Below are 55414 nucleotides of genomic sequence, written 5' to 3' on the forward strand. Positions count from 1 at the left end.
GTCGTGAAGCAAATACTGACATCTATTGCTTTGATTTTCATAATCGTGATCTGCATTGATGACGCATTTGCCCAGAGTGAAACTTCCAAATCCCTGCCCGTCGAGCTTGAACCCTACGCCGCCCACGCCTTTCCGCTTGAAGGGTGGGGCAACGCCGTGGTTGACCCGCAGGTGCCCACCCTGCATGGCGCGCCGCATCTGCTTGGCCAGTGGTTTGGCGCACGCCGGTGGCTGAATAAACATGGCCTGTACCTCAACTTCGCGGTCAATGAGGAATTCATGGGCAATGTGCGCGGCGGGCGCACGCGCTCGGACGTGCTGGCAGGCCAGGTAGCCGGTGAGCTTGATATCGACTGGCAGCGGCTTGCGCATGTGAGCGGGTTATGGACCCACATGCTCGTCATCAACGGCCATGGGCGCAACTTCGGCTACAACCTTGGTGATTCGGTCACCAACCCCGAGCAGATCTATGGCGGGCGCGGTAATGTCGTGGCGCACCTGGTGGCGCTATATGCCGAAAAGACATTCCTGCATAAACGGATCGTTGTTTCCGGCGGTGACATTCCGACCGGCAGCTTCTTTGCCTATGACTACGTGGCCTGTTCTTTCATGAACGTGTCGGTGTGCAGTAATTTCGCGCCGGGCAAATACGTGCCGGGCGGGCGTGACTGGCCTTCGGGCAATCTTGGCGGGGTGCTGCGCGTGTTCCCGGCCAAGAAAGTCTACCTCATGGGGGGCATCTTCATGGTGTCGCCCCACGCCTATAACGGCGGCATTTCAGGCTGGGCGCTGGCCCAGAGCGGCATGAGCAAGGTCACGTCGCAGGTCGAGCTGGGCTGGATGCCGTGGTTTGGCAAGCATTCGCTGCGCGGCAACTACAAGCTTGGCGCGTGGTATGACAATTCGCGCTATCCCAACCTTTATGCCGATGTTCATGGCAACTCCTTCCAGCTTACGGGCCAGCCGCGCCGGTATGAAGCGGGCATGAGCACGGCATGGTTCATGTTCGACCAGATGCTGGTGCGCAATGGCCCCGGTGTGGCGGAAGGACTGGTGGCGGTGGGTGGCGCTGGCTATTCGCAGGGCAACCTCGTGGCCATGCGTGACCATGAATGGATTGGCCTTGTTGAATCAGGCTCGCCGTGGCACCGCAGGCAGGACCAGATCGGGGCCATGTTCCAGCATATGGACATGAGCAGCACGCTGTCGCTGCAGCAGGAATCATCGCGCGCGCTCGGCCTGCCCTACCTGAGCAACCAGTGGGGGCCGGTATGGGGCGTGCAGCATTGGGAAAATGTATACGAAGCGTTTTACAGCACCCACGTCCTGCGCAATTCCACCACGATGCAGTTTGACTTCCAGTACCTGCAGCACCCCGGCGCCACGACCACCTTCCATGATGCCGCCGTGCTTGGCATTCAGTTGACGGCCAACCTGTAAGAAACTGTTTGAAAAACAGATCATTGATAAAAAATGATAAAAGCTTCCGGGTGCCGTTTTTTTTTCAGAAAGACGGTGTTCTTCGAAGCTTTTTGAAAAAAAACTTCCTTATGATTGCCGGATGTTTTCAAGAACCAAAAGGCGGAAACATGCATGACCTGATTTATGCTGTATCGCCCTGTCGTAGTATTTGTGTTTCAATCTCTTTTTTTAATAAACTCTGACAATGAATTGATGGCGTCCAGCACGGCTTGCCGTTTTACAGCGACATGATAGCGTACGGCTGGACCTGAAATTTCCGGAAAAGCAGGATAATGCAGAACAGGCAGGCGCTTTTGGTAAAAGAAAAGATGGCCTATGGCTGCGGTGATGCCGCCTCCAACATGATGTGGGGCATGACGTCATCCTACCTGATGTATTATTATACGGACATATATGGGCTGCCGCTGCTTGCCGTATCATGGATATTGCTGGTGGCCCGTGTTGTCGATGCCTTCTGCGATCCAGCCATCGGCTACATTGTTGACCGCATGGGCGGCATGATCATACCGCGCCTGATCCGCCTGCTTGCCATTCCCTTTGGCCTGACGGGCTTCCTGTGCTTTCTGGCCCTGCCGCTTTCGCCCACGGGGAAAGTGGTGTGGGCTGGCACGACCTATATCGTGTTTGGCGCCATCTATTCGTGCATCAACACGCCTTATGGTGCGCTGGCGGTTATGATGAGCCGCTCCGCCACGGGGCGCGTTGGCCTTAATGCCTTCCGCATGATGGGTTGCCAGGCGGGATCGCTGCTTGTGGCGCTGCTCACCATTCCCGCCATCACCTGGCTCGGTGGGGGCGAGAGTGCGGCGCAGCACCGCTATGGCATGGCGGTTTATGTGCTGGCGCTGTCCGTTCTGTGCAGCTTTTTATGGCTGTGCGTGGCGCGTGGCTGCACCATACGGCATGCACCGGCACCCGTCCGCCAGAACCCTATGGTCACGCTGCGCCATCTTTGTGCAAACCGGCACTGGGTGCTGAGCAACCTGCTCGCATTCTTTTACTTCGTGGGGCAGGCGGCCCTGTTCGGCTTTGTTCTGTATTACGCCCGCGTCATTCTGGGTGGCACGGAGCAACTGGGCGCCAATATCATTACCTTCATTACTGTCCTGCTGTTTGCGGGCGTGCCCGCGTGCCTTCCGCTTGCAAGACGTATGGGGACTGCGCGCAGCGGGATCATATGCCTGATGGCACAGGGAGCCGCCTATCTGATGATGGCTGTGGCAGGTGCGTCCATGACGGGTTTTGTCCTGTCCGTAGCGCTTCTGGCGCTGGCGCAGGGCGTGATGTCTCCACTGTATTACACCTTGCTGGCGGAAGCCGTGGATGATGGTGATCCGCGCACCTCGACCGGGGCGGCCGGCCTGGCGTATTCGATCAACACATGGGTTACGAAACTGGCGATGGGGCTGACCGGCTTTGTTCTGGCACAGTTCCTGTCACAGGGCCATTACATCGAGGGTGGACTTGCGCAGCCCCCGGAACTGTCCGCATGGATTATGGCAGGATTTGTGTGGCTGCCACTGGGCGCGGTCTGCATGCAGGCGCTGTGCCTTCTGGCATGGCGCGGCAGGGCATGACCATCATGTCGGCGCTGTAACTGAAGGAGGCCTGATCAGGCCTGCCCGGTCAGGTGCGCGCACAAACAGACAGGTGGCACGCGCCCGGGCAGCATGCCCTCCGGTTTGTCGTGGCAGGATCAGGTTGAGCATTCAGCCCGTATTTGACTTGAGCAATTTGAATCCCTTCCAGAAAACTTCGACTTTCTTGCCGAAGGTCAGGCGGACTTCGGTCGGAGGCTCGATGCGGAAAGGGAAGCCGGGCGTGATCCACGCGATGCGATGTGCTTCGTCCTGTATTTCACAACCACACCGCAGTAATGATCCGCGGATATTAGCCATATGCCGTTCCGCCTGGCATCCTCACTGGCTGCCTCCATGTGGATAAAACACCACCTTGATGCAGTCATCCTTCTTGTCGCGGAATTTTTCATATAAAGCAGGCCCCTCCTCAAGATTGGCGGAGCGGTGGCTGATCACGAAGGAAGGGTCGATTTCCCCGTTCTGGATACGCTCAAGCAGCGGCTGGAGGTATTTCTGGGCATTGGTCTGGCCCGTGCGCAGGGTCAGGCCCTTGTTCATCAATAGCCCGATCATGACCGGCCCGAGCGCGCCTGCGTAAACGCCGGGCATCGACACGATGCCGCCGGGCCTGCAGCCCAGAATGGCCTGGTTGAGCGCAAAGGGCCGCTCGAGCGTAGTAACCGAGAGCAGGGCCGAGCCGACCTTCTGCATCATGGTATCTGCGCCATGCGCTTCCATGCCCACGGCCTCGATCACCGCATCCGGCCCCAGCCCGTGGGTCATTGCAACGAGGGTTTCCTGAATATTTTCAGTGCTGAAATCAATTGTCTCAGCTCCGGCAGCCTGCGCCATGGCCAGCCGCTCGGGCACCTGATCTATGGCGATGACCCGTTTGGCTCCAAGCAGGAAGCATGAGCGGATCGCCATCTGCCCCACCGGGCCGCAGCCCCATATGGCGATGGTCTTTTCAGCCTCGGGCGTGATATCGCACTGTTCGGCGGCCTGATAACCGGTGGGGAAAATATCGGACAGGAAAAGAACCTGATCATCACTCAGCCCTTCGGGCACGATGATTGGCCCGACATCCGCATGCGGCACCCGCAGGTATTCCGCCTGCCCACCGGGAAAACCACCCGTAACGTGCGAATAGCCAAACAGCCCCGCCAGCGGGTAGCCAAATGTCTCGGCCTGCTGGCGGCCATTGGGGTTGGTGCGCTCGCAGCAACTCCAGTTACCCCACTTGCATTGCCGGCACGCCCCGCACGAGATGGTAAAGGGCACCACAACCCGGTCGCCTACCGTAAGGCGGGTGTTGTCGCGCCCCACCTCCACCACCTCGCCCATGGTTTCGTGGCCGAGAATATCGCCGCACTGCATGGTGGGCATCATGCCATCCATCAGATGCAGGTCGGAGCCACAGATGGCGCAGGCAGTTACTTTGATGATGGCGTCATGCCCATCCATAATGACAGGATCAGGCACGCTTTCGCAGGTGATCTTGCCCTTTTTCTGCCAGGTCAGTGCTTTCATGGGAAAACGTCCTGCTTGAGGGGGATATCAGGCAGACGCATGGCGGGCGGTATGGTTTGCTGGCCTGCTCCAGAAAAGCGCTCCGCTTCCAGAATAATCATGATGAAGAGCAGAAGTTCCTGGGTGCCGTTCTTCTTCAAAAAGGCGGCGTTCTTTGAAGATTTTTGAAAAAAGCTTCACCAAAAACTTTTATTCCTGGATGCTGGTTTCGCGTGGGGCGTAAAGCCGTTCCAGCATGGAAGGCTCAAGCACATCGGCCGCAGGCCCATCGGCCATGATCCGCCCCTGTCGCAGCGCAATGGCGCGGTCAAACACGCGGGCAGCGGCAAGCGGGTCATGCGTGGTGGCCACGATGGCGTGGCCCTGCGTGGCAAGCTTTTGCAGCAGGGCGTAAAGCCGCTGCTTCTGCCCGTAATCCAGCCCGGTTTCCGGCTCATCGAGAATGAGCGTGCGCGCCCCCTGCGCCAGCGCGCGGGCCAGCAGGGCTGCCTGCCGCTCCCCGCCCGAAAGTTCGGTATAGGGCCGGTCCGCCAGATGGATGATGCCCAGCGCATGCAGGGCGTGCGTCACCTCATCGCGGTCATGGCGGTGCAGGCCAGGCGCAAAGGGCGTTTCCGCCAGGCGGCCCATGCCCACGATGTCACGCACGCTGTAGGGAAACAGCGGCACATGCCCCTGCGGCACATAGGCAATACGCCGCGCCACCTCGCGCCGGGACCACGCCTGCATGGGCTGTCCCTCCAGCAGAACCTGCCCTGCCCCCGGTCGCGCCAGCCCCAGCAGCAGGCGCAAGAGCGTGGTCTTGCCCGCGCCGTTATGGCCAAGCAGCGCGGTCATCTCCCCTGCCCTGATGCCAAACGAAAGATCGTGCAGCACAATGCGCCCGGCATGACTGAAACTGACATGATCCATGCACAGCACGACACTCATGCCCGCCACCCCCGCCGCAGCAGCGGCAGCACGGCCACGAACAGCGCCACACCGAGCAGGTCGGCAATCAGGCCCACGGGAATTTCCTCAACTGAAAGCGTGCGCGCCAGATCATCGCACACCAGCAGGAACATGCCGCCAAGGCAGGCACTCGTGGGCAGTACGCGCATGTTGCACGGCCCCACCAGCAGCCTTGCCACATGCGGCACCACCAGCCCCACCCAGCCAATCATGCCTGCAACCGAGACCGTGAGCGCTGCCAGCACTGTCGCCGCGCCAATTACGCCATAGCGCAGCGCCACGACCGGAATGCCCAGCGTGCGGGCCTCCTCATCGCCCATGGCCAGGCCATCGAGCATGCGCCCACACGCGCTGAGCAGCACGATGCCCACCACAACCGGCCCCACCATCACGCCCAGCGCGCGCGGCGTGACCTGCGTGAGGCTGCCCAGCAGCCAGAACACGATGTCAGGCAACTGGTTCTGCGGGTCAGCCACGTATTTGAGCAACGACAGCAGCGCCGTGAACAGCGCCGAACTGATCAGCCCGCCAAAGACCAGCATCAGCATCGACGCGGCATCAAACAGATGCGCCACCCCCACGCCACAGGCCACCGCCAGCAGCCCGCCAAGAAAGGACAACCCCCCAACACCCGCAGGCCCAAGCCCCCACACAATGCCCAGTGCCGCCCCGGTGCCCGCCCCGGCCAGCACGCCCAGCAGGCCGGGCGAGACCAGCGGATTGCGAAACACCGCCTGATACGCCGCCCCCGCCACCGAAAGCGCCGCCCCCACGCAAAGCGCGCCGCCAATGCGCGGCAGGCGCGCGCCAAACACCACGCTATGCACCATATGCGCCTGTGGCGTATCGGCGCTGGCCACCAGCCCCAGGCTTGCGGCCAGCGCGTGCAGCACCTGCGCGGGCTGCACCGCAAAGCGCCCGATACAGGCCGAGAAAACCGCAAGCCCCACCAGCACGATGGTCGCCAGGGCTGCAATCATCAGCCTGCGCAGCCTCAAGGGGCGCTGCCCGGCACGGGCTGCGGCGACTGGCCTGCAAGGATGCGCCGTGCATCGTCCTCGGTCAGGTTGTAGTGGAAATAGGTGCGGTAGAAATCCCGCGTCAGCGCCACGGGGTCGATGTCGTCAAACAGGTCGGGGTGCAGCGTTTTCGCCGCCCAACTGATCTGGAGTGGCAGTTCGCTGCCATAGCGATCCCACGGGAACACGCCAGATGGGTTGGCATGGACCCGCCCGTTGCGCACAGCGTCCAAACGCTGCCACAGCCCGCCAGCGGTGGCGGGGTCGGTAGTGCCGCAATCAGGGCCGAGGATGATGACATCAGGGTTCCACGCCGCCACCTGCTCGGGCGTGACCGGCTTCATGTTACCGCTCACCCCGGTTGCGGCATTGCGGCCCCCCGCCAGCGTAATCCATTCATCCACGATGCTGCCCGCCCCATCCACCCGCAGCGGATGCAGCGACTGGATGTGCAGCACGCGCGGGCGCGCTGCCTCGGGCACGTTGGCAAGACGCTCGCGCACGTCATTGACCGTCTGCTTCATCATGGTGCGGTAATGGGCCGCGGTGGCGTGCGCGTGCTCGGTGCCAAGGGCCGCCGCCGTCATGTCCACCACGCGCAACAGGCCATCGACATCCTGAAATGACGAGACAAGCACCGGAATATCCACCGCGCCAAACGCCGCAATGGCCGCCGAGGCCTGCGGCACGAACACAAGATCCACCTGGTCATGCAACAGGGATTCGGCATTGACCTGCGGCCCGTTGACCACCTGCGCCTGCGCGAGTGCCGGAAACACGCGGTACATCCACGGCCGCGCCTGCGGGCTGTCCACCGTCATCACGATCTGCTGCACACCGCCAAGCATCAGCAGCAGTTCATTATGGGCGAACCACAGATCGGCAATGCGGGCGGGATGATCAGGCACGGCCTGCGCGTGGCCCGCCATGTCCGTAATTTCGCGCGCCGTGGCGGGATGGGCCGCGAGGCCCGCTGCCATGACGCATGCCAGCGCCCCGGTGGCTACAGTGCATCTGCCCCAGTTCACAATCCTGTCCCCTGAGCGGTTATTATATCCTTGCAGATATATAGACTAACCGCCCCGGCGCAATCAGCCCCACAGAGGTTGCCTGAAAAGCCAACCCTGAAAACATAAGGAGGTTTTGGGTAAAGCTTTTTTCAAAAAGCTAAAAAAATGCCGCCTTTTTTCAAAAAAGGCGGCACCCGAAAACTTTTACTGTTTTCTCAAACGCGCATCAGGCCTCGTAAGTGCTCATATCGGGGCAGGAGCAGATCAGGTTGCGATCGCCATAGGCATTGTCCAGCCGGTTGACGGGCGACCAGTATTTGCTCGCCGGATGCACCGCACCGGGCAGGCAGGCGCTCGCGCGGTCATAGGCCCGCGCCCAGTCGGGATCGGTCAGGTCGCGCACGGTGTGTGGCGCGTGGCGCAGGGGGCTTTCCTCAATGGTGAGTTCGCCTGCCGCAACCGCGCTGATTTCCTTGCGGATGGCAATCATCGCATCACAGAACCGGTCCAGTTCGGCCCGGCTTTCGGACTCGGTCGGCTCGATCATGAACGTGCCCGCAACCGGAAAGCTGACCGTGGGCGCATGGAAGCCATGGTCAACCAGCCGCTTGGCAATGTCATCGACCGTCACCCCCGTCTCGTCCTTGAGCGGACGCAGGTCGATGATGCATTCATGCGCAACACGGCCATTGGCCCCCTGATACAGCACCGGGTAATGGGCCGCGAGGCGGGTGGCGATGTAATTGGAGTTCAGGATCGCGACCTCGGTGGCGCGTTTCAGCCCGGCATCCCCCATCATGACCATGTACATCCACGAAATGGGCAGCACATCCGCCGAGCCGAAGGGCGCTGCCGAAATGGCGTTGGCCCCGCCATCCTGCGGCGCACCCGGCAGGTAGGGGGCCAGATGCGCCCCCACCCCGATCGGCCCCATGCCGGGGCCACCACCGCCATGGGGAATGCAGAAGGTCTTGTGCAGGTTGAAGTGGCTGACATCGCCGCCATACACGCCCGGCTGCGCAAGGCCCACCTGCGCGTTGAGGTTCGCGCCATCAACGTAAACCTGCCCGCCCGCAGCGTGCACCAGTTCGCAGATCTCGCGCACGTTTTCCTCGAACACGCCGTGGGTCGAGGGATAGGTGATCATGATCGCGGCCAGCGCATCGGCGTGCTTCGCGATCCTGGCTTTCAGGTCTTCAATATCGACATTGCCGTTGCTGTCGCACGCCACCACCACCACCTTCATGCCCGCCATCTGGGCGGAAGCCGGGTTGGTGCCATGGGCGGAAGCCGGAATGAGGCACACATCACGCCCCATGTCGCCGCGTGCGCGGTGGTAGCCACGAATGGCCATCAGCCCCGCAAACTCGCCCTGTGCGCCCGAGTTGGGCTGGAGCGACACCGCCGCATAACCGCTGATCTGGCACAGCATGCGCTCCAGATCAGTGAACAGGCGGGCATAGCCGCGCACCTGGTCGGCTGGCGCGAAGGGATGGATATTGCAGAATTCAGGCCACGTGATCGGCAGCATCTCCGCCGTGGCATTGAGCTTCATGGTGCACGAGCCCAGCGGGATCATGGAGCGGTCAAGCGCAAGGTCACGGTCGGCGAGGCGGCGCATGTAGCGCAGCATGTCGGTTTCCGACTGGCAGGCCGAGAAGATCGGCTGGGCCAGAAGTTCACCCGTGCGCACGAGGCCTTCGGGGATGGTGCTGCCTGCGGCGGAAAGCCCGGCCTCGACCTGTGCTACGCGGGCCGCATCGCCACTGACAGCCGCCCATATGGCGCGCACCGTGTCCGGCGTGGTGGTTTCATCAAGGCTGATGCCCACATGGGCGGCATCGACCCGGCGCAGGTTCATGCCCGCATCGAGCGCACGCCCTATTACCGCATCGGTCTGCACGCCGGTGTTGACGGTGATGGTATCAAAGAACGCCTGCGTCACCACCTCGGCGCCCAGCGCGCGCAGCCCTGCGGCAAGGATGGTGGTGAGTTTGTGGATGCGCGTGGCAATGGCCTTCAGCCCCACCGGCCCATGATACAGCGCATACATGGAGGACACGATGGCGGGCAGCGCCTGCGCCGTGCAGATGTTCGAGGTCGCCTTCTCGCGGCGGATATGCTGCTCGCGCGTCTGGAGCGCCAGACGGTAGGCAGGCTTGCCGCGTGCATCGATGGACACGCCCACGATGCGGCCGGGAATGTTGCGGCGGAAGGCATCGCGCACCGCCATATAGGCCGCATGCGGGCCACCGGCTCCCATGGGCATGCCGTAGCGCTGCATGGAGCCCACCGCAATATCGGCCCCCAATGCGCCGGGGCTTTGCAGCAGCATCAGCGCCAGCGGGTCGGCGCACAGGGCGGCGATGGCACCGGCGGCATGCAGCTTTTCAATCCACGCGCGCGGGTCGCGCAGTTCACCCGTCGAGCCGGGATACTGGAACACCGCGCCAAACACCGCCTGCGCATCAAGGTCGGTGGCAGGGTCGCCCACCACAACCTGCCAGCCCAGCGGCTCGGCGCGGGTGCGGATGACGGCGATGGTCTGCGGGTGGCAGGCGGCATCGACAAAGAAGGCGCTGGCCTTGCTTTTGGCCACGCGGCGGGCCATGGCCATGGCCTCGGCGGCGGCGGTGCCTTCATCGAGCAGCGAGGCATTGGCCACGTCCAGCCCGGTCAGTTCGATCACCAGCGTCTGGAAATTGAGCAGCGCTTCAAGCCGCCCCTGGCTGATCTCGGGCTGGTAGGGCGTATAGGCGGTGTACCACGCCGGGTTCTCCAGCACGTTGCGCTGGATCACGCCGGGCAGGATGGTGTCGTAATAGCCCTGGCCGATCAGCGAGGTCAGCACCCGGTTCTCGCTTGCCATGCCGCGCAGCCGGGCCAGCGCCACATGCTCGGGCACGCCCGCGCCAAGGCCCATGGCGCCATCAAGGCGGATGGAACCGGGCACGGTCTGGGCCATCAGGGTGTCGAGCGTATCCGCCCCCACCACGCGCAGCATGGCCGCCACGTCATGTGCATCGGGGCCAACATGCCGGGCGCAGAACGCCCCGGCATCATCGCCCGTATCTTGCCACAGGGAAGAAGAACCGCAGGAAGAAGACGTCACGGCCAGCATACTCCGTAAAAGGTGGGAACGAGGGGGAAAATCAGCCAACCAGCGCGGTGTAGGTGGCGTGGTCCATCAGCCCTTCAAGCTGGGTGGCGTCGGCCACGGTCATGCGCACGATCCAGCCTTCGCCCTCGGGGTCGCGGTTGATGAGGGCCGCGTCATCGGTCAGCGCATCATTGAAGGCCAGCACATCGCCCGTGACGGGGGCATAGATGTCGGATGCCGCCTTGACGGATTCGACCACCGCCACGCTGTCGCCCTGCTCCACGGTCGTGCCGGGGTCACGCGCTTCGGAGAACACGATCTCGCCGAGTTCGTTGGCCGCATGCGCCGTAATGCCGACCACGGCCACATTGCCTTCAACGCGCAGCCACTCATGTTCCTTGGTGTAATAGACGGTCATGTCCGTGCTTCCTTGATCTGGATAGGGGTTTGAAAAAAGCGAAAAACTAGCGTTTGAACGTGGCCGCCACGAACGGCAGCGCCACGACCGACACCGGTAGCAGCCGCCCGCGCACGCTGGCGAACAGCCGCGTGCCCACGGCTGCATGATCGGTTGCCACGTAGCCCATGGCCACCGGGCCGCCCACGCTGGGGCCAAACGCGCCTGACGTGACCTGGCCCGCAGGCACCTGCCCCGCCTCATCGGCAAACAGCGCCACACCGCCACGCACCGGGGCGCGGCCTTCGGCACGCAGGCCCACGCGGCGGCGCGTCGTGCCATCGGCAAGCTGGTCAGCCACGATCTGCGCGCCAGGGTAGCCGCCCGCGCGCGCGCCACCGGGCCTGCGACTTTTCTGGATGGACCATTCCAGAGCACCTTCCACCGGGGTGGTGGTCAGGTCGATATCCGCGCCATACAGGCACAGCCCCGCCTCAAGCCGCAGGCTGTCACGCGCGCCAAGGCCCACCGGAGCGACATCGGGCTGGGCCAGCAGGGCGCGGGCTACCGCCACGGCGCCTTCGTTGGCCATGCCGATTTCATACCCGTCCTCGCCGGTATAGCCCGAGCGCGAGACGATGCAGTTCACGCCTGCAAGCGCCATTTCCGCCACATCCATGAAGCGCATGGCGGCGGCAGCGGGGTTCAGGGCAACGAGTGCGGCCTCGGCTGCCGGGCCCTGGAGTGCGATCAGCGCGCGGCCATCGAGCATCTCGACCGTGCAGGTTGCGTTCAGGGCCTTGTGCACATGGGCAAAATCGGCCGCCTTGCAGGCAGCATTGACCACGAGCAGCAGCCACTCGCCCATATTGGTCACCATCAGGTCATCGCTGATGCCGCCATCATCGGTGGTGAACACGGCGTAGCGCTGGCGGCCGGGCTTGAGGGCCGCAATATCGGCAGGCACCAGCGCCTCGAGGGCGGCAGCCGCATCGGCGATGTTGCCCGAGCGCGGGCGGATGCGCACCTGCCCCATATGCGAGACATCGAACAGCCCGGCCTTGGTGCGCGTGTGCAGGTGCTCGGCCATGACGCCGGCGGGGTACTGCACCGGCATGTCGTAGCCTGCAAACGGCACCATGCGGGCGCCGAGTTCGATATGAAGGTCGTAAAGCGGGGTGCGCAGCAGGGGCTGGGTCATGCGGGCTGGGCCTTATGCAGGTCCGCAGGCGCGCACGCGGCCCTGCATGCCAGGCATGCGGGCGGGCAGGCACGAAATGCGCCGGCGGAACAGATCGGGGAAAATACGGAGAACACGGTAACGAACGGCGTAGGCATGCGGGACTCCTGTCGAATCCTGTGTGGATTCCAAGTGCCCCTTCTGTCGCATGTGCCTGAGATCGCTATCCCGTCGGCGGGCATCCGGGTTACGGATACCTCTTTCCAGAAGTCTTGGCCGACCGGTCCTTTGGCCTGAGAGTTTCCGGGGCGGTTGCTCCTTCGGCGCTGGCGCAGGGCCAGTCTCTCCCGTGTCGACGAAGCTGACTTGACATGAGCCGACGCGCCAAGTCAATCCATGAAGATGCGCAACGAGCGCGCCCATCATGACACCGCCCACCGCAGGCATTACGTTCTGGGCCTGTAACGTAAAAAGGATGATCCCTTCATGAGCACAAGCCCGCTGACCATCGTGGCCGAATTCCGCATTCCCGCCGAACATCGCAACCACTTCCTCGAACTCTGCGCCTATGACAGCGCCCATTCGGTTGCGGATGAAAGCGGTTGCCAGCGCTTTGAGGCCGTCTGCCCGCTCGATGACCCGCAGACCGTGATCCTGGTGGAAGTCTATGATGATGAAGCCGCCTTCGAGGCCCATCTCGCCACGCCGCATTTCAAGGTGTTTGAAGTCGCCGTGAAGGAACTCGGTGCTGATCTGGTCAGCCTGCGCAAGACCGCCCGCATCGCGCCCCGCACCTGAACACCTGCCTGACGCCACAACAAAAAAGGCCGGAGGGACATGCCCCTCCGGCCTTTCTTTTACCCCGGCACCCTGATCAGCGCGGCAGGTTCTGCGCGATATAGGGCGGCAGGACGAAGGAGGCGACATGCATCTCCGGCGTCCAGTAGCGCGTATTGGCAATGCCCGCCTTTTCGGCGCGCGCGCGGATCACATCCACCGGCTGCCGGCCCGGCACCGTGCCCTTGGCGGCCACGCCCAGCGTCATGAACCCGCCCACATAGGTCGGCACGGCAGCGACATAGGCCGAGACATGATCAAAGAACTGCGCGCGCCGCGCACTGGTGTCACGCAGTTCATCCGCCTGCATGAACGGCACGCCGCACTGGTTCACGATAATGCCGTTGGCGCTCAGGATGCGCGCGCAGTGGCTATAGAACGAATCGGTAAACAGCACCTCGCCCACGCCGATCGGGTCGGTGCTGTCGACGATGATGACATCAAACGATCCATCCGCCGCGTTCGTCACGTATTCAATGCCATCGCCCACGATCACCTCGGCGCGCGGGTTGGTCCAGGCATCGCCTGCGATGGAGGGCAGGAACTTCTTGGACAGTTCGATGACCTCGCCATCGATCTCGACCATCACGGCCTTTTCCACCGTGCGGTGCTCGAGCACGCGGCGCAGCACGCCGCCATCGCCCGCACCGATGATCAGCACGCGCTTCGCATCGCCATGCTCGAGCAGCGGCACGTGGGTCAGCATTTCCTGATAGACGAATTCGTCGCGTTCCGTGATCTGAACCACGCCATCGAGCATCAGCACCCGGCCAAGATCGACATTCTCGAACACCGCAATGTCCTGAAACTGGCTTTTGGTGCGTGCCAGCAGCCTGTCCACGCTCAGTTCCTGCCGCCAGCCCTGATACAGGCCCTCGCTGATCCACTCACGGGACATGACCAACCCCCTTTACGTCTTTAATCGATGCACATGAAAAAGCACGGGCCGGAAATACATCCGGCCCGCCACTTCGACTTTGATTTACTGAAAGCATGCCAGGGCGCATAAACGCCACCCCGGCCACAGCCCTTAAAGCTGCACGCGCCCACGGCGCTGCTCGTCCACCTCGATCCGGCCTGCCTGGAACAGGCGCTGCATGACCGGAATGGCAAGGCGCGGATCGCACGCCCCACACATGAAAATATCCACGGCGGCAAAATTGCGCTCGGGCCATGTGTGAATCGAGATATGACTTTCCGCCAGCACGACCACGCCCGACACGCCGCCATTGGGCGTGAAGTGATGGAAGTGGCTATGCAGGATCGTCGCCCCCGCCGTGACGGCGGCCTCGCACAGGGTACGATCGATCTGTTCCGGATCATCAAGATTCCGGGCATCCCACAGATCGACAAGAAGGTGCGTTCCCGCAAACTTCATTCCGTCTTTCTCGACGAAATAATCCTTCCGGTCGTCCTCGGACGAAAACGGCGCTGAAGAAATCTGGTTATCGCTCGGGTGTTCCGAGACCATCCCCAGTTGAGCAAGTGCGTTCATCACGTACCCCCAAACCAGTAGACAGCCTGTTGGGCAGAATTGCCCCCTTGGGCCAAGAGAGGCGCTGATAGGACCTGCGGGGCTTGGGGTGCAAGTGTTTTTCGCACTGTGCGAAAAGTTTTTTGCACCCACCGTGCAACCCGTTACGCAAAGTGGTGTCTATTTTGCCGGTTTACGCTTCGCTTTTGCCGGTTTTTCTTTCTTTTTCGGGCTTTCGGGCGTTTTGGCAGCCGCAGGCACTGTGGCTTTTTTGCCGCGCGGCCTGCGCGGCACCACAGGCGCCTCTTCCACCGGCACGAGCGGCCTGTGTTCGAGCAGCGGGCGCAGGAATCGCCCGGTATGGCTTTCAGGCGTGGCCGCCACCTGCTCGGGCGTGCCGCAGGCCACGATGCGGCCACCGCCATCGCCGCCCTCCGGCCCCATGTCGATCACCCAGTCAGCGGTCTTGATCACCTCGAGGTTGTGCTCGATCACCACCACCGTGTTGCCCTGGTCCACCAGCGCGTGCAGCACCTCGAGCAGCTTGCGCACGTCCTCGGTGTGCAGGCCAGTGGTGGGTTCATCGAGAATGTAGAGCGTGCGGCCCGTAGCCCTGCGCGCCAGTTCCTTTGACAGCTTGACGCGCTGCGCCTCGCCACCCGAAAGGGTGGTGGCCTGCTGGCCCAGCGCCACGTAGCCCAGCCCCACCTTCTGCAATATGGCCAGCCGGTCGCGGATGCGCGGCGCGGCGGAGAAATAGGGCAGCGCCTCGTCCACCGACATGGCCAGCACATCGGCAATCGACTTGCCACGGAACTTCACGTCCAGCGTTTCGCGGTTGTAGCGGGCCCCCTTGCAGGTATCGCACGTCACAAACACATCGGGCAGGAAGTGCATCTCGATCTTGAGCACGCCATCGCCCTGGCACGCCTCGCACCGGCCGCCTTTTACGTTAAACGAGAAGCGCCCGGGCTTGTAGCCGCGCGCCTTGCTCTCGGGCAGTTCGGCAAACCAGTCGCGGATGGGGGCGAACAGGTCGGTATAGGTGGCGGGGTTGGAGCGCGGCGTGCGCCCGATGGGCGACTGGTCGATGTCGATGATCTTGTCGAGCTGCTCCAGCCCGTCGAGGCCCTTATAGGGGGCCGGGTTCTGGCCCGAGCCCATCAGCTTGCGTGAGAGCGCCTTGTACAGCGTATCGATCACCAGCGTGGACTTGCCGCCACCCGACACGCCGGTGACGCAGGTAAACGTGCCGAGCGGGAACTTGGCCGTCACGTCCTTGAGGTTGTTGCCCGTAGCCCCGCGCAGCACGAGTTCGCGCTTCGGGTCGATCTTGCGGCGCTTTGCGGGCACGGGAATGCATTTGCGGCCTGACAGATACGCACCGGTCAGGCTGTCCGGGTTGGCCGCCACTTCCTGCGGGGTGCCGGCGGCGACGATGTTGCCGCCATTGACGCCAGCACCCGGCCCCATGTCGATCAGCCAGTCGGCGGCGCGGATGGCGTCCTCGTCATGCTCGACGACGATGAGAGTGTTGCCCAGCTTTTTCAGCCGGTCGAGCGTGCCGAGCAGGCGCTCGTTATCGCGCTGGTGCAGGCCGATGGAGGGTTCATCGAGCACATACAGCACGCCGGTCAGCCCCGAGCCGATCTGGCTGGCCAGGCGGATGCGCTGGCTCTCCCCGCCTGAAAGCGTGGCCGAACCGCGTGACAGCGTAAGATAATCCAGACCCACGTCATCGAGGAAGCGCAGCCGGTCGAGGATCTCGCGCAATATGCGCCGCGCGATCTCGGCGCGCTGGGGCGTGAGTGTCGCCTCCACCGTGCCAAACCATTCCAGCGCCCGGCTGATGGGCATGTCGGATGCCTGGGCGATATTCAGCCCCGCCACCCTGACCGAAAGGGCCTCGGGCCGCAGGCGCGCGCCATCGCACACATGGCAGGGCTTTTCGGACTGGTAGCGTGAGAGTTCCTCGCGCACCCATACGCTGTCGCTCTCGGCCATGCGGCGGCGCAGGTTGGTCACCACGCCTTCGAACGGCTTGGTCAGGCTGTAGGCGCGGCGGTCGTCGCGATAGGTGAATTCGATGGGGTCTTTTCCCCCCTCAAGGATCACGTCGCGCACGTCCTCGGGCAGGTCTTCCCACGGGGTGTCCATCGACACGCCATAATGTTTGGCGATGGAGGCCAGCGTCTGGGTGTAGTACGGGCTCTGGCTGTTGCGCCACGGGGCGATGGCGCCTGCGGCGAGTGAAAGCGATTCGTCGGGTACGATCAGGCGCGGGTCGAAAAAGGTTTCCTGCCCGATGCCATCACAGGCCGGGCACGCGCCCTGCGGGGCGTTGAAGGAGAACAGGCGCGGTTCGACCTCCTCGAGCGTAAAGCCGCTGACCGGGCAGGCGAAGCGCGAGGAGAACACCGTGCGCGGGGCGTCCTCGCCCTCCTTCGCGTTCTTCACCACCTCCTCGGCATAGACCAGCCCGTCGGACAGGCCGAGAGCGGTCTCGAAACTGTCGGCCAGGCGGCTCTCGATGCCTTCCTTGACCACGATGCGGTCTACCACCGCCTCGACCGTGTGGCGCAGGCGGCGGTTGAGTTCGGGCACCTCGTCAATGGTGTAGAGCGTGCCGTCCACCTTGGCGCGGGTGAAGCCCTTGCGCTGGAGGTCGGCCAGTTCCTTCCTGCACTCGCCCTTGCGGTCGCGCAGCACGGGGGCGAGCAGCATGAGCCGCGTGCCCTCGGGCATGGCCATGACGCGGTCGACCATCTGGCTGATGGTCTGCGCCTCGATCGGCAGGCCGGTGGCGGGCGAATACGGCACGCCAGCGCGCGCCCAGAGCAGGCGCATGTAGTCATGCACCTCGGTCACGGTGCCGACGGTGGAGCGCGGGTTCTTTGACGTGGTCTTCTGCTCGATGGAGATGGCGGGCGACAGCCCCTCGATCGAATCGACGTCTGGCTTGCCCATCAGCTCAAGGAACTGCCGCGCATAGGCCGAGAGGCTCTCCACGTAGCGCCGCTGGCCCTCGGCATAGACCGTATCGAACGCCAGCGAGGATTTGCCCGAGCCGGACAGGCCGGTCATGACCGTGAGCGCATCACGCGGAATGTCCACATCGACATTCTTGAGGTTATGCGCGCGGGCACCCCGCACGCGAATGGACTGCTGGCTGACATGCTGACCCGCCGGAACCTGCCCCGGACGCGAAGAAACGCTCATGAACTCTCCCTGTTCCGATCCCGTGGGGGGAGCGGATGCTGGCCGCGATATCCGGCCCTGTCATATCTGGTCCCGCCAGTCCATTCGGACAAGGGTTGCACGACGCATGATGCGCGCAAGCCGGCACTGCGCGCGCACTCGCAATTTATACGATGATCCTTTAAGATCGCCGCACCTCTATTCGCCACGGCAGCCTGACTGGCAGCCAGCGTGGCAACCGGCGGGGCCAGCAGGCCACGATCCGCCGGACCCATATTCGAAGGACAGCATATGGCGGGCAGCGTCAACAAGGTCATTCTGGTCGGCAACCTGGGCAAGGACCCCGAAGTGCGGAACAGCCAGAGCGGGGCGAAGATCGTCTCGCTCACCCTGGCCACGAGCGATACATGGAATGACCGCGCCTCGGGCGAGCGGCGCGAGCGCACCGAATGGCACCGGGTCGTGATCTTCAATGACCGCCTGGGCGACGTGGCCGAGCGCTTTTTGCGCAAGGGCCGCAAGGTCTACCTCGAGGGCACGCTCCAGACGCGCAAATGGACCGACCAGAGCGGCCAGGACCGCTACACCACCGAGGTGGTGATCGACCGCTTCCGTGGCGAACTGGTGCTGCTTGACAGCAATCGCGGCGGTGACTCCGGCGGCGGCGATGACATGGGCGGCGGTTATGGTGGCGGCGGTGGTGGCGGTGGCTACAGCCCGCCCGCGCGCAGCCAGCCCCAGCCCCAGCGCAACGAGCGCCCGGCAGGCGGTGGTGGCGGTGGCGGTGGCTGGGACGCCCCCGCCGGTGGTGGCAGCGACCTGGACGACGAAATTCCGTTCTGAGCCGCTCCTGCCCCCCGCGCGGCGCTTCGCGCCGGGGGGCAAGCCATGCTATGAGAGACGCAGGGATATGATGGCTGCCAACCGCGCCATGCCTGCCTTCCGTTCCACCCCCGTGGCTCCGTGGCCGTGGGGATGGATAACCCTGACATGACGGAACTGCCTTGACCGAGATACCCGACGATCCCCTGCCCCCGTCCGACATGCTGCCGGTCACCATCGAGGAGGAAATGCGCTCCTCCTACCTGGCCTATGCCATGTCCGTCATTGTCAGCCGCGCCCTGCCCGATGTGCGCGACGGGCTGAAGCCGGTCCATCGCCGCATCCTGTATTCCATGCGCGAGAGCGGGTTCACGCACGACAAACCCTACCGCAAGTCGGCCCGCGCGGTGGGTGACGTGATGGGTAAATACCACCCGCATGGCGACTCCTCTATCTATGACGCCATGGTGCGCATGGCGCAGTCGTGGTCGATGCGGGTGAAGCTGATCGACGGGCAGGGCAATTTCGGCTCGGTGGATGGCGATTCGCCTGCCGCCATGCGCTATACCGAGGCCCGTCTGGCCAAGGCCGCCGCCTTCCTGCTCGATGACATCGACCGCGATACCGTCGATTTCCAGCCCAACTATGATGAAAGCGAGCAGGAACCCAAGATCCTGCCCGCAGCCTTCCCCAACCTGCTGGTCAATGGCGCCTCGGGCATTGCGGTGGGCATGGCCACCAACATTCCGCCGCACAACCCCACCGAGATCATCGATGCGACGCTGGCGCTCATTGCCCGCCCGGACATGACGCTCGATGACCTGCTCGAATACGTGCCCGGCCCCGACTTCCCCACCGGCGGCACCATCCTGGGCCGCGCTGGCATCCGCAGCGCGTTCGAGACCGGGCGCGGCTCGGTCATCATCCGCGCGAAGGCCGAGATCGAGGAGATCCGCAAGGACCGCAAGGCCATCATCGTCACCGAGATTCCGTATCAGGTGAACAAGGCCACGTTGCAGGAGCGCATTGCCGACCTCGTGCGCACCAAGCAGGTGGAAGGCATCTCCGACATCCGCGACGAGAGCGACCGCTCGGGCATGCGCATCGTCATCGAGATCAAGCGCGAGGCGACGCCGGAGGTGGTGCTCAACCAGCTCTACCGCTTCACGCAGCTCCAGACCTCGTTTGGCGTGAACATGCTCGCCCTTGATGGCGGCCAGCCCCGCCTGATGGGCCTGAAGGACGTGCTCGAGGCGTTCGTCCGCTTCCGCGAGGACGTGATCCTGCGCCGCGCGCGCTTTGACCTCAACAAGGCCCGCGACCGCGCCCATCTGCTGGTTGGCCTGGTCATTGCGGTCGCCAACATCGATGCCGTGATCGCGCTGATCCGCTCCGCACCCGACACCGCCACCGCCCGCGCGGCACTCATGGCGCGCGCATGGGATGCAGCCGACGTGGCCCCCCTGCTCGAACTCATCCATGATGAAGGCAATGTCATCGTGGACGGGAAGGTCCACCTGACCGAAGCGCAGGCCCGTGGCATCCTTGAACTGCGCCTGCAGCGCCTGACCGGGCTGGAGCGCGACAAGATCCAGAGCGAACTCTCGGAAGTGGCGGTCAAGATCAACGAGCTGCTGGAAATCATCGCCAGCCGCCCGCGCCGCATGGAGGTGATGTGCACGGAACTCGCCACCATCCGCGCCGAACTCGCCACCCCGCGCGCCACCGACATTGCCGATTACGCCGGTGACCAGACCGATGAAAGCCTGATCGAACCCGGCCAGATGGTGGTCACCATCACGCGCGAGGGCTTCATCAAACGCACGCCGCTTGATGTGTTCCGCGCCCAGAACCGGGGCGGGCGTGGCCGCACGGCGGCAGGGCGGCGGGGTGATGACATCATCGTCCGCTCGTTCAACGCACATACGCACCAGTGGGTGCTGTTCTTCTCATCGGGCGGCAAGGCCTACCGCGAGAAGGTGTGGCGCCTGCCCGAGGCCAGCCCCACCGCCAAGGGGCGCGCGCTGGTCAACCTGCTGCCCGACCTGGGCAGCGACACGATCACCGCCGTCCTGCCCCTGCCGCAGGATGAGGAGCTGTGGGAGAACCTGCACCTCGTCTTCGCCACCGCATCGGGCAGCGTGCGGCGCAACCGGCTGAGCGATTTCCGCAACATCCGCTCATCCGGCCTGATCGCCATGAAGCTGGAAGGTGATGACCGCCTGATCGGCGTCGCCACCTGCCGCGAGGGGCAGGACGTGTTCCTTGGCACGCGCAATGCACGCTGCATCCGCTTCCAGATCACCGATGACACGCTGCGCGTGTTTGCCGGGCGCGGCAGCTCGGGCGTGCGCGGCATCAGGCTGGCCGAGGGCGACAGCGTGAACAGCCTGTGCGTGCTCAACCATGTCGAGGCCACGGTGGAGGAACGCGCCGCCTACCTGCGCATGGCCAATGCCCGCCGCCGCGCCGAGGCCGCCACCGGCGAGGAGGAAATCGAGGACGCCATGGCGCAGGACGACGGCGAAACCGCCGAAGACCTGCCCCTGGCCCCCGAGCGCTTTGCCGAGCTTGAAGCAGCGGAAGAAGTGCTGCTGATCGTAAGCAACGCGGGCTTTGGCCGCCGCTCCTCCGCCTATGACTACCGCGTGAGCGGGCGTGGCGGGCAGGGCATCAACAACATGACCTTCTCGGCCAACAAGCGCGGCAACGCGGTGGTGGCCACCCTGCCGGTGCTCGAAGGCACGGATGTCATGCTGGTGACCGATGCGGGCCGCCTGATCCGCCTGCCGATCGCGCAGGTGCGCATCATGTCGCGCCAGGCCAGCGGCGTGACCCTGTTCCGCCTGAACGACACGGAAGAGGTGACCAGCGTCTTCCCCGTGATGGATGATGGCGAAGAGGGCGAGGACGGTGATGCCGCCGAGGCCGCCACCCCTGACGCCCCTGATGCTGGCGGCGATGACTGAGGCCGCGCCCGCCCGCACCGGCTTCTATCCGGGCACGTTCGATCCCGTGACCTGCGGGCACATGGATATTATCGAACGCGCTGCGGGGCTGATGGACCGGCTGGTGATCGGGGTGGCCGAAAACCCCGACAAGCACCCGCTCCTGCCACTTGAGGAGCGGATCATGTGCCTGCGCACCGATATCGCGCCGCTCAACGCGGGGCGGGCCATGCCCATCACCGTTGTCGGTTTTACGGGGCTGGTGGTGCATGCGGCGCGTACGCATGGGGCGCATGCAATCATTCGCGGGCTGCGGGCGGTTGCGGATTTCGAATACGAGAACCAGATGTTCGGTATGAACCAGCACATGGCCCCGGACATTGACACGCTGTTCCTCATGGCGCGCGAGGGGCACCAGTACGTCTCCTCGCGGCTGGTGAAGGAAATAGCGAAGCTGGATGGGGACATTTCCGGTTTTGTCCCTCCCTTTACGCGCGGGCATATCCTGAGCCGCCTGCGCGGCTGACGGGCCGGGGCCGCGCCTTGGCGCGGCCTGGCCCTCCCACACCCAAATTTACGAAACGGATCACAATGTCTGCTACAGAAAACAAGTCCGACCTGATCAACGTCGATCTCAAGACAGGACGGGTGGTGATCCGCCTGCGTCCCGACATTGCGCCGCTTGCGGCAGAGCGCATCCGCACGCTGGCGGCGGAAGGCTTTTACGACAACACGCCTTTCCACCGCGTGATCCATGGCTTCATGGCGCAGGGCGGCGACCCCACGGGCACCGGCACCTCGGGCAGCAAGCTGCCGGACCTGAAGGCCGAGTTCACCAACAAGGCCAAGTTCGAGCGCGGCACGGTGGGCATGGCCCGCACCATGAACCCCGATAGCGCGAACAGCCAGTTCTTCATCATGTTCGAGCCCTCGCCGCACCTTGATGGCCAGTACACCATCGTGGGCCAGGTGATTGAAGGCATGGACCATATCGACCAGATCAAGCGTGGCGCTGGCCAGAGCGGCATGGTGCAGGACCCCGACCGCATCATCAAGATGCGCCCGGCCGACGCCGAGGCCTGATTGGCCACCCGCCGGGCGGCGCACCCTGCCGCCGCCCGGCACCCCTGCGCACGCGCATAAACGGCACGCGCAGGTTGACACTCCCGCCGTGGATGTTTAGAGACCTGCCCAAGGCGCCACGCCCCGGCCTGACCGGTAGCCTGGCCCTTGATAAAACAGGTCATGTGAGCCGGTAGCTCAGTCGGTAGAGCATTCGACTTTTAATCGAATGGTCGTGGGTTCGAATCCCACCCGGCTCACCAGAACCCTTCTCCCCTTCCCTGCTTTTTGTGGCCTCCGCGCCCCCTATTGCTCCCTTTTGCGCAACGTGGGCGGCAGTTGTTCGTGCCTGTTCGCGCGAACGCGTGGCGTTGTGGCCTTATTTCCATAAAATCTCGATATAGCCGCCATGGACCACCCCGGCCCGTGGCGATAACGCGTGGCCGGATGCCAGCTTTCATGGGTCAGGCAGGCTACGGAAAAGTGCGTTTTCAGGTGGGTTCATATTCGTTTTAATAATTAAGTTATCTTATCGCTATTTTTTTATAATTTTATGTCTTGATCTGGGTCCATTTTTTCAAATAAATGGCCTTCCGCCATGCGGTCACAGGATATTCGCACATTCCGGCCGCTTTCTCTCCCGCTATCGTTGCCGGTGCAATGGATGGCGAGCCTGCCCCGGCACAACCCGGCGCAGGTGCTTCAAAGTCTGTGAGATGCCATGAGCCTGCACCCCGTCCTGACCGCCGTGACCGAGCGGATCATCACCCGTTCGGCCCGCACCCGCAGGGCCTATCTGGACCTGATTGCCCGCGAGCGTGAAAACGGCATCAGCCGCCCCCGCCTGGCCTGCGGCAACCTGGCCCATGCCATTGCGGCCTCGGGCAGCGACAAGGCGGGCCTGCGCGCGGCAGGCGGCATGAATGTAGGCATCATCACCGCCTATAACGACATGCTCTCCGCCCATCAGCCCTATGCCCGCTACCCCGACCAGATCAAGCTGTTCGCGCGTGAGGTAGGCGGCACGGCGCAGGTGGCCGGTGGCACGCCCGCCATGTGCGATGGCGTGACCCAGGGCCAGTCGGGCATGGAAATCTCGCTGTTCAGCCGCGATGTCATTGCGCTGTCCACTGCCGTCGGGCTGAGCCATGGCATGTATGAAGGCGTTGCCATGCTGGGCATATGCGACAAGATCGTGCCCGGCCTGCTCATGGGCGCGCTGCGCTTTGGCCACCTGCCCACCATCCTCATTCCCTCCGGCCCCATGCCCTCTGGCCTGCCCAATAGCGAGAAGCAGCGCATCCGCCAGCTTTATGCCGAGGGCAAGGTGGGCAAGGACAAACTCATGGATGCGGAATCCGAATCCTACCACGCGGCGGGCACCTGTACCTTCTATGGCACGGCCAATACCAACCAGATGCTCATGGAAGTCATGGGCCTGCACCTGCCCGGCTCATCCTTCGTGCCACCCAACACGAAGCTGCGGCAGGAACTGACACGTGCCGCCATCCACCGCCTGAGCGAGATCGGCACGCGCGGCGAGGACTACCGCCCGCTGGGCCTGTGTGTTGATGAACGCGCCATTGTCAACGCCGCCGTGGGCCTGCTGGCCACGGGTGGATCGACCAACCTTGCCATCCACATTCCCGCCATGGCGCGGGCGGCAGGCATCATCATCGACTGGACCGACCTCGACCAGCTTTCCGCCATCGTGCCGCAGCTTACCCGCGTCTATCCCAACGGGTCGGAAGATGTGAACGCCTTCCACAACGTGGGCGGCATGCCCAGCCTGATCGGCTCGCTGCTTGATGCCGGCCTGCTGCACCCCGATATCCTGACCGTGGCCCGTGGCGGCTTTGCCGAATACCGCAAGAAGCCCGAACTGCGTGAGGACAGGGTGGTATGGGAAGAAGCTGGCCCCTCCACCAATGAGAGCATCCTGCGCGCGCCCGCCAATCCCTTCCGCGCCGATGGCGGCATGAAGGTGATGGAAGGCAATCTGGGGCGCGGCATCTACAAGACCAGCTCCGTCGCCCCCGAGCGCTGGACCATCGAGGCCCCGGCCGCCGTGTTCGACCATCAGGAAGACGTGCTGACCGCCTTCCGCGCGGGCAAGCTCGACCGTGACGTGGTTGTCGTGGTGCGCTTTCAGGGACCTGCCGCCAACGGCATGCCGGAACTGCACAAGCTTACCCCCACCCTGGCGGTGTTGCAGGACCGCGGCCACAAGGTCGCACTCGTCACCGATGGCCGCATGTCGGGTGCCAGCGGCAAGGTGCCTGCCGCCATTCATATCGGACCGGAAGCCTATGTGGGCGGCCCGCTGTCGCTGCTGCGCGATGGCGATGTGGTGCGCGTGTGCGCGCAGACCGGCCGCATCGAGGCACTGGTTGAGGCCAGCGTGCTGGCCGACCGCACGCCCGCCCGCCCGCCCGCGCCGCAGTTTGGCACCGGGCGTGAACTGTTCGCGCTGATGCGCAATCATGTGGACCTGCCCGAGCAGGGGGCCTCGGCCATTCTTGCCTCCATGGACCACATGGCGGCACAACAGAGCGCATGAACCCCAACGCCTTGCACAAGGGAGCCGACATGGCCCGCATTGAAGAGATCATGACCCTTGCCCCGGTTATTCCGGTGCTGGTCATTCACGACCCCGCCTATGCCCGCCCGGTGGCCGAGGCCCTGGTGGCCGGTGGCCTGCGCGCGCTGGAAGTGACCCTGCGCACCGACTGCGCACTGGAGGTCATTGCCGAGATGGCGAAGGTGGAAGGCGCGGTTGTAGGCGCAGGCACCGTGCTCAATGGCGATGACCTCAAGCGCTCGGTCGATGCCGGGGCGCGCTTCATTGTCAGCCCCGGCCTGACCACGGGAGTTGCGCAGGCGGCACAGGCCAGTAACGTGCCGCTGCTGCCCGGCACGGCCAATGCCAGCGACATCATGCGCGGGCTGGACCTTGGGCTGACGCATTTCAAGTTCTTCCCCGCCACCGCCGCAGGCGGCATCCCGGCGCTCAAGGCGCTTTCCGCCCCGTTTGGGCAGGCGCGGTTCTGCCCCACCGGCGGCATCAAGGCCGAGACCGCAGCAGACTGGCTGGGCCTGCCCTCCGTGCTGTGCGTGGGTGGCTCGTGGCTGGTGCCCGCCGGTGCGCCGGATGTGGCGGCCATTACCGCGCGCGCAAGGCAGGCGGCGGCCCTCAAGGTCTGATCGCCTCATACCGCGCTGATCAAAATAAAACTTCTCAGGTGCCGCCTTTTTTCAAAAAAGGCGGCATTCTTTTTGGAAGTTTTTTGAGAAAATATTTACCAGAACTGTCCGTAACTTAAATAACCGCCAACAATTCACTTCTGCCCTCGCCTTTCGGGCCATGACGTCATAGGGTCATGACTGTTACACAAGGGAGCAGACCCGTTATGGATCAGACCAGGGCGGAAGAGATTGTTGCGCATAATGCACCCTTCAGTTCCCATTTCCGCGATGATTCCTTCCTTGGCAGGCTGCATGAGGAATGGGTCTGGGATGAAGGCGAATTCACGCGGTTGAAGCAAGCCATCACCTGCCTGACCCATCATAAATGCCAGGATGCCACAATACGCGCGCAGGCTTTTGATATCTTCAGCTACCTGATGTCCGTTGCCTTGCTCAGCCATTGCAACCCCGATGATCTGTACAGGATCGCCAATATGGATATCGACCTGTTCGTGGCACGGCGCGAAGAAGTGCAGATGGTGTTCGACCATTTTCTGGGCAGCTGGCAGTTCCGCCAGGCCTGACGCAGCCCCTGCCCTACCACACCCGCCGGAAGGTCAGGTTGTAGCGGCACGGCCCCGTAACCGGGTGCTGGCCTGCCCGCAATGGGGCGATGCCGTGAAAGACATGCCGCGACGGGCCACCCCACACCACCACATCACCATGCAGCAACGCAATACGCCGGACCGGGTCGGCACGCAGCAACCCGCCCCATTGAAAGATGGCAGGCAGGCCGAAGGAGACGGAGACCACCGGCGCATCCGCCCGTTCGTCATCATCCTGATGCAGCCCCATGCGCGCGCCGGGGCGGTAGCCGTTGATCAGGCAGGTATCGGGCGCAAACCCTTCATGCCCCGCAAGGCGTGCTGCCTCAACGGCCCAGTCCCGCCACGCAGGCGGCAGCGCAGGCCAGGGCTGGCCGGTCATGGGGTCGCGGGTCTCATAACGGTGGCCCTGCGCGTCGCTGCACCAGCCTGCCGCCCCGCAGCAGGTCATGGCGACCGACATGGTGCCCCCGCCCGCCACCGTCATGCGCCGGAAGGGGGAGAGACGGGCAATCTGCCTTATGCCCGCCAGCATCTCCTGCGCCTGCAAGGCAGCATGCCCGCGTAGCACCATGGCCCCGGCATCAAGCACTTCATGCTTCGGCGCAGATTCGGGCGGTGGGTCGAGCATGAATTCCTGCTGCACCATGCCCTGTCTCCCCCCTGTGCCTGGCCGCGAACCGTAAGCGACTGTCTGGTTCCGGGTGCCGCCAGCATTCAAAAAAGCAGCGTTCTCCGAAGCTTTTTGAAAAAAGCTTCACCAAAAACTTCCTTATGATTCCAGACCGTTTTCCGAATCAGATTTTCAAGCCACTTGCGCAAAAGATATGCGTGCGGACATCTCGTGCTTCAAGAGTCATGATGCCATCATGAAAACGGATTTCGCCTTTTGCACGAACAGTCCCTTTATATCTGGCTTTGAAAGGTCACATATCCATGGATGAAAACCAGCCCGTACTGGTCCCGATACCTGCCCTGGTATTGCTTCTTCTTCGTAAAGAAAAAGAAAAGGGCTCTCCCCTCACGAAAGAAGAAGTATTATCCATAAGGGATAACGCTGTCTGCATGACCGTACCCTATTCTGCGGCCCTTCTCGCAAGCGAGCAGCGCGGTTACGATGACATATCACTGGAAAACGCGTGGGAAGACTGGTGCCAGGTACGACCCGCTCTCGTTGGTGACGACGCATCCTGACGATCGGGACCGAACCCGGCCGGATACCTGATGGCGACACCTTTTCCTGTCGCATCGATAACAGCATGACATGGCAAGGCCAGTCCGCCACAAGCCCCTCTCCTGACCCGGCCCGTGGCATCGTTTTGCAAACATCCGCATAAAAAAGGGGCATCCACACCGGATGCCCCTTCCCCATAAGCAAGACAGCACTCAATCAGAAGCTGTTGTCGTCGCCCGCGTCAAACCCGCCATCATCAAAACCGCCACCATCGTTGCCAGCACCCCCGGCATCGAAGCCGGAATCCGCCGTGGTGCCGCCACCGGCAAACGGGTCGGCGCCGCCGGTGCCTGCCGTGCTGTCACCGTAGTTGTTGTTGATGATGGTCTCGCCCGTGCCACCCTGAGGCATGCCGCTGGCAAAGCCGCCATCATCATGGTGCCCGCTGAACAGGCCGGTCAGCGCATTGCCCATCATCATGCCACCGGCCACACCGGCTGCCGTGGTCAGGGCCGAGCCCAGAAAGCCCGAGCCACCCGAGCGGAACATGCCCGGCTGCATGCCCTGCGGGTAAACCGGCTGCGGCGGCGGTGCAGAAGGTGCTGCGGCGGCTCCACCCCAGCCCGGCGGGGGGGCTGCCTGCTGCGCGCGCTGCCCGCCACCAAAAATGCCGCTGAGGAACCCGCCACCGCTACCACCCGATGCCTGCTGCGGCGGCACCTGCTGCTGCATCTGCTGGATCTGCTGCTGCGCCTGCTGGAGTTGCCACTGCAACTGGCGAATCCGGTTCTGCGCCTCGGCCAGGGCTGCTTCCTGCACCACGGCGGTCTGGGTGATGCGGTAGCGGGCTTCAGGATATTTCTGGAACATCTGCCCGATATACTGGTCGGCCTGCGGGTCGATCGGCGGGAGGGCGGTTGTCGTCTGCGGCACGCTGCCGGGGGCATTGCCCCCCACGCGGGCAAAAAACTGTGTGATCAGTTCGCGTTCCTGGTCATTCATCCTGTCTGTCCTGCCTTGGGCTGGGATACCTTATCCCTGCCGATGTGGTCCGTGCGGGCGCAATAAACAAGGCCCCAACCTGCCATGCGGGGCCGCTTTGGGCGTATGGCACGCCCGACCTTCCGGTCGGGGCCGCATAACGGTATGCTGTCCGGCGATTTTGCGCCAGATGGCGCAGACCTCTACCCGTTTACCGGAGCATCTCGTTCATGGACCCGGCCCCCGTGCCCCGATCACCCACCTCACCGCGCCCGCTGTCCTTTCAGGGGCTTATCCTGAAGCTGCACCAGTTCTGGTCCGATCAGGGCTGCGCCATCCTCCAGCCCTATGATACGGAGGTGGGCGCAGGCACGCTCTCGCCGCACACCACGCTGCGCGCCCTTGGCCCCAAGCCATGGAAGGCCGCCTACGTGCAGCCGTGCCGCCGTCCGTCCGATGGCCGCTATGGCGAGAACCCGAATCGCCTGCAGCACTATTACCAGTACCAGGTGCTGCTCAAGCCCACGCCGGAGGAGAGCCAGAAGCTGCTGCTCGACAGCTACCGCGCCATCGGCATCGACCCGCTCGAGCACGACATCCGCTTTGTGGAAGATGACTGGGAGAACCCCACAATCGGCGCCTGGGGCCTGGGGTGGGAAGTGTGGTGCGATGGCATGGAGGTGACGCAGTTCACCTACTTCCAGCAGGTTGGCGGCATTCCCACCGTCATGCCGTCCACCGAGTTGACCTACGGGCTGGAACGGCTGGCGATGTACGTGCAGGGAATCGAGAATGTCTATGACCTCGATTTCAACGGCCAGGGCCTGAAATATGGCGATGTGTTCCTGCGTGCCGAGCAGGACTATTCGCGCCACAATTTCGAGGTGGCGGATGTGGAGATGCTGCACCGGCACTTCATCGATGCCGAGCGCGAATCCACCGCCCTTGCCGAAGCCGGGCTGGCCCAGCCCGCCTATGACCAGTGCCTCAAGGCCAGCCACCTGTTCAACCTGCTCGACGCGCGCGGCGTGATCAGCGTAAGCGAGCGCGCCGCCTATATCGGCCGCGTGCGCAACCTGGCCAGGCGCTGCTGTGAAACGTGGCTGGCGGGCGAGGAATAAGAGATCATGCCCGAACTGCTTATCGAACTCTTCTCCGAGGAAATTCCGGCCCGCATGCAGGCGCGCGCGGCAGCCGACCTCGAACGCCTCGTAACCGAGGCGCTGAGCCCCCTCAAGCCACGCGCGGCTGCGGCCTATGCCAGCCCGCGCCGCATTGCGCTGTCGCTTGAAGTCGATGCCACCGTGCCCGGCAGCACGGTCAATGAGCGCGGCCCGCGTGAAGGCGCGCCAGAGAAGGCGCTGGCCGGCTTTACGCGCAAGCATGGCGTGACACAGGATGCGCTGGTGGCCGAAAACGGCTTTTGGGTACTGCACCGCGAGATTCCGCCCGTTGATGCCGCAACCCGCATTGCCGAGGTGCTGCCCGGCCTGCTGCGCCGCTTCCCGTGGCCCAAATCCATGCGCTGGGGCGTGGGCAGCGCCTTTACATGGGTGCGCCCGCTGCGCCGCATCGTGTGCCTGCTCGATGGGAAAGTGGTCGATTTCACGCTGGCGGAAGGCGAGGATAATGGCCACGGCCTGAAATCCGGCAACCTGACCGAAGGCCATCGCTTCACCAAACCCGGCGCGTTTGCCGTCAGCAGCACCAGGGACTGGCTCGACGGCCTGCGCGCCCGTCAGGTCGAACCCGATGCCGCCCACCGCCGCACCACCATTGCCGAAGGTGTGGCCCGCCTTGCCGGTGAGGAAGGGCTGAACGTGGTAGCCGATCCCGGCCTGATTGATGAAGTGGCGGGCCTGACCGAATGGCCGGTGCCCTTCCTTGGTCAGATCGATGATGAATTCATGACCCTGCCGCCCGAGGTGATGCAGGTTTCCATGCGGGTGAACCAGCGTTACTTCGCGCTGCGCAATTCCGATGGGTCGGCAGCCCCCCGCTTCGCCTTCGTGGCCAACCTGCTGCCCGGCGATGGCGGGGCGCTGACCATTGCCGGCAACGAGCGCGTGCTGCGCGCCCGCTTTGCCGATGCCCGCCATTTCTGGGATCTCGACCGCGCCGCCACGCTGGCAAGCCGCGTGCCCGCGCTCGACCGCATCGTGTTCCACGCAAGCCTTGGCAGCCAGGGCGAGCGCGTGCAGCGCATCGTGCGGCTGGCGGGCATCCTTGCAGGCATGACCGGGGCCGACCCGGCACAGGCCGAACGCGCGGCCCTTTTGTGCAAGGCGGACCTCACCACCGGCATGGTCGGCGAGTTCCCCGAGCTTCAGGGCATCATGGGGGCTTATTACGCCCGCCACGATGGCGAGCCCGCTGCGGTGGCCGATGCCATTGGCGCGCATTACATGCCGCGTGGCCCGCTCGATGCGGTGCCGGGCGCCCCGGTTTCGGTTGCGGTGGCACTGGCTGACAAGATCGACATGCTGGTGGCCTTCTTTGCCGCAGGCGAGAAGCCGGGCGGCTCGGGCGACCCGTATGCGCTGCGCCGCGCGGCCCTTGGCGTGATCCGCATCATCCGTGAAAACGGGCTGCGGCTGGATCTGGCAAAAGTATTCTGGGAGGCAGCCCAGGGCCTGCCCGAGGCCCTGCGCCTTGCGCCTGACCTGGACGTGCTGCCGGAATTCGTGGCCGACCGCCTGCGCGTGCAGCTACGTGGCGAAGGCGCGCGGCATGACATCCTGGCCGCCGTATCGGTGGGCAATACCGATACCGACATCGTGCGCCTGCTGGCCCGCGCCAAGGCCATTGCCGACATGCTGGAAACCGATGACGGGCGCAACATGCTCGCCGCCACCAAGCGTGCCGCCAACATCCTGCGCATCGAGAACCGCAAGGACGGCCCGCATGAAGGCACGCCCAACCCCGCGCTGTACACCCAGCCCGAGGAAAAGGCGCTGGCCGACCAGCTTGCCAGCACCATCCCCGCCGTCGAGCAGGCAACCACGCAGGAACGCTACGCCGATGCCATGCGCGATGTCGCATCCCTGCGCCCGGCGCTGGACCAGTTCTTTGACAAGGTGACGGTCAATGACAGTGACCCCGCCATCCGCGCCAACCGCCTGCGCCTGTTGTCGGAGCTGTGCCGCATGACGGTGCTGATTGCCGATTTCAGCCAGATCGAAGGCTGAAAAGACTTTAAAAAACAGACATTTCTGGGTGCCGCCTTTTTTCAAAAAGGCGGCATTTTTTTTAAGCTTCTTGAAAAAAGCTTCACCAGAAACTTTTGTCTGCTTCCCGGTTCAGGCCAGGTACACCAACCGCGCGGGCCGGTTGCCGTGCACCACCACCACGGCGTTCTGCCTGAACCGCCGCGCCAGACCCAGCCCACGCGCAAGCTCCACCCGCACGCCATAAAGCGGCTCGGACCATCGCCCCAGCCGCCCTTCCCCCAATGCATGGGGCAACCCGTGCAGGGCGCGGGCCAGATGCGCCATCATGCGCCGGTTCCAGCCATCGGGCCGCAGCCTGCCACCAGGATTGCACGCACTGAGCAGAACAATATCGCCCGTGGGCACACGACCCCGCCAGTGTGGCCTGTAGCCAATGCGAATGACCGGCAGGCCAGCTACATGATAGGTGCTGAGCCGGTAGGAGCGGTGGATGGCGGGCGTGGGCGGCACGATGGCCGCCATCAGTCCTTTTCCCCCGGCGTGGTCTCGCCAAAGGTGGAATTGCGATGCACCCACGCCGACATGAGCAGCCCGAAGCCGAACATGACCATGAGCATGGCCGACCCGCCATAGGAGATGAGCGGCAGCGGCACGCCACCCACCGGGATCGCCCCCATCACCATGGACAGGTTGACCGCGCAGTACAGAAAGAAGTTCATGGAAATGCCAAGCCCGAGCAGCCGCCCGAACTGGTTGCGGCTGCGCATGGCAATCAGCATGCCGCCAAATACCAGCAGCAGCAGCATGGCGATGACGGTAATGCCGCCCACATACCCCCATTCCTCCGCGATCATGGTGAAGATGAAGTCGGTCTGCTTTTCAGGCAGGAAGTTGAGCTGCCCCTGCGTGCCCCGCAGGTAGCCCTGCCCCCACATGCCACCCGACCCCAGCGCGATCTTGGACTGGATGATGTTGTAGCCCGCACCGAGCGGATCACTTTCAGGGTGGAGGAAAGTGGTCACCCGCGCCTTCTGGTAGTCATGCAGGTGGCCGTAGGCGATCCTGGCAAGGAAGGGCATGGGCAGCACCAGCAGCGCGATCTGCCACAGCCGCATGCCCGCGCCAAAGAACAGGCTTGCCCCTACCGTGCCGATGATGACGGCGGTGCCCAGGTTCGGCTCCTTGAGCACGAGGGCGACCGGCAGCAGCACCATGAGCGCAGGCGGCACCAGCATGAGCGGGTTGCCCATGCTGCGGTAACTGATCTTGTGAAACCACGAGGCCAGCATGAGCACCAGCGCGATCTTGGCCAGTTCCGAGGGCTGGACCTGCATGCCGCCCAGCATCAGCCACCGCTCCGCCCCCTTGCCCACATGCCCCATGCGCAGCACCGCAACGAGCAGGATGAGCGAGAAGATGTAAAGCGGCCACGCCATGCGCACCAGAATGGCCGGGCTCATCAATGCTATGCCCAGCATCATGACCAGCCCGAAGCAGAAGCGGATGGATTGCGGCCCGGCAAACGGCCGCGACGTGCCCCCGCCGGCCGAATACAGCGCGCCGTAGCCAATCACCGCCAGCGCGCAGATCAGCAGCACATACAGCCAGTTGACCTGCCACAGCTTGGTCAGGATCTGAAAATTGGGTTCGGCGCGCAGCAGGCGCTTCTGGAATTTCATTCCATTCTCCACAACAGGCGCGGGCGTGGCGGGGGCACCTGGCCCGTATCAGTCCACCTCGGCCTGCGCCACTTCCTGACCCGGCGGTTCGCGGTGGTTGACCGGGTCGCGGCGCAGGGTATCGGTCATGATATCACGCGCAAGGGGGGCTGCGACATCAGCGCCCGCATTGCCGTGCTCGATCACCACGGCCGTGGCGTAACGCGGGGCATCATAGGGCGCGAAACAGATGAACAGCGCGTGGGGGCGGTATTCCCACGGCAGGTTGGCGGAGTTGAAGTGCCCGCTCTCGCGCATGGCGCGCGAAACACGCCGCACCTGCGCCGAGCCGGTCTTGCCCGCCATCTGCACGCCCGGAATGTCCAGCCGCGCCTTGGGGGCGGTGCCGCCCTCCTCGTTCACCACGGCGAACATGCCTGCGCGTATGTCTTCAAAAAAGTGCTCGGGCATGTCCATGCCCGGCGCGCGGCCAAGGTCGGTCAGGTCCGCCATGCGCCCCGCCACCGAGCGGATCAGGTGCGGCTGCACGTTGCGCCCCGTGGCGATGCGCGAGGCATAGGTGGCAAGCTGCAGCGGCGTCACCTGCACGAAGCCCTGCCCGATGCCGCTGACAATGGTGTCGCCGCCATTCCAGTGGTGGCCATGTGCGCGCCGCCATGTGGGCGTGGGGATCAGCCCTTGGCGCACATGCGGCAGTTCGATCTCGGGCAGCTTGGCGCCAAGCCCGAACAGTTCGGACGTGGCGGCAATCGGGTCCATGCCGGTGCGGCGCGCGACTTCATAGAAGAACACGTCGCACGAATATTTCAGCCCCTGCCGCAGGTTGATCGTGCCATGCCCGTAGCGCGACCAGCAATGGAAGCGCGTGCCACCGACATCGATATAGCCGGGGCAGTTAATGCGGTCGGACGGGGTCAGCGTGCCTGCGCGGAGTGCTGCCATGGCCACGGCGGGCTTGAAGGTGGAGCCGGGCGGGTACAGGCCCGACACCGCCTTGTTGATGAGCGGGGTCTGGCTGTTGTTGGTCCACTCGATCCACTGCGCCTGGCTCACGCCGCTATCGAACAGCGAGGGGTCGAAGGAGGGGTTGCTGACCATGGCCAGCACCTCCCCATTGCGGCAGTCCATCACCACCGCGCTGGCCGACTGGTCGCCAATGCGGCCAAGCACCTGCTGCTGCAGGCCGCTATCGATGGTCAGCGCAATCTCGTCGCCCGTAAGGCCCGGGTCGCGGTCAAGCTCGGCCATGACGCGGCCCACCGCGTTGACCTCCATCTCCACCGAACCCACCTGCCCGCGCAGGTTCAGGTCCTGTGTCTGCTCGATGCCCGAGCGCCCCACGCGCATGCCCGGCAGGGCGAGTTCGGCATTATGCACCACGTCCTTTTCAGCCGGGGGCGCGACATAGCCCACCACATGCGCCATGAGCGGGCCGAAGGGATAGACGCGCGTTGTGCCCACGTCGATCAGCACGCCCGGCAGCGAGGGCATGTTGAGTTCGAGCCGCGCCATGTCATCCCATGACAGGAAATCACGCAGCATGATGGGAATGAACCGCCGCTTGTGGCGCAGTTCATGCTCGATGCGCACGCTGTCGCGCGGCTCGAGCGGCACGAGCTGGGCAAAACGCTCGAGCGTGCCGTTGATGTCGCTGGTTTCCTCGGCCAGCAGCAGGGCGCGCCAGTTGATGCGATTGGCCGCGACCGAGATGCCGAACCGGTCGGTAATGCGCCCGCGCGGCGGGGCGAAGAAGCGTTTGCTCAGGCGGTTGTTTTCCGCAAGCTTCGCATAATGGCTGCCGTTGAGAACCTGAAGCCCGTACAGACGTTCACCCAATGCCCCGAGCACCGCGCCCTGGGCTGCCATGAGCAGCAGGGCGCGACGGGTAAAGACGCCACGGGAGGGATTCTTGCCCTCCTCCGGGCGCGACATGAGCCGGTTGCCGGATTTCTTCTTGCGTAACTTCATTTACTCATCCGGCACGCAGGCCGTGGCACCGGCTTCAGGCGCCGTCCGCGTTATTGACGACAAAACGGTAGGTCCAGACAAATCCCGTATACAGGACAGGAAAACTGCCAAAGGCCAGGACTGTCTCGAACACAAAGGGCAGGAACTCCACGATATGCAACGCCAGCGCGCAGCACAGCACCCATTGTAGCGCCGTAACGCCCACCATCACCACGCCAAACACAAGCCACAGAATAAAAAAATTAACCCGTGCCAGTGTATAGCGCCCGGACAGGGCCACACCATGCACGATCAGCATCATGAGCAGCATCACCCCTGCCGGGCCGAAACTCAGGATATCGGCCCATATGCCCAGCACGAACACCGCCAGCGAGGGCATGAGCACCGGCGCGAACACCGACCACAGGAAAATGGTGACCATGATGATGGCGGGCATCAGCTCAACCTGCCCGGGCAGGTTGAGCGGTGCCGAGAGCACCAGCGTTGCAAAGAACACGAACAGGAACGGCACGCTGCTGCGCACGCCATGATCAATGCGGTACCCCATGCTGGAGCGCGGCTGGATGCCGGGGCGGATCGGGGGGGGCGTGAAGGTTTTCATCCGTGCAGGCCCTGGTCGGGGTGCGCGGGCAGGGGCATGGCGCCGCTCCCTGTGGGCAGCGGCACGCGACCCGGCGCATCGGGCGGCACCACGCTATCCTCATAATCGAACACGCGCAGCATATCGACATGATCGAGGGCAGCCGCGGGCACCACCACCGGCTGGCCGGGGCGCAGGTAATGCACATGCCCCACCGGCAGGCCAGCGGGCAGGCTCTCGATCTCGCCATTGGTCACGACACGTTCGCCCTCGATCGGCACATTGTCCTGCGGGTAGAAGATGATGCGCGGCAGGGCCGAGTTATCGCCCGCCATGATGGCCGCCGCATGGCTCGATTCCAGCGTAACCGGCAGGCGGCTCGACGAATCGGTAATCAGCAGCACGCGCGCCGAACGCCGCCCCACCTCGGTCACGCGCCCGACCAGTCCCGCGCCATCAAGGGCGATCCCACCCTTGCGCACCGCCGTATCGGGGTTGAGCGCCAGCAGCACCGCGCGCGCGTACAGCCCGCTGGTGTCGCGCACCACCCGCCCGCTCACGAAGGTGGGCGCGTTATCGGGAATCCAGTGCAGGTTGGCCTTCAGCGTCGCGTTTTCATCGGCAAGCGCTGCTGCCACGTCATACCAGTGGCGCAGCGCCGCGTTCTCGGTGCGCAGGCGGATGTTCTCGGCCTCGAGGTTGCGGATATCCTGCAGGTTGCCCGACACCCAGCGCAGTTTTTCCTGCGGCCAGGCCACCAGCCCGTAGGCGGGGGCGAGCAGGTCGGCCGTATGCATGCGCAGCTTTTCGATCAATCCGCGATCGGCCTTGCCCAGCAGGATCACCCCGCAGGCCACGAGAATGAGGGCAGGCAGCACAAGCTTGCCCAATGCCTGACGGAACTGGATGGAGACAGGCATCACACACGTTCCCCACGCGCGGCGCCTGCGCCATGCCGATCGGATCGTTCACTTCTGCCTGGTCGCCGGACCTGCATCGTCCTGCGTCTCCCCCCTCGGCACGCCGCCCTGCCTTGCGCCGTGGGCGGCGACCGTCGTTAGTACATGCTTGTCAGTACATTGCGCAGGCGCTTCATTTCCTCAAGCGCGCGGCCCGTGCCCATGGCCACGCAGGACAGCGCATCCTCGCCTACCGTAACCGGCAGCCCGGTTTCGCGCCGCAGCACTTCATCAAGCCGGTACAGCAGCGCGCCGCCACCGGTCAGGACAATGCCCTTGTCCACGATATCGGCCGCGAGTTCAGGCGGGGTATTTTCAAGCGCCGTGGTCACCGCGTCAAGAATCTGGCTGACGGGCTCGGCCAGGCTCTCGGCAATCTGCGCCTGCGAGACGATAACCTCGCGCGGTACGCCATTGATCAGGTCACGCCCCTTGACCTCGCGCCACGGGCCGGGATCCTGCGGATCATCAGGCAGCATGGCCGAGCCGAGATGGATCTTGATCTGCTCGGCCGAGCTTTCACCAATCAAAAGGTTATGATTGCGGCGGATGTAGGAGATGATCGCCTCATCCATCTTGTCGCCACCCACCCGCACGGAGCGCGCGTACACAATGCCGCCAAGCGAGATGACGGCCACTTCCGTCGTGCCACCGCCGATATCGACGATCATGCTGCCTGAAGGCTCGGTCACCGGCAGCCCCGCGCCGATGGCCGCCGCCATGGGTTCCTCGATCAGGAACACCTTGCGGGCACCGGCGCTTTCAGCACTTTCCTGAATGGCGCGACGCTCGACGGCGGTGGAGCCGGAGGGCACGCACACGATAATCAGCGGACTTGCGAACATGCGGCGGTTATGGACCTTGCGGATGAAATGCTTGATCATTTCCTCCGCCACCTCGAAGTCCGCGATCACGCCATCGCGCAGCGGGCGGATGGCCGTGATGTTGCCGGGCGTGCGGCCAACCATCTGCTTGGCTTCCTCGCCCACCGCGAGCACCTGCTTCTTGCCCCGTACCTCTGCCAGCGCGACGACCGAAGGTTCGTTCAGGACGACGCCACGCCCCTTAACGTAAACCAGCGTATTCGCCGTGCCGAGGTCGATCGCCATGTCAGCGGAAAGCAGACCCAGTACACGAGCAAACATCCAGAACTCCCGACAACAACCACCAGACAGGACTGTCCCATCTCCCGACTGGCGGCACCGCATGCCCTCATGGCATGCCTGCGTCACGTCGAAAACCGTCTGGGTAAGCTCGAGGGATTACCGGTGCATGCTGGCAGGGGCAAGAGGCGAGATGGTTTTAATTTATTAAAATCTTCATGGCCGGGCTGATTGTTACAAATTGCCCCTCTTTGGTCATGGTCAAACCACCTGCGCCGCTTCATCTATATCCTGTTACCAGGCGGAAAGCGGGCCATCGTGGCAGCGCCCGTCATGAAAGCGGAAAAAACCTACATGAAGACTTCATCGCCCCGCATGACCCCTCGCCCGGCACTCCTGCTTGCGGCGACACTGTGCCTCGGCCTTGGCGCATGCGAGGACACGCGCGACCCCGGCCAGCGCGCCATTGGCGGCGGGCTGCTTGGCGCAGGCGGCGGCGCGCTGATCGGGGGGCTGGCGGGCGGCGGCCAGGGTGCCGCCATTGGCGCGCTGGCCGGTGCGGCGGGTGGCGCTGCCATTGGCGCCGCCACCACGCCGCGCAACCGCCCCCGTGGCGAGGCCCCTTCCACCGTGTGCGCGGGCGGCCGGGTCCTGCCGCCGGGCTACGGACCGCAGAGCTGCCCCGAAGCGGCGGGCCAGCGCGCGGGCTACGCAAACCAGCGCGGCTACGCCACCCCCAGCTACCCCCAGCAGGGCGGCTATGGACAGGGCGCGTATGGCCAGAGCGGGTATGGTCAGGGTGGGTATGGTCAGGGTGGATACAGCCAGGGCGGATATGACCAGAGCGGCTATTACGGCCAGCAGCAGGGTGGCTACGGGCAGGAAGGCAGCTACCCGCAGGGCTACGAAGGCGAAAGCGGCTACTGAGCCCCGGCACGACAACGCCCCGCCGTGACATGACACGGCGGGGCGTTGTGGCGGCATCTGGTGCCGCCTTTACTTGAACAAAGCAGCATTTTTAGTGCAGCTTTTCTTGACTCAGGCTTCGAGGGCGGCAGGCTCGGCACGGTCGCGCTTGACCAGCAGCTTGTTGAGCGCATGCACATAGGCCCGCACGGCCGAGACCAGCGTATCGGCATCCGCACCCTGCCCATCGACCAGCTTGCCATCTTCTTCCAGCCGCACGGAGGTCCGGGCCTGCGCGTCGCTGCCCTCGGTCACGGCACCGACGGAATACAGCTGCAACGTCGCATCATGCGGCACGATAGCGCGGATGGCGTTGAAGGCGGCATCGACCGGCCCCTGCCCTTCCGCGTGGCCTTCGCGGCGCGCGCCATCGACTTCCAGCACCAGATCGGCGGTGGCGGGACGGCGCGAGCCTGCGGTGACATCGAGCGAGATGAAGCGGATGCGGGCATGGTCGCGCACTTCATCATCAACCAGCGCCACCAGGTCCTCGTCGTAGATGACCTTCTTGCGGTCGGCCAGATCCTTGAAGCGGGCGAACGCCTCGTTGAACTGCTCTTCCTCCAGCTTGTCGTAGCCCATGGCCTTGAGCTTGTCGCGGAAGGCGGCGCGCCCCGAATGCTTGCCCAGAACCAGCGAGGAGCGGGTCCAGCCCACGCTTTCCGGCGTCATGATCTCGTAGGTGGCAGCGTTTTTCAGGATGCCATCCTGATGGATGCCGCTTTCATGCGCGAAGGCGTTGCGGCCCACGATGGCCTTGTTGGGCTGCACGTCAAAGCCGGTGATGGTGGCCAGCATGCGCGAGGTGCGCAGCAGGCGCTCGGTATGGATGCCGGTTGTAAAGGGCAGCACGTCATGGCGCGTGCGCAGCACCATGATGATTTCCTCCAGCGCCGCGTTGCCCGCGCGCTCGCCAATGCCGTTGATGGTGCATTCCACCTGGCGCGCGCCCGCCTTCAGCGCCGCGATGGTGTTGGCAACCCCCAGGCCCAGATCATTATGGTTGTGGGTGGAGAAGATGACGCCATCGGCCCCCGGCACGCGGGCGCGCAGGTCAGCGAAGATGCGGGCCATGTCCTCGGGCGTGGAATAGCCCACCGTATCGGGAATGTTGATGGTGGTGGCACCCGCGCGGATGGCGGTCTCGACACAGCGGCACAGGAAGTCGGGCTCGGTGCGCGAGCCATCCTCGGCGGACCATTCCACGTCATCGGTGAACTGGCGGGCGGCGCGGTTACCAGCCTCGATGACTTCCAGCACCGTTTCAGGCTCCATGCGCAGCTTGTACTTCATGTGCAGCGGCGAGGTGGAGATGAAGTTGTGGATGCGCCCGCGTTTTGCCGGTTTGATCGCCTCGCCCGCGCTTGCGATGTCGTTCTTGCCGCCGCTGCGGGCGAGCGCGCACACCACGGTGCTCTTCATCTTCTGGGCAATCTGGTGAACGCTGTCGAAGTCACCCCTGGAGGCCACGGGAAAGCCCGCCTCCATCACGTCCACGCCCAGTTCTTCCAGCGCTTCGGCCATGCGCAGCTTTTCCGCGAGGTTCATGGAAAAGCCAGGCGACTGCTCGCCATCACGCAGCGTCGTGTCAAAGATGATGACGCGGTTGGGGTCGATGCGGCCAAAGGAAGGATGGTCGATGCTCATGGTAATAACCTCGGACTTGGTCCTGACATGGGACGGGCGACGGCACGCGCATGCGGCCTGTCTGTTCGTGTTCGCGCGGCTGCATGGCCGCTCCGATCAATCCCCTGGGCGCGCCGGCACGCAGGCCGGCCCTGATCGCTCAGGGGCGGATAAGTCGAAGACGAAGGAGCCCCGTCGCGGCACATGCGCGCGCGGAAAGGCGCGCGTATGCGCCCGATCCGATCCCCACGATATGCGCTGTCGTTACCATGCCGGGCACAATACAGCCCCGCAACGTGATTGCAACCCGAAAAGCGCCCTAGCCCGTGGCATGGGTGACCATGCTGTCAGTGGCGAAATAGCGGTCGATGGCCTGCACCATGGCCCCTGCCACCACCATGCGGTGCGCGGCCTGCCGCAGGGCCGCTTCATCCATGTGGTTGGACATGAAGCCCATCTCGACAAGCACGGAGGGGATGTCCGCCGATTTCAGCACCACGAAGGAGGCATGCCGCGAGGGATGCTGCAACAGCCCGATGCGCGGGCGGAAGGAAGTGACGATGCTGCTGGCCATGTGGGCGGCGCCATGGCGGGTTTCCTCGGTCACGAGGCTTGCGAGGATTTCCTGCACCTCGGGCGAATCCGCATGCACGTGCGGGCCGCCATAGCGGTCGGCGCTGTTCTCGGTGCGGGCCAGCATGGCGGTCTGGCGGTCCGACGCCTTTGAGGACAGCGTATAGACACTGGCCCCGCGCACGGCGCGGTTGGTCAGGGCATCGGCGTGCATGGAAATGAACAGCGATGCCTTGTGGCTGTGCGCGATATCCACCCTACCCTCGAGCGGGATAAAGCGGTCATCGGCTCGCGTCATGGCCACGCGGTAGCGGCCACTGGCCTCGAGCTGGCGTTGCAGCTCGCTGGCAGCCGCTTCGGCCACATGCTTCTCATACGTGCCGGAAATGCCGATGGCGCCAGGGTCCTTGCCACCATGGCCGGGGTCGAGCATGACCAGCGGCTTTGGCGGCGCCGCCCGGCCCACAATGGCGGGCGCGTGCAGCGGGTGGGCGGCGTGATGGGCTGCGGCGGGCGCGTGCAGCGGGTGGGCGGCGTGATGGGCTGCGGCGGCCGCATGCACATGAGCCGGCACATGCGGGGCCGGCACCCCCGCAAGCGCGCTGCCGGGCAGCAGCACACCCAGCCCCGCCACAACAGCGCGGCGCGGCAGCACGGGGCCAGACGTGCGTGCTGTCAGGCCCGCCTTGTTTCCATCAGGCCAGCCAGTGGTCATGCATCAGGTTCCGGTGAAAACGGTTGCGGGTTCATGTGTCCCTTCCCCTTACCACCATCCACGCCCTTCGTCAGCGGGATAAACGCAAGCCCCTTGCAGGAAAGCCCGCATTGCGCCATGCTGCCCAGCCGTGATGGACCGCGCCCGGTCTGGCTGCCCCGCTGGCATGCCTGATAGGGCGAAATGCCAGCAGGCATGACTTAAAAACTCCATCCGGCATGCATCATGCATGCGCGACATGCGCTTACCGGTATGCTTACCGGCCACGTTACGGCGTGGGGGCACATGCCACGCACGACCTGAGGCAGCCGCGCCGGTGTTCCCCATCGACAGGAAACCGGATGGCATACCAGTCGATACGGAAGGTTCCGCCCCGGCAATCAGGCCGGGCCGCGCCCTCCCCAGCCAGGACAGAGGATGGATTGGATACCACGCGGACCTTTTCCGCATATGCGATGACACCATGCGCGAATACGGGCGGCACACGCATGCCGCATCCGGTCGCACCGCATGGCCTGTCCGCCCGCGCAGGGCGCGGTGGTCTCCTGTCCGGTTTCAGTCACGGCTTTTTCAATCATGCTTTTGTCCGCTCCCCCGCCCCTCCTGCCGCCACGACTCGCGCGCAGCCCGGATGCCGGAGCGTGACACACCGGAGTGCGCCTATTTATGAGCAAACGCATGCTGATCGACACGACCCACGCGGAAGAAACCCGCGTGGTCGTGATGGATGGTAACCACCTTGAGGATTATGATGTCGAAGCCGCTTCCAAGAAGCAGCTCAAGGGCAACATCTACCTTGCCAAGGTTATCCGAGTAGAACCCAGCCTCCAGGCTGCGTTCGTGGATTATGGCGGCAACCGCCACGGCTTTCTCGCCTTCAGCGAAATCCACCCCGATTATTACCAGATCCCCGTAGCCGACCGCGAAAAGCTGCTCGCGCTGCAGGAGGAGGAACGCCGCGCGGAAGAAGAACGCCGCGCGCGTGATGACGAGGAAGACGACGCCCCCCGCGCCGAGGACGAAGCCGAAACCCCCGCGGGCGAGGAAGGCGACGAGCCTGAAACCGTGGGCGGCGAGAACGATACCGGTGACGAGGCCCAGGCCCAGCGCCGCATCGCCCGCTTCCTGCGCAACTACAAGATTCAGGAAGTCATCCGCCGCCGCCAGATCCTGCTCGTGCAGGTGGTCAAGGAAGAGCGCGGCAACAAGGGTGCTGCGCTGACCACCTACGTGTCGCTTGCCGGGCGCTACTGCGTGCTCATGCCCAACTCGCTGCGCGGGGGCGGTGTTTCGCGCAAGATCACCTCGGTGGCCGACCGCCGCCGCCTGCGCGACATCATTACCGAGCTGTCAATCCCACGCGGCATGGCCATGATCGTGCGCACCGCTGGCGCCCAGCGCCCGCGCGCCGAGATCATGCGCGATTGCGAATACCTGCTGCGCCTGTGGGATGATATCCGCCAGCACACGCTGGAATCCGTCGCCCCCGCCCTGATCTATGAGGAAGCGAGCCTGATCAAGCGCGCCATCCGCGATATCTACACGCGCGAGGTGAGCGAGATCCTGATCGATGGCGAGCCGGGCTGGAAGTCCGCGCGCGAGTTCATGCGCATGCTCATGCCCCAGAACGCCCAGAAGGTGCGCCTGTGGCAGGACCACGAGCAGACCCTGTTCTCGCACTACAAGGTGGAGGGGCTGCTCGATTCCATGCTCTCGCCGTCCGTGCAGCTCAAGTCGGGTGGCTACCTGGTCATCAACCAGACCGAGGCGCTGGTTGCGATCGACGTGAACTCGGGCCGCGCCACGCGTGAGCGCAACATCGAGGAAACGGCGCTGCGCACCAACCTCGAAGCCGCCGAGGAAGTCGCCCGCCAGCTCCGCCTGCGTGACCTTGCCGGGCTGATCGTGATCGACTTCATCGACATGGAAAGCCGCAAGCATAACGGCATGGTCGAGCGCAAGCTCAAGGATGCGCTGCGTACCGACCGCGCGCGCATCCAGGTGGGCCAGATCTCGCATTTCGGCCTGCTGGAAATGTCGCGCCAGCGCCTGCGCCCCTCCATTGCCGAATCCGCCTTCATGCCCTGCCCGCACTGCCAGGGCACCGGCATCGTGCGCGGGATCGAAAGCTCGTCGCTGCACGTGCTGCGCGCGATCGAGGACGAGGGCATGCAGCGCAAGGCCGCAGAAATTGCCGTGCAGGTCGCGCCCGAGGTTGCCTTCTACATCCTCAACAACAAGCGCGCCTGGCTTTCGGAAATCGAGACGCGGCACAAGATGCAGGTCGTGTTCGCGCCTGATGCCACGCTCCAGCCGCCCGAGTGCAAGATCGAGCGCGTGCGCCAGCAGACAGCCCGCTTCGAGGCGCCTGCCGCCATCGCGCATGCCCCGGCTGAAAACAGCACCGTGCGCGAGATCCAGATCCAGGCCGAGCCGCCGGTAGCCGAAGCAACCCCGGAAGCCCCGGCCAGCACGGAAGAGGACGAGGATATCGCCTCGGGCACCGACCACCGTCGTCGCCGTCGCCGTCGTCGTCGCCGTGGTTCCGCTGCCACCACGCCCGAGCAGACGGCCGAGACGCCGCAGGCCCCCGCAGCCGAGGAACCGGCCCCCGTGCCTGCCCCCGCGCGCGAAGCCTATCGCGGCCCCACCCCGGCTGACCCGTATGGCGACCCGATCATCGACATCTTTGACGTGATCGAGCAGACCACGGCGCCTGCCGAGATCGTGGAAGAGGTTGTGGAAGCCGAGCCCGCTGTCGTCGCCGTAACGGAGGAAGAGGAAGCGCCCAAGCCGCGCCGCCGCCGCCGCACGCGCCGCCGCACCCCGGTTGAAACGGAAGCCACCCCCGAGGCCCCGCAGGCCGGGGCGGAAGCCGAAGTGAACGCGCCGGTGGCCGAAGCCCCGGTGGTGGAAGCCGAAGCCGCACCCGCCGAGCCGGTTGTGGCAGCCCCGGCGGAACCCGTGGAGGAAGCGCCCAAGCCGCGCCGCCGCCGCGCCAGCACGGCCACCGCCACGCGCAGCCGCCGCACCAAGGCCCCCGCCAGCACGCCGGAAGAAACCCCGGCCGAGGCCGTGGCGCCCAGCGCTGCGGAAGAGGCGGCCCCTGCCGAGGAAGCCGCACCCGCCAAACCCGCGCGCAAGCGGGCGGCCAGCCGGAGCACGGGCACGACGACGGCCACCACGCGCCGCCGCACTACCCGCAAGACGGCTGCCAAGGCGGATGAGGCCACCGAGGCTGCGGCTGAAGCGCCCGTAAAAGCGAAAGCCGAAGCAGAAGCCCCGGCTGTGGAAGAGGCCCCCAAGCGCCGCCGTGCCCCGGCACGCCGCAAGAAGGCCGAGCCTGCCGCCACCGAGGCCACGCAAGCCCCGGCGGAAGTGGTAGCCGAGACGGCGGAAGCCGCACCGGCCAAGCCCGCGCCGCGCAAGCGCGCCACGACCCGCAAGGCCACTACCACCACGGCCACGGCCACCCGCACGCGCCGCCGCAAGAAGGCGGAAGACGCAGCGGAACCGGCTACGGACGAGGCAGCTTCATCTGCCGCGCCGACCGAAGCGGAAGCGACACCCCGCCGCCGCACGGGCTGGTGGAAGCGCTAATTACGGCGTGACTGACCAAGTAGAAAACCTGCCTTCGCAAGAAGGCAGGTTTTTTATTGCCCGAATGAATTCTGTTTTCATCAAAATGTTTTGGTAAAACTTTTTCAAAAACCCTCGAAAGAACGCCGTCTTTTTGAAAAAAGGCAGCACCCAGAAACTTTTGTTATTTTATTATTGATGCACAATAACCACATTTCTGTAGAAACTATACAAGTTAAAGGACTGGAATAACCATGACCCCAGCCGCCCGCAAATGCCTTGACCAGCTACGCACCCTGCTGCGCCCGGCGTCAGTCGCAACCGCAGGCGGCTTCCGCCCGCCATCCGACCCGGCCACGTCATGGTTCTGCCGGGCCGTAGGCCAGCCGGGTGAAAGCCTGCCACAATGGAACGGCAGGCCCATGATCCCGATCCTGCAGATCCGTATTGATGAACTGCCTTACGTGCCAGAACAACTGGCCCAGCTGGCGCTGATCGTCGTGTTTTTCGACATGGAGGATCTGCCCTTGGACAGGCCGCATGGCGAGGGCTGGCTGATCCGTGAATATACGTCCACCGACGGCCTCGTGCCGCTGCCCCAAGCCGAGCAGGCCTTCAAACCCTTGCCCATACGCTGGACGCGCATTGAGGACGACGCTCCCGGCTGGGAAGATGCCTGGTCCCTGCCGATCAACATGGATGCCCTCGTTGCCGACGATGCAGGAAGCGATGCTTTCTCTGATAATTTCGAGTGCCATGACCAGACCAAGGTAGGCGGCTACCCGGCTGATATACAGGGGGCGGTTGGCCTTGAGGACTTCATGTTCCAGATCAATTCGGAAGACAGGGTAGGCCTGATCTGGGGCGCCAGCGGAATGGCCTATTTCTTCCGGCTACCTGATGGGACGTGGCGCTGGTCATGCCAGTTTGATTGACGGACACGCGACTACCTTTTTTCAAAAAAGGTAGCGTTTTTCGAAGCTTTTTGAAAAAATCTTCACCAAAAACTTCCTTATGATCAACCGCCTTCAGGCAATGCGGGCGCGGTTTCCCAACCGCGGCCGATAATGGCGGCACTGCGGCGGCCCAGCCCGTCATGGCGCAGCACGATCATGTTCTGCTCCTCAAGATAGGCAAGCTGCCGCCGGGCACGGCCAAGCGAGTGGGTGCCGTAGGTGCGCGCAATCACACTGTCGGACGGGCACGGCTCCCCATGCAGCGCCGCCCGCGCAATAAGCAGGAAGATGCCCTGCATGTCATCGGGCAGGACGGCAGCCATCTGCTCGGCCTGCCGCCAGTCCTCGCTTTCCACCGTCGTGGCATCCACGCCCGCGCGGGCGACGGCCAGCAGGCGACGGAAGCGCGGCATGTCGAGCGCGTCACGGCCCATGCCCTCGATCCGGCAGCGCACCAGAAAATCCTGATACAGCACATGCACCGGGCGGAAGCCTGCATCCTCATCACGCAATATGTCGGTCAGGATGTCGATAAAGCGCAGGCGGAGCGCTGCCGCATCCACCGGCGGGGCTTCGGGCGCAGCCGCTTCGGCCTCCAGCGTCGCGGTCTCGGCATGGGCTGCAAGCTGCGAGAGGATATCGGGCGGCGGACTGGCATGACGCGGCGCGCGGGCGGGCAGTTCGCGCTCGGGCACCGGGGTCAGGATCAGTTCGCGTATTTCATCGCCTGCGGGCACCGGCTCGAAAGGCATCAGCGTGGGGCCAGCCGAGCGGCTTTCAGTCTCGACCGGGCCAATTTTCACCGCAAGCGGCCTGCGGCACACGGCGGGGCCGAGGGCCACAAAATAACCGCGCTCAAGATCGCGGAAGCTCTCGGCCTGACGCCGTTCCATGCCCAGCAGGTCGGCGGCACGCATCATGTCGATGTCGAGGAAGGTGCGGCCCATGAGGAAGTTCGAGGCTTCGGCCGCGACATTCTTGGCAAGCTTGGCCAGGCGCTGGGTGGCGATCACGCCCGCCAGCCCGCGCTTGCGTCCACGGCACATGAGGTTGGTCATGGCCCCGAGCGAGGCGCGACGTGCCTCGTCCGATACCTCGCCCGCTGCGGCTGGCGCAAAAAGCTGGGCTTCATCCACCACCACCAGCACGGGGTACCAGTAATCGCGCGGCACCTCGAACATGCCGCCAAGGAAGGCAGCGGCGCGGCGCATCTGCACATCCGCATCCACGCCCTCAAGGTTCAGGATGACCGAGGCGCGGTGCATGCGCATGCGCTCGCCCGCCGCCTGCAGGGCGGCTTCGGTATGCTCGGCTGCATCAATGACCAGATGGCCGAAGCGCTCGGCCAGGCTGACAAAATCGCCCTCGGGGTCGATGATGGCCTGCTGCACCATGCGCGCCGACTGCTCAAGCAGGCGGCGCAGCAGGTGCGACTTGCCCGAGCCGGAATTGCCCTGCACCAGCAGGCGGGTGGACAGCAGTTCGGCCAGGTCCATGGTCACGGGGCCATCGCCTGCCACGGCCCCGCGCCGCTCGCCAATCGTGATTGCAACACTCATGGCGCTGACGGATACCGCTCGCGGCGCGAGTCCTGCAACCACGCCCATGCGCCCTCGCCCGCCATGCGGCCCGTGGCCATGCAGCCCTGCAGCAGGTAGCCACCGGTCGGGGCTTCCCAGTCCAGCATTTCACCTGCGGCAAACACGCCGGGCAGCGCGCGGATCATGAAATGCGCATCGAGTGCGGGCCACGCAATGCCACCGGCCACCGATATGGCGCGGTCCAGCGCGGCAGGGGCGTTGACTTCAACCGGCACCGCCTTGACCCGTGCGGCAAGGGCCTGTGGCGCACGCGGGGGCGGTCCGTCGCCGCCTTCACGCATCAGCGCCACCGCAACGGGGGAAAGCTTCAGCGCCTTGCGTAGCGTGTTGGACAGGCTCTCACGCGCCCGCACGCGGGCGATGCGGGTGGCAATCTCGGCCGCGTCAAGGGCCGGGCGCAGGTCAATGAGCAGGCGGGCGCGGCCAGTTTGGGCAATCCGCTCGCGAATGGCGGCTGAAAGCGCATAGACCGCGCCGCCTTCAATGCCCGTATCGGTCACCACCGCCTCGCCGCGCACGTCTGGGCCGCCTTCCAGCGCAAGGCCGATGCCACGCAGCGGCGTGCCCGCAAACCGCGCGCGAAAGGCCGGGCTCCACCCGGTCACGAACCCGCAATTGGCAGGCGCGAACGGCGTGACATCAACACCAAGCCCCCCAAGGCGTTCGCCCCATGCGCCGTCAGACCCCAGCCGCGCCCAGCTTGCACCGCCCATGGCCAGCACCGTGGCATCGACCCGCCAGCACGCCGCCCCGCCGGGGCCGGACACGCGCAGGCGGCCTGCTTCATCCCACCCAAGCCAGCGGTGGCGGGTAAGCAGGCGCACTCCACGCGCGGCCAGCCGCGCGAGCCACGCGCGCAGTAGGGGGGACGCCTTCATGGCGCGGGGAAACACCCGGCCACTGCTGCCGGTAAAACATGGCTGGCCCAGCCCTTCGGCCCATTTCACCATATCGGCCGGGCCAAAGGCCAACAGGGCCGCCTGCATCATGGGCGTAGCCGCGCCATAGCGGGCGCCAAAGGCTGCCGGATCCTCGGAATGGGTCAGGTTCAGCCCGCCGCGCCCGGCCATGAGCAGCTTGCGGCCCATGGTGGGCATCTGCTCGACCACGCTCACCGCGCACCCCCGCTCGGACAGGATCTCGGCTGCGGCAAGGCCCGCGGGGCCACCGCCAATAACGGCCACATGCGGCCTGAAAACGAATTCGGTCATCAGATGATGTAATCAATCGGCGGAAGCATCTGGTCCATGGTGAAGGCGGGCAGGCTGGAATGGCGCGTGCCCACAACACGGGCCGGGTTGCCCACCACCGTGGTGTAGGGCGAAACGGATTCCAGCACGATGGACCCCGCCCCCACCTTGGCCCCCTCGCCAATCTCGATATTGCCCAGAATGGTGGCGCCTGCGCCAATCAGCACACCCCGGCGCACCTTGGGGTGGCGGTCGCCCACGTTCTTGCCGGTGCCGCCAAGGGTCACGCCCTGCAGCAGCGACACGTCATCCTCCAGCACCGAGGTCTCGCCAATGACAATGCCCGTGCCGTGGTCGAACAGCACCCGCCGCCCCAGCCGGGCGGCTGGGTGGATATCGACCCCGAACAGTTCCGAGCACCGGCTCTGCAGGTGCAGCGCCAGATAGCCGCGCCCGTTATGCCACAGCCAGTGCGCCACGCGGTGGCTCTGCACGGCGTGATAGCCCTTGAAGAACAGGAAGGGCGTTACGTATTCCGCCGTGGCCGGATCTCGCTCGCGTATGGCCACGAGGTCGGCCGCGGCGGCGTTGACGATATCGGGGTCAGCCTCGAACACCTCCGTCACCAGTTCGGCCAGCGCGTCATCGGCTACCGAGCGGTCGCCGAGCTTGCGCCCGAGCAGGGCGGCGAGCGCGCCGCGAAAGGAGCCGTGATTGCGGATGCCCGTGGCCAGCAGCCCCTTGACCAGCGGGTCATTGCAGCCACATGCGCCGCTTACGATCTCGCGCCACAGCATGGCGGGGTCGATCGGCCCCAGCGTTGGGGGCATTACGGGGCTGGCGCGATCCTTCAGCGAAAGGGCGGCAGGCGGGTTTTCAGGCATGATCGGTCCGTTCTTCCGTCCGATGGGCGGTTGTCATATGGCTGGCAGGCGGGCGTTCACAGCCCCATGGCGTGCCGGGCAAAGCTGCGGCGCAGGGGTGTTATGCGGTTGACTGTGGCAAGCCCCACGTCACGCGCCAGGCGCAGCAGCGGGTTGTCATTGCCAAACAGGCGCTCGAGCGCATCGGTAGCCGCCAGCATGAGCATGTTGGCGGGCCTGCAACGCGCCTGGTAGCGGCGCAGCACGTCGGGCGCGCCCACATCGCCGCCCGCCGCGTGCACCTGCGTCAGGATATCGGCCATGGCGATCACGTCACGGAAGCCAAGGTTGAGCCCCTGGCCCGCAATGGGGTGGATGCCGTGGGCGGCATCGCCCACCAGCGCCAGGCGCGTATCGATGTAACGCTGCGCGTACTGCGCGGAAAGCGGATAGACCCAGCGCCGCCCCACGGGGGTCACCGCACCCAGCCAGTCATCGCCCATGCGGCGGCGGATCTCGTGGGTAAAGGCGTCATGCGGCAGGTCGGCAAGGCGGTGGGCCACCTTCTCGCTCTCGGTCCAGACCAGGGCGGAGAGGTTGGGGTGCTCGGCATTGCCCGCCATGGGCAACTGGGCAAAGGGGCCTGCGGGCAGGAAGTGCTCGAGCGCGCGGCCTTCATGCGGGAATTCGTGGGCGACCGCGCACACGATGCCGCACTGGTTGTAGGGCATGCGGGTGACCGTGATGCGGGCCTGGTCGCGCAGCGGGCTGCGACGCCCTTCGGCTGCCACCACAAGGCGGGCATTGATGGTGCGGCCACTGGTGGTGTGGATCACGGCACCATCAGCCGTGCGGGTCACGCGGCCTTCATCGGGGGCGAAAACATGCAGGCCCGGCGTTGCGTGAAGGGCTGCATTGAGCGCCACGCGCAGGGCGCGGGCCTCGATCATCGCGCCGAAGGGCTGATCGGCATCGGCCCGGCCAAATTCAAGGAACAGGGGCGAAGGCGGCTGGCCGGGCCTGCCATCGGTCACGCGGATTTCGTTGATGTCGCACGACTCCATGGGCAGGCGGCCCCACACGCCCGCTTCCTCAAGCAGGCGGCGCGAGCCTGCGGCGATGGCATAGGCGCGGCCATCAAAGGCGGGGTGCTCCATGGGCGGCAGCGCCGCGCGATCGATGATGGCGACCTGCATGCCCGCTGCTGCCAGGCGGCAGGCCAGCGTGGCGCCAACCGGACCCGCCCCCACGATGCAGACATCAACCCCAAGGGCTTCGGGCATGGCGGTGGCTGTCATGTTCGCGGTCATTTCGTTTCCTGTTCTGGGCCTGCCGGGCAACGGGGCAGGCCACACGGATTTACTCCCCACCGGGGGCAACGCACAAGCGCACATGCCAGATGCATGGCGTGAAGGCGGATGACATGCATCGCCCGATCAGGGTATAGACGGAGCGGTTACCTTACTTCACCCACGGTCAACCGGCCGGAACAGCAAGAATGGAGACGCGGTGCGATGAAGCTTGTCACAGCCATCATCAAGCCTTTCAAGCTCGACGATGTGCGTGAGGCCCTGACCCCGCTGGGGATTCAGGGGCTGACCGTATCGGAAGTCAAGGGCTTCGGTCGCCAGAAGGGCCAGACCGAAATCTATCGCGGGGCGGAATACCACGTCAGCTTCCTGCCCAAGATCAAGATCGAGGTCGCCGTGACCGACGAACTCGTCGAGCAGGCGGTCGAGACGATTCTGGAGGCCGCCCACACCGGCAAGATCGGCGATGGCAAGATCTTCATCTCCCCGCTGGACAGCGTCATCCGCATCCGCACGCGCGAGACGGGCGACAGCGCACTGTAAAGCTACCCTGCTTTTTTCATACATCATTTCAGGACCGACCAGCCACATGGCCACATCATTCCGCATCTCCCTCGCCGCCGCCTCCGTCATGGCGCTCGCCCTTTCCACCGGAGCCGCGCAGGCACGTGACACGTCCAAGGCGTGCCACGCCAAATTCACGGCGGCCCGCACGGCAGGCACGCTGGGCACGCAGTCCTACAAGGAGTTCAAGGCAGCCCAGTGCGATACCGGCGCCGCCACCACAGCCGAGGCGGCCAAGCCCGCCGCACCGGCAACCCCGGCGCCTGCCGCAGCCCCCGTAGCCGCGCCGGCGGCAGCCAGGGCCGCAGCGCCCGCGGTCACCACCTCGGCCACCATGCCCGCCACTGTAGCTGACAAATACAGCAAGGAACCCGCGGGCAAGGGCCGCCTGCACACCTGCCTCGACCAGTACAACGCCAACAAGGCCGCCAACGCCAATGGCGGCCTGCGCTGGATCCAGAAGGGCGGCGGCTATTACAGCCAGTGCAACGCCAAGCTCAAGGGCTGAGCCCCCGCACGGGCCGCGCCCTGGCCCGTGCCTTACCCGCCCTGCCTGCGCGCGGGGCGGACAAAGGCCTGGCTGGTGGCGTAGGATATCCACACCCTGTGGCTTGCGAACCAGTCCGAGCCCAGCAGCATTTCAAGGTGCTCGCGCAAAGGAGCCACGGTGAGCGTGACATTGCGCTCAAGCTCGTGGCCCACCTGCAGGCTGTCAAAGCGGTGCCAGTGATAGATGTCCTTGTGGCCATCCACGCTGGCGGTAACCCCACCGGGGTCGCGCTCAAGCTGTGACTGGGCAACACCCGCGCGGTGCGCCACGTCGGGCGAGACGATGCGCGAGCGCGCGCCACTATCGAGCAGCGCCGTGACCGGCCTGCCATCAAGCCTGACCTCAAGCAGGAAGCGGTTGTCCTGCCGCCGCAGGGGCAGGCTTTCATACGGGCCATCCCACGCGGGCGGAGGGGCGCAGGCGAGCGAGCCGTGCTGGATGTTCCACAGGCTCAGCGTGCCGCCGGGCACATCCATGTCGAGATCGAAACGCGAGAGAATATCGCCACCAAGCAGCCCCGCCACGGGCGGCTGGATCATCGGCTGGCCGGGCAGTTCGCCCACCGGCACGGAGCGTGCGCCAAAATCCACCCCGCCCACCCGCAGGTCGGGCACGATGGCATTGGGCGTGGCCTGTGCCACCCCGCCCGTGCCATGCACCACCGTTTCATGCTCGGGGTCGAGGCGCAGGCGCAGGTAGCCCACCATCTCGGGCGTGAGCAGCCCGCCATCGGAGCCGGTATCGACCAGCGCGCTCAGGCTGTGGCCTGCAATGCTGATGACGATGGAGAGATACCCCCCATCATCGCGCAGCGGCACCTGGGCTACGCGTTCATGGTTGCACAGCCGCGCGGCATCGGGGGCCGCCATCGCGCCATGGGCCACACCAAGGCCACAGGCCAGCCCCATGGCCAGCAAGGTGTTGCGGGCCGCCACTAGCCCAAGCGCTCCGCCATGGCATCGGTCGCGGCAAGCAGGGCCTCGATGATGCCGGGATCGGTCATGGCATGGCCCGCGATATCAACAACCTGAAAATCCGCCTCCGGCCAGGCGCGGTGCAGGTCCCATGCCGTGCGCATGGGAGTCGCCACGTCATAGCGCCCCTGCACGATGATGGTGGGGATGTGGCGGATGCGCTCCACATTGCGGATCAGTTGCCCCTCCTCCAGCCACCCTGCATTGATGAAATAATGGTTCTCGATGCGCGCGAAGGCCAGCGCATAGCGCGGATCGCCGTGCCGGGTGGCGGTATCAGGGGCGGGGCGCAGGGTGATGGTGCGGCCTTCCCACACGCTCCAGGCAATGGCCGCCTTTATCTGCTCGTCCTGGTCCGTGCCGGTCAGGCGACGGTTATAGGCCGCGATCAGGTCGCCGCGCTCGGCGGGCGGGATGGGGGCGAGGAACTGCTCCCACAGGTCGGGGAAGAGCCATGACGCCCCTTCCTGATAATACCACAGCAGTTCCGCCCGCCGCAGGGTGAAGATGCCGCGCATGACCAGCGCCGTCACCCGCCCGGGGTGTGTCTGCGCATAGGCCAGCGCCAGTGTGGAGCCCCATGAGCCGCCAAACACCATCCACTGCTCCGCTCCCGTGAGCACGCGCAGGCGCTCCATGTCGGCCACGAGGTGCCAGGTGGTGTTGTGCGCGAGGGATGCATGCGGCGTGGAGCGCCCGCAGCCGCGCTGGTCGAACAGAAGGATACGGTAGCGCGCGGGGTCGAACATGCGGCGCTGGAAGGCCGAGCATCCGCCGCCAGGGCCACCATGCACGAACACCACGGGAATGCCATCAGGGTTGCCGCACAGCTCCCAGTAAACGCGGTGCCCCTCCCCCGTATCAAGCCAGCCGTGGTCGTAGGGGTCGATGGGGGGGTAGGCAAACCGCTCAGGCATGGATCTTCCTGTTCATCGGGCAGTATCGGGCGGGGTGTCGGTGGTGGCATGCGGATGGGCGCGTGTCCAGACATCCATCAGCCGCGCCTCATCCGCCAGGGTGTAGCGCTGGGTGGTGGACAGGCTGGCATGGCCGAGCAGATCCTGGATCACGCGCAGGTCGGCGCCACCTTCCATCAGGTGCGTTGCGAAGGAATGCCGCAGCGCATGCGGGGTTGCATGCTCCGGCAGGCCCGCCATGTGCCGCCACGTGCGCATGGCGCGCTGGGCGATGCCCGCCTGCAGCCGCCCGCCACGCACGCCCACGAACAGCGGCGCATCGGGCTGGGGCAGCGGGTGGGCATTGCGCCACCGCCTGAGCGCCTGCATGACCTGCGGCAGCACCGGCACCATGCGCTCCTTGCCGCCCTTGCCGCGAATGCGCAGCACGCCATCGCCCTGCACCGGGTTGCCAAGACTGGCCGCCTGATCGAAATCACGCACATCCAGCCCCAGCGCCTCCGAGATGCGCAGCCCGCAGCCGTACAGCAGCATGAACAGCGCCCCGTCGCGCACCTGCGCCATGGGGGTGTGGGCAATATCGGCCACGCCTTCGGGCACCTCAAGCGCATCTGGCCTTGGCAGCGGGCGGGGCAGCGGGCGGCGGGTGCGCGGCGTGGCCAGCAGGGCGGGGGCGGGGTTGTCCACTCCGTGATACCGGGCAAGGTAGCGGTAGAACGAGCGCAGCGCCGAGACCCGCCGTGCCCGCGTGCGCGCCGCGCGGTCCTGCGTGGTGGCGCGCCTGCCGGTCAGGGCGGCGTTATGCTCATGGGCCAGCCAGGCCCGCAGATCGGCCAGTGAAAGCCCCGCCAGCGCCCCCAGATCGGGTTCCGCGCCCAGATGCCCCATGAGGAAGGACAGAAAGCGGTCCAGATCGCCCCGATAGGCCGCAAGCGTGAGGGGGGAAGCCCGGCGTTCGGTCTCCATCCACTGCAGAAAGGCATCGCGTGCCCCGGTTGCCATCATGCCGCAGACCTTTTTCCTGACTGAAAAAAG

The 55414-nt window shown here is 64.9% G+C and carries 48 protein-coding genes, 1 tRNA gene and 1 riboswitch; of the genes, 19 read left to right on the forward strand and 30 right to left on the reverse strand.

The window, feature by feature from the left end; genetic code table 11:
• The first annotated feature begins 3 nt into the window (after nucleotides 1–3).
• Nucleotides 4–1440, forward strand: a complete 1437-nt coding sequence (locus GXY01S_RS09455; protein ID WP_061274542.1) for a carbohydrate porin — start codon at nucleotides 4–6, stop codon at nucleotides 1438–1440.
• A gap of 314 nt (nucleotides 1441–1754) precedes the next feature.
• Nucleotides 1755–3059 (forward strand): MFS transporter, encoded by a 1305-nt coding sequence (locus GXY01S_RS09460; RefSeq protein WP_061274473.1) that lies wholly within the window; start codon nucleotides 1755–1757, stop codon nucleotides 3057–3059.
• A 132-nt stretch (nucleotides 3060–3191) separates the two neighbouring features.
• Here GXY01S_RS09460 and GXY01S_RS18105 read toward each other — a convergent pair whose 3' ends face one another.
• From GXY01S_RS18105 to gcvT, 9 genes are all read right to left on the reverse strand, one after another.
• Nucleotides 3192–3380 (reverse strand): hypothetical protein, encoded by a 189-nt coding sequence (locus tag GXY01S_RS18105; RefSeq protein ID WP_129551707.1) that lies wholly within the window; start codon nucleotides 3378–3380, stop codon nucleotides 3192–3194.
• 21 nt (nucleotides 3381–3401) lie between these two features.
• Nucleotides 3402–4592: a zinc-dependent alcohol dehydrogenase gene (locus tag GXY01S_RS09465; protein ID WP_061274475.1), complete on the reverse strand. Its 1191-nt coding sequence runs from the start codon at nucleotides 4590–4592 to the stop codon at nucleotides 3402–3404.
• A complete protein-coding gene (locus tag GXY01S_RS18110; RefSeq protein WP_156470304.1) occupies nucleotides 4589–4732 on the reverse strand; it encodes a hypothetical protein in 144 nt (47 codons plus the stop codon). The genes GXY01S_RS09465 and GXY01S_RS18110 overlap by 4 nt, the downstream gene beginning before the upstream one ends.
• A gap of 49 nt (nucleotides 4733–4781) precedes the next feature.
• The gene (locus GXY01S_RS09470) at nucleotides 4782–5522 is read right to left on the reverse strand and encodes an ABC transporter ATP-binding protein (protein ID WP_061274547.1); all 741 of its coding nucleotides are present in this window, start codon (nucleotides 5520–5522) and stop codon (nucleotides 4782–4784) included.
• Entirely contained in the window at nucleotides 5519–6523 is a 1005-nt protein-coding gene (locus tag GXY01S_RS09475; RefSeq protein ID WP_061274544.1) for a FecCD family ABC transporter permease, read from the reverse strand. The genes GXY01S_RS09470 and GXY01S_RS09475 overlap by 4 nt, the downstream gene beginning before the upstream one ends.
• Nucleotides 6524–6537: 14 nt before the next feature.
• Complete coding sequence (locus GXY01S_RS09480; RefSeq protein WP_082770806.1) at nucleotides 6538–7542, reverse strand: ABC transporter substrate-binding protein; 1005 nt, start codon at nucleotides 7540–7542, stop codon at nucleotides 6538–6540.
• Nucleotides 7543–7798: 256 nt separating this feature from the next.
• Nucleotides 7799–10693: an aminomethyl-transferring glycine dehydrogenase gene (gene gcvP, locus GXY01S_RS09485; RefSeq protein ID WP_061274477.1), complete on the reverse strand. Its 2895-nt coding sequence runs from the start codon at nucleotides 10691–10693 to the stop codon at nucleotides 7799–7801.
• Nucleotides 10694–10724: 31 nt separating this feature from the next.
• Nucleotides 10725–11090, reverse strand: a complete 366-nt coding sequence (gene gcvH / locus GXY01S_RS09490; RefSeq protein ID WP_061274479.1) for a glycine cleavage system protein GcvH — start codon at nucleotides 11088–11090, stop codon at nucleotides 10725–10727.
• A 46-nt stretch (nucleotides 11091–11136) separates the two neighbouring features.
• Nucleotides 11137–12270 (reverse strand): glycine cleavage system aminomethyltransferase GcvT, encoded by a 1134-nt coding sequence (gene gcvT, locus GXY01S_RS09495; RefSeq protein ID WP_061274481.1) that lies wholly within the window; start codon nucleotides 12268–12270, stop codon nucleotides 11137–11139.
• A gap of 251 nt (nucleotides 12271–12521) precedes the next feature.
• Nucleotides 12522–12609: riboswitch (glycine riboswitch) on the reverse strand.
• A 126-nt stretch (nucleotides 12610–12735) separates the two neighbouring features.
• Here gcvT and GXY01S_RS09500 point away from each other — a divergent pair.
• Nucleotides 12736–13047, forward strand: a complete 312-nt coding sequence (locus tag GXY01S_RS09500) for an antibiotic biosynthesis monooxygenase family protein (protein WP_061274482.1) — start codon at nucleotides 12736–12738, stop codon at nucleotides 13045–13047.
• Nucleotides 13048–13123: 76 nt separating this feature from the next.
• On the opposite strand, the gene speE is transcribed toward GXY01S_RS09500, so the two are convergent.
• The 3 genes from speE to uvrA all read right to left on the reverse strand — a co-directional run bounded on the left by speE (nucleotide 13124) and on the right by uvrA (nucleotide 17779).
• Nucleotides 13124–13984, reverse strand: coding sequence for a polyamine aminopropyltransferase (gene speE / locus GXY01S_RS09505; protein ID WP_061274484.1), 861 nt, complete (start codon nucleotides 13982–13984; stop codon nucleotides 13124–13126).
• A gap of 132 nt (nucleotides 13985–14116) precedes the next feature.
• Nucleotides 14117–14581: an adenosylmethionine decarboxylase gene (gene speD / locus GXY01S_RS09510; RefSeq protein ID WP_061274486.1), complete on the reverse strand. Its 465-nt coding sequence runs from the start codon at nucleotides 14579–14581 to the stop codon at nucleotides 14117–14119.
• 159 nt (nucleotides 14582–14740) lie between these two features.
• Entirely contained in the window at nucleotides 14741–17779 is a 3039-nt protein-coding gene (uvrA, locus tag GXY01S_RS09515; protein ID WP_061274488.1) for an excinuclease ABC subunit UvrA, read from the reverse strand.
• 270 nt (nucleotides 17780–18049) lie between these two features.
• On the opposite strand from uvrA, the gene ssb reads away from it, so the two are divergent.
• From ssb to GXY01S_RS09555, 8 genes are all read left to right on the forward strand, one after another.
• On the forward strand, nucleotides 18050–18601 hold the full coding sequence (gene ssb, locus GXY01S_RS09520; RefSeq protein ID WP_061274490.1) for a single-stranded DNA-binding protein: 552 nt from the start codon (nucleotides 18050–18052) through the stop codon (nucleotides 18599–18601).
• 161 nt (nucleotides 18602–18762) lie between these two features.
• The gene (gyrA, locus tag GXY01S_RS09525; RefSeq protein WP_061274492.1) at nucleotides 18763–21549 is read left to right on the forward strand and encodes a DNA gyrase subunit A; all 2787 of its coding nucleotides are present in this window, start codon (nucleotides 18763–18765) and stop codon (nucleotides 21547–21549) included.
• Nucleotides 21542–22054 (forward strand): pantetheine-phosphate adenylyltransferase, encoded by a 513-nt coding sequence (coaD, locus tag GXY01S_RS09530; RefSeq protein WP_061274551.1) that lies wholly within the window; start codon nucleotides 21542–21544, stop codon nucleotides 22052–22054. Before gyrA ends, coaD begins: the two co-directional genes overlap by 8 nt.
• A 65-nt stretch (nucleotides 22055–22119) precedes the next feature.
• Nucleotides 22120–22611, forward strand: coding sequence for a peptidylprolyl isomerase (locus tag GXY01S_RS09535; protein WP_061274494.1), 492 nt, complete (start codon nucleotides 22120–22122; stop codon nucleotides 22609–22611).
• A 166-nt stretch (nucleotides 22612–22777) separates the two neighbouring features.
• Nucleotides 22778–22853 (forward strand) — tRNA-Lys (locus tag GXY01S_RS09540).
• A gap of 458 nt (nucleotides 22854–23311) precedes the next feature.
• A complete protein-coding gene (edd, locus tag GXY01S_RS09545) occupies nucleotides 23312–25150 on the forward strand; it encodes a phosphogluconate dehydratase (protein WP_061274496.1) in 1839 nt (612 codons plus the stop codon).
• Between the two features lie 29 nt (nucleotides 25151–25179).
• Complete coding sequence (eda, locus tag GXY01S_RS09550; protein ID WP_061274553.1) at nucleotides 25180–25794, forward strand: bifunctional 4-hydroxy-2-oxoglutarate aldolase/2-dehydro-3-deoxy-phosphogluconate aldolase; 615 nt, start codon at nucleotides 25180–25182, stop codon at nucleotides 25792–25794.
• Between the two features lie 206 nt (nucleotides 25795–26000).
• On the forward strand, nucleotides 26001–26360 hold the full coding sequence (locus GXY01S_RS09555) for an Imm41 family immunity protein (RefSeq protein WP_061274497.1): 360 nt from the start codon (nucleotides 26001–26003) through the stop codon (nucleotides 26358–26360).
• Nucleotides 26361–26373: 13 nt separating this feature from the next.
• Here GXY01S_RS09555 and alkB read toward each other — a convergent pair whose 3' ends face one another.
• On the reverse strand, nucleotides 26374–27030 hold the full coding sequence (alkB, locus tag GXY01S_RS09560; protein WP_061274499.1) for a DNA oxidative demethylase AlkB: 657 nt from the start codon (nucleotides 27028–27030) through the stop codon (nucleotides 26374–26376).
• A 287-nt stretch (nucleotides 27031–27317) separates the two neighbouring features.
• Here alkB and GXY01S_RS17090 point away from each other — a divergent pair, with 287 nt between their 5' ends.
• A complete protein-coding gene (locus GXY01S_RS17090) occupies nucleotides 27318–27575 on the forward strand; it encodes a hypothetical protein (protein WP_082770807.1) in 258 nt (85 codons plus the stop codon).
• Between the two features lie 196 nt (nucleotides 27576–27771).
• Here GXY01S_RS17090 and GXY01S_RS09565 read toward each other — a convergent pair whose 3' ends face one another.
• The gene (locus GXY01S_RS09565) at nucleotides 27772–28557 is read right to left on the reverse strand and encodes a DUF2076 domain-containing protein (protein WP_061274501.1); all 786 of its coding nucleotides are present in this window, start codon (nucleotides 28555–28557) and stop codon (nucleotides 27772–27774) included.
• Between the two features lie 209 nt (nucleotides 28558–28766).
• Here GXY01S_RS09565 and GXY01S_RS09570 point away from each other — a divergent pair, with 209 nt between their 5' ends.
• The gene (locus tag GXY01S_RS09570; RefSeq protein ID WP_061274502.1) at nucleotides 28767–29657 is read left to right on the forward strand and encodes a glycine--tRNA ligase subunit alpha; all 891 of its coding nucleotides are present in this window, start codon (nucleotides 28767–28769) and stop codon (nucleotides 29655–29657) included.
• Between the two features lie 6 nt (nucleotides 29658–29663).
• Nucleotides 29664–31724 carry a glycine--tRNA ligase subunit beta gene (gene glyS / locus GXY01S_RS09575; protein WP_061274504.1) on the forward strand — a complete coding sequence of 687 codons (2061 nt, stop codon included), beginning with the start codon at nucleotides 29664–29666 and terminating at the stop codon, nucleotides 31722–31724.
• Between the two features lie 111 nt (nucleotides 31725–31835).
• Here glyS and GXY01S_RS09580 read toward each other — a convergent pair whose 3' ends face one another.
• The 6 genes from GXY01S_RS09580 to GXY01S_RS09605 all read right to left on the reverse strand — a co-directional run bounded on the left by GXY01S_RS09580 (nucleotide 31836) and on the right by GXY01S_RS09605 (nucleotide 38037).
• A complete protein-coding gene (locus tag GXY01S_RS09580; RefSeq protein WP_061274506.1) occupies nucleotides 31836–32228 on the reverse strand; it encodes a DUF3293 domain-containing protein in 393 nt (130 codons plus the stop codon).
• Nucleotides 32228–33385 (reverse strand): rod shape-determining protein RodA, encoded by a 1158-nt coding sequence (gene rodA, locus GXY01S_RS09585; protein WP_061274507.1) that lies wholly within the window; start codon nucleotides 33383–33385, stop codon nucleotides 32228–32230. Before rodA ends, GXY01S_RS09580 begins: the two co-directional genes overlap by 1 nt.
• Before the next feature lie 48 nt (nucleotides 33386–33433).
• Nucleotides 33434–35353 carry a penicillin-binding protein 2 gene (gene mrdA, locus GXY01S_RS09590; RefSeq protein WP_061274509.1) on the reverse strand — a complete coding sequence of 640 codons (1920 nt, stop codon included), beginning with the start codon at nucleotides 35351–35353 and terminating at the stop codon, nucleotides 33434–33436.
• Between the two features lie 34 nt (nucleotides 35354–35387).
• Nucleotides 35388–35954 (reverse strand): hypothetical protein, encoded by a 567-nt coding sequence (locus tag GXY01S_RS09595; protein WP_061274511.1) that lies wholly within the window; start codon nucleotides 35952–35954, stop codon nucleotides 35388–35390.
• Nucleotides 35951–36853 (reverse strand): rod shape-determining protein MreC, encoded by a 903-nt coding sequence (mreC, locus tag GXY01S_RS09600; protein WP_061274512.1) that lies wholly within the window; start codon nucleotides 36851–36853, stop codon nucleotides 35951–35953. The genes GXY01S_RS09595 and mreC overlap by 4 nt, the downstream gene beginning before the upstream one ends.
• 137 nt (nucleotides 36854–36990) lie before the next feature.
• Entirely contained in the window at nucleotides 36991–38037 is a 1047-nt protein-coding gene (locus GXY01S_RS09605; protein WP_061274514.1) for a rod shape-determining protein, read from the reverse strand.
• Between the two features lie 312 nt (nucleotides 38038–38349).
• Here GXY01S_RS09605 and GXY01S_RS09610 point away from each other — a divergent pair, with 312 nt between their 5' ends.
• Nucleotides 38350–38922 carry a YMGG-like glycine zipper-containing protein gene (locus GXY01S_RS09610; RefSeq protein WP_061274516.1) on the forward strand — a complete coding sequence of 191 codons (573 nt, stop codon included), beginning with the start codon at nucleotides 38350–38352 and terminating at the stop codon, nucleotides 38920–38922.
• 111 nt (nucleotides 38923–39033) lie between these two features.
• Here GXY01S_RS09610 and GXY01S_RS09615 read toward each other — a convergent pair whose 3' ends face one another.
• The 3 genes from GXY01S_RS09615 to GXY01S_RS18565 form a co-directional block, all read right to left on the reverse strand.
• The gene (locus GXY01S_RS09615; RefSeq protein WP_061274518.1) at nucleotides 39034–40608 is read right to left on the reverse strand and encodes a 2-isopropylmalate synthase; all 1575 of its coding nucleotides are present in this window, start codon (nucleotides 40606–40608) and stop codon (nucleotides 39034–39036) included.
• Between the two features lie 298 nt (nucleotides 40609–40906).
• Nucleotides 40907–41875 (reverse strand): N-acetylmuramoyl-L-alanine amidase family protein, encoded by a 969-nt coding sequence (locus GXY01S_RS09620; protein ID WP_061274520.1) that lies wholly within the window; start codon nucleotides 41873–41875, stop codon nucleotides 40907–40909.
• Nucleotides 41872–42072: a hypothetical protein gene (locus GXY01S_RS18565; RefSeq protein WP_061274522.1), complete on the reverse strand. Its 201-nt coding sequence runs from the start codon at nucleotides 42070–42072 to the stop codon at nucleotides 41872–41874. The genes GXY01S_RS09620 and GXY01S_RS18565 overlap by 4 nt, the downstream gene beginning before the upstream one ends.
• A 469-nt stretch (nucleotides 42073–42541) precedes the next feature.
• On the opposite strand from GXY01S_RS18565, the gene GXY01S_RS09630 reads away from it, so the two are divergent.
• Nucleotides 42542–45475, forward strand: coding sequence for an Rne/Rng family ribonuclease (locus tag GXY01S_RS09630; protein WP_061274524.1), 2934 nt, complete (start codon nucleotides 42542–42544; stop codon nucleotides 45473–45475).
• 233 nt (nucleotides 45476–45708) lie between these two features.
• Entirely contained in the window at nucleotides 45709–46389 is a 681-nt protein-coding gene (locus tag GXY01S_RS09635; protein ID WP_061274526.1) for a DUF1963 domain-containing protein, read from the forward strand.
• Nucleotides 46390–46472: 83 nt separating this feature from the next.
• On the opposite strand, the gene GXY01S_RS09640 is transcribed toward GXY01S_RS09635, so the two are convergent.
• The 4 genes from GXY01S_RS09640 to GXY01S_RS09655 form a co-directional block, all read right to left on the reverse strand.
• Nucleotides 46473–47969, reverse strand: coding sequence for an ATP-binding protein (locus tag GXY01S_RS09640; RefSeq protein ID WP_061274528.1), 1497 nt, complete (start codon nucleotides 47967–47969; stop codon nucleotides 46473–46475).
• The gene (locus GXY01S_RS09645) at nucleotides 47966–49222 is read right to left on the reverse strand and encodes a TIGR03862 family flavoprotein (protein ID WP_061274530.1); all 1257 of its coding nucleotides are present in this window, start codon (nucleotides 49220–49222) and stop codon (nucleotides 47966–47968) included. Before GXY01S_RS09645 ends, GXY01S_RS09640 begins: the two co-directional genes overlap by 4 nt.
• A complete protein-coding gene (gene cysE, locus GXY01S_RS09650; RefSeq protein WP_174520943.1) occupies nucleotides 49222–50031 on the reverse strand; it encodes a serine O-acetyltransferase in 810 nt (269 codons plus the stop codon). The genes GXY01S_RS09645 and cysE overlap by 1 nt, the downstream gene beginning before the upstream one ends.
• A gap of 110 nt (nucleotides 50032–50141) precedes the next feature.
• Nucleotides 50142–51374: a UbiH/UbiF/VisC/COQ6 family ubiquinone biosynthesis hydroxylase gene (locus GXY01S_RS09655; protein WP_061274534.1), complete on the reverse strand. Its 1233-nt coding sequence runs from the start codon at nucleotides 51372–51374 to the stop codon at nucleotides 50142–50144.
• 204 nt (nucleotides 51375–51578) lie between these two features.
• Between GXY01S_RS09655 and GXY01S_RS09660 the strand changes: the two genes are divergently transcribed.
• Both GXY01S_RS09660 and GXY01S_RS09665 read left to right on the forward strand, forming a co-directional pair.
• Nucleotides 51579–51917 (forward strand): P-II family nitrogen regulator, encoded by a 339-nt coding sequence (locus GXY01S_RS09660; RefSeq protein ID WP_061274536.1) that lies wholly within the window; start codon nucleotides 51579–51581, stop codon nucleotides 51915–51917.
• Between the two features lie 46 nt (nucleotides 51918–51963).
• Nucleotides 51964–52446, forward strand: a complete 483-nt coding sequence (locus tag GXY01S_RS09665) for a hypothetical protein (RefSeq protein WP_061274538.1) — start codon at nucleotides 51964–51966, stop codon at nucleotides 52444–52446.
• Nucleotides 52447–52478: 32 nt separating this feature from the next.
• Here GXY01S_RS09665 and GXY01S_RS09670 read toward each other — a convergent pair whose 3' ends face one another.
• Genes GXY01S_RS09670 through GXY01S_RS09680 form a run of 3 tightly spaced genes read right to left on the reverse strand, consistent with a single transcriptional unit; the run spans nucleotide 52479 to nucleotide 55384 of the window.
• Nucleotides 52479–53396, reverse strand: a complete 918-nt coding sequence (locus tag GXY01S_RS09670; protein ID WP_061274557.1) for an aspartyl protease family protein — start codon at nucleotides 53394–53396, stop codon at nucleotides 52479–52481.
• 26 nt (nucleotides 53397–53422) lie between these two features.
• Nucleotides 53423–54379, reverse strand: coding sequence for a prolyl aminopeptidase (gene pip, locus GXY01S_RS09675; RefSeq protein ID WP_061274540.1), 957 nt, complete (start codon nucleotides 54377–54379; stop codon nucleotides 53423–53425).
• A 12-nt stretch (nucleotides 54380–54391) separates the two neighbouring features.
• The gene (locus GXY01S_RS09680; protein ID WP_082770808.1) at nucleotides 54392–55384 is read right to left on the reverse strand and encodes a tyrosine recombinase XerC; all 993 of its coding nucleotides are present in this window, start codon (nucleotides 55382–55384) and stop codon (nucleotides 54392–54394) included.
• Nucleotides 55385–55414: the final 30 nt, after the last annotated feature.

Source organism: Komagataeibacter xylinus NBRC 15237 (assembly GCF_001571345.1).
Lineage (GTDB): Bacteria > Pseudomonadota > Alphaproteobacteria > Acetobacterales > Acetobacteraceae > Komagataeibacter > Komagataeibacter xylinus.

Excerpts from the sequence above, each read along its gene's own strand:
- GXY01S_RS09610 (WP_061274516.1), top strand. The coding sequence starts at position 38,350 with ATGAAGACTTCATCGCCCCGCATGACCCCTCGCCCGGCACTCCTGCTT.
- GXY01S_RS09475 (WP_061274544.1), bottom strand. The coding sequence starts at position 6,523 with ATGATTGCAGCCCTGGCGACCATCGTGCTGGTGGGGCTTGCGGTTTTC.
- mreC (WP_061274512.1), bottom strand. The coding sequence starts at position 36,853 with ATGCCTGTCTCCATCCAGTTCCGTCAGGCATTGGGCAAGCTTGTGCTG.
- speD (WP_061274486.1), bottom strand. The coding sequence starts at position 14,581 with ATGAACGCACTTGCTCAACTGGGGATGGTCTCGGAACACCCGAGCGAT.
- GXY01S_RS09660 (WP_061274536.1), top strand. The coding sequence starts at position 51,579 with ATGAAGCTTGTCACAGCCATCATCAAGCCTTTCAAGCTCGACGATGTG.
- ssb (WP_061274490.1), top strand. The coding sequence starts at position 18,050 with ATGGCGGGCAGCGTCAACAAGGTCATTCTGGTCGGCAACCTGGGCAAG.
- gcvT (WP_061274481.1), bottom strand. The coding sequence starts at position 12,270 with ATGACCCAGCCCCTGCTGCGCACCCCGCTTTACGACCTTCATATCGAA.
- GXY01S_RS09580 (WP_061274506.1), bottom strand. The coding sequence starts at position 32,228 with ATGGCGGCCATCGTGCCGCCCACGCCCGCCATCCACCGCTCCTACCGG.
- GXY01S_RS09655 (WP_061274534.1), bottom strand. The coding sequence starts at position 51,374 with ATGACCGCGAACATGACAGCCACCGCCATGCCCGAAGCCCTTGGGGTT.
- GXY01S_RS18105 (WP_129551707.1), bottom strand. The coding sequence starts at position 3,380 with ATGGCTAATATCCGCGGATCATTACTGCGGTGTGGTTGTGAAATACAG.
- GXY01S_RS09670 (WP_061274557.1), bottom strand. The coding sequence starts at position 53,396 with ATGGGGCTGGCCTGTGGCCTTGGTGTGGCCCATGGCGCGATGGCGGCC.
- edd (WP_061274496.1), top strand. The coding sequence starts at position 23,312 with ATGAGCCTGCACCCCGTCCTGACCGCCGTGACCGAGCGGATCATCACC.
- GXY01S_RS09605 (WP_061274514.1), bottom strand. The coding sequence starts at position 38,037 with ATGTTTGCTCGTGTACTGGGTCTGCTTTCCGCTGACATGGCGATCGAC.
- GXY01S_RS09665 (WP_061274538.1), top strand. The coding sequence starts at position 51,964 with ATGGCCACATCATTCCGCATCTCCCTCGCCGCCGCCTCCGTCATGGCG.
- GXY01S_RS09615 (WP_061274518.1), bottom strand. The coding sequence starts at position 40,608 with ATGAGCATCGACCATCCTTCCTTTGGCCGCATCGACCCCAACCGCGTC.
- GXY01S_RS09640 (WP_061274528.1), bottom strand. The coding sequence starts at position 47,969 with ATGAGTGTTGCAATCACGATTGGCGAGCGGCGCGGGGCCGTGGCAGGC.
- eda (WP_061274553.1), top strand. The coding sequence starts at position 25,180 with ATGGCCCGCATTGAAGAGATCATGACCCTTGCCCCGGTTATTCCGGTG.
- speE (WP_061274484.1), bottom strand. The coding sequence starts at position 13,984 with ATGTCCCGTGAGTGGATCAGCGAGGGCCTGTATCAGGGCTGGCGGCAG.
- gcvH (WP_061274479.1), bottom strand. The coding sequence starts at position 11,090 with ATGACCGTCTATTACACCAAGGAACATGAGTGGCTGCGCGTTGAAGGC.
- gcvP (WP_061274477.1), bottom strand. The coding sequence starts at position 10,693 with ATGCTGGCCGTGACGTCTTCTTCCTGCGGTTCTTCTTCCCTGTGGCAA.
- GXY01S_RS09635 (WP_061274526.1), top strand. The coding sequence starts at position 45,709 with ATGACCCCAGCCGCCCGCAAATGCCTTGACCAGCTACGCACCCTGCTG.
- GXY01S_RS09595 (WP_061274511.1), bottom strand. The coding sequence starts at position 35,954 with ATGAAAACCTTCACGCCCCCCCCGATCCGCCCCGGCATCCAGCCGCGC.
- GXY01S_RS09630 (WP_061274524.1), top strand. The coding sequence starts at position 42,542 with ATGAGCAAACGCATGCTGATCGACACGACCCACGCGGAAGAAACCCGC.
- GXY01S_RS09470 (WP_061274547.1), bottom strand. The coding sequence starts at position 5,522 with ATGAGTGTCGTGCTGTGCATGGATCATGTCAGTTTCAGTCATGCCGGG.
- GXY01S_RS09565 (WP_061274501.1), bottom strand. The coding sequence starts at position 28,557 with ATGAATGACCAGGAACGCGAACTGATCACACAGTTTTTTGCCCGCGTG.
- mrdA (WP_061274509.1), bottom strand. The coding sequence starts at position 35,353 with ATGAAGTTACGCAAGAAGAAATCCGGCAACCGGCTCATGTCGCGCCCG.
- pip (WP_061274540.1), bottom strand. The coding sequence starts at position 54,379 with ATGCCTGAGCGGTTTGCCTACCCCCCCATCGACCCCTACGACCACGGC.
- GXY01S_RS09465 (WP_061274475.1), bottom strand. The coding sequence starts at position 4,592 with ATGAAAGCACTGACCTGGCAGAAAAAGGGCAAGATCACCTGCGAAAGC.
- GXY01S_RS17090 (WP_082770807.1), top strand. The coding sequence starts at position 27,318 with ATGGATGAAAACCAGCCCGTACTGGTCCCGATACCTGCCCTGGTATTG.
- GXY01S_RS09535 (WP_061274494.1), top strand. The coding sequence starts at position 22,120 with ATGTCTGCTACAGAAAACAAGTCCGACCTGATCAACGTCGATCTCAAG.
- rodA (WP_061274507.1), bottom strand. The coding sequence starts at position 33,385 with ATGAAATTCCAGAAGCGCCTGCTGCGCGCCGAACCCAATTTTCAGATC.
- alkB (WP_061274499.1), bottom strand. The coding sequence starts at position 27,030 with ATGGTGCAGCAGGAATTCATGCTCGACCCACCGCCCGAATCTGCGCCG.
- GXY01S_RS09680 (WP_082770808.1), bottom strand. The coding sequence starts at position 55,384 with ATGATGGCAACCGGGGCACGCGATGCCTTTCTGCAGTGGATGGAGACC.
- coaD (WP_061274551.1), top strand. The coding sequence starts at position 21,542 with ATGACTGAGGCCGCGCCCGCCCGCACCGGCTTCTATCCGGGCACGTTC.
- glyS (WP_061274504.1), top strand. The coding sequence starts at position 29,664 with ATGCCCGAACTGCTTATCGAACTCTTCTCCGAGGAAATTCCGGCCCGC.
- cysE (WP_174520943.1), bottom strand. The coding sequence starts at position 50,031 with ATGCCCCCAACGCTGGGGCCGATCGACCCCGCCATGCTGTGGCGCGAG.
- uvrA (WP_061274488.1), bottom strand. The coding sequence starts at position 17,779 with ATGAGCGTTTCTTCGCGTCCGGGGCAGGTTCCGGCGGGTCAGCATGTC.
- GXY01S_RS09555 (WP_061274497.1), top strand. The coding sequence starts at position 26,001 with ATGGATCAGACCAGGGCGGAAGAGATTGTTGCGCATAATGCACCCTTC.
- GXY01S_RS09460 (WP_061274473.1), top strand. The coding sequence starts at position 1,755 with ATGCAGAACAGGCAGGCGCTTTTGGTAAAAGAAAAGATGGCCTATGGC.
- GXY01S_RS09645 (WP_061274530.1), bottom strand. The coding sequence starts at position 49,222 with ATGACCGAATTCGTTTTCAGGCCGCATGTGGCCGTTATTGGCGGTGGC.
- GXY01S_RS09570 (WP_061274502.1), top strand. The coding sequence starts at position 28,767 with ATGGACCCGGCCCCCGTGCCCCGATCACCCACCTCACCGCGCCCGCTG.
- GXY01S_RS09480 (WP_082770806.1), bottom strand. The coding sequence starts at position 7,542 with ATGGCAGCGGGCCTCGCGGCCCATCCCGCCACGGCGCGCGAAATTACG.
- GXY01S_RS09620 (WP_061274520.1), bottom strand. The coding sequence starts at position 41,875 with ATGACCACTGGCTGGCCTGATGGAAACAAGGCGGGCCTGACAGCACGC.
- GXY01S_RS18565 (WP_061274522.1), bottom strand. The coding sequence starts at position 42,072 with ATGCCTGCTGGCATTTCGCCCTATCAGGCATGCCAGCGGGGCAGCCAG.
- GXY01S_RS09500 (WP_061274482.1), top strand. The coding sequence starts at position 12,736 with ATGAGCACAAGCCCGCTGACCATCGTGGCCGAATTCCGCATTCCCGCC.